Below are 55,821 nucleotides of genomic sequence, written 5' to 3' on the forward strand. Positions count from 1 at the left end.
TTGTCGGCGGGTTCGATGATGTTCATCTGTGTTTGTTCCCTTCTTCTTGATTGATCGTTGGGGCTGCATGCCGTGTTGTCACAGGCCGAGTACGTGCAGATGGTGGGGTCGGAGAACCAAAGCCCGCTCTGTCGTGAGCGTCGGAAGGTGCCGAGGTGCCCCACCGGCTTGACCACGACGTCGACGTACCAGGAGCTGTCGCCGATGTCGGGAGTGCAGCCCCGTGCTCGGCGAGGGCCTGGTACCAACCGCTCATGCAGTCGAGGAGCAGGGTGGCCCTTGGTTCGCCGAGCCGGTAGGAGATGGCGGCGGTGTCGGGTTCGGCTGTGGCCTCGAGGGCGCTGATGTGTCGGGTGAGGTGGAGCGGGTCTTTGCCGATGTCGGTGATCGAGCCTGTGGCGTTCGTGATCACGTGGTTGCAGAGGTCCCAGTCGTCCACGTCGGCCAGGTGACGTCTCGGAACGTGATCGAGCAGGCGGTAGGCGGAGGTGTCGAGAGGGCACCCGGTGGTGTGCCAGAGCCAGTGGAGGAACTCGTCGAGTTGGCAAGTCGGCGTCCCACAGATCGGCGATGAGGCGGAGTCGGTTGTCATGGGTTGGTTTGCCGGCCTCGATCCACCACTGGGTTCCCCAGATCGGGTCGACTCCACCCGAACGAGGTCACGAGGAGGTTGAACAGAGGCGTCCATAGACCGCCGCCTCCGCTCCGACGGGATTCGACGGTGGCGGGACCTCGGGGAACTGAAGGTGCGCACTAGGAGCGGCTAGCAATCGGTACATGAGCGGGATGGCAGCGCCCCATTGCGGGTTGTCTCCGGTGACCATGCGGGAGGTCGTCGAGGTCTTCGTCGTCTTGGTCGGTAGGCCCGTCGGGTATGGCACTCGTTCGATCAGGTATCCATCGGTGGCTGTGGGCCATTCGTGTTCGTTCATCGGTCCCCCCGGTGATTGGTTGGTTCGGTCGTCAGCGGACGGCTAGCCGGCTATTGGCCCGGTGATGACGGTCACTCGGGAGCCGGGTGGCGCGATCACCGTCGCGGTGCCGTCGTCCGCCACGGCCAAGGTGAAGCCGCGCACGACGGCCCGTGACCCGTCGGGGGTTGCTTCAACCTCGACGCTGCCTTCGGTCAGGATCCTGGTGTCCAGGTACTTCACCGGCCGGGCTGCGCCCTTCACCCACGCGGGCCCAGGGTTCGGGGTGCCAACCAGGTGAGCCCAGGTCTCCGAGGGAGCACCGGAGAATCGGACCCGACCGGACTCGGGGTCGCGGTCCCAGGCCTCGATGTCGAAGGCCGACACGACCTCGCCTCTATGTACGCCGAGGATCACGTCCGCGCATTGCTCGATTGACTCATCTGTGATGCCAGCCCAATCTCCGAGCGTCACATCGGCGGGCTCACGGGCGCCGGACACGACCTCTGCCCACGACTTCGACAGGTTGACGAGGATCACTTCGATCCGCCTTCAGATTCTGGGTTCACGCTTTCACTCCTCAACTTCGACTTAAGATGTTGGTAACTTAGAACCGTGGGGACATCTTGTCAAGAAGATGCTGCATCTTGCGCAGTCCTTGATCTCAAGGCTCAGGTTTGACGTGCTGCGGCCGATGGCCCCGAATGGCTGAACAGCTCCTCGTCATCAACCCGCGGACCACGGAGTCCCTAGAGGCACTCGATGCCTCGATCACAAGCTCGGACTCAATCGAGTGGGCTGTCGGCACCGCACTTCCCGACTCGTTCGATCCATCCAAATCGACCCTGGTGCTCGTGGTAGCTGGAGCCCCATCCGACGACGCCGCCGGTCGCCCTGAGCGGATGAGGGGACCCGTCGAATCCTGGATGCTCTGGCGTCTGGTGATCGCTCGCGCGGCTTCAATCCAGCCTGCCCTCGATTCGAATTGCCTAGTTCTTGAGGAGGTGGTGGAGGAGGACCGGCACTCACTCCGGGGCGACGTGATGTCCGCGGTATCGGGTCGGATCGGAGGCTACGAAGACGTCGAGGGGCTCGATGAGAGTTCGCTCCGAACTGCGCTTGAGACAGCCGCAGGCCACGGGGCGTCGATGTTTCCTGAGCGGGCAAGCGATGCTGCGGGCAAGCCCGCAGGCCAACCTTCGGCGCGCACTTCCTGGACGATGAACACGTCTCCGGCGCGGTATCTGGTCAATCGCCGAGACTTCGTCGAACTCCGGGACGTTCCCGCTCCAGTGCTCGCCCATCAGGTCTTCTTTCAGATGTGGCAGAACCGCCAAGCGCCCTTCAACCAGATAGCGGAGGGTGATGTCGTCTACTTGGGGGACACGGACACCCGACGCATCCTCTGGGAGGTTCGGGTCGGGTCGCTCCTTCGAGACGGCTACGAGTCGACAGCGGAGGCTCTGGACGCTCTGTGGCACGCCTACGGCATCGCCGAGGACGATCTGAACGACTACCACCGGACACGCCCTAGTGCCGGGGTAGTTCTGGCGTGGGCTCCCATCGTCATGCGGCCGCTTGATGTCGCCCTTCCCGCCGGTCAGCACTTCGGCAAGAACGGATACCGGAAGCTGGAGCAGAGCGACCTCGACGCCATCGGGATGCCGGACATCGCCACTGGCGATCCGATCGCAGAGCCTCCGGATACCTATGACCCGCGAGATTGGCGCCTCCGTCCTCTCGCGCAGATTTCGAGGTACATCCCGCTGCACGTCGAGCTTGCTGTCTGGGCTCGCGATGGTGGCACCTGCGTAGGAGGATGCGTCGCCACCACCGGGTTGCACTTCGACCACATCGTGCCGTTCTCCCGTGGTGGTGAAGCCACGATCGAGAACATCCGCCTGCTCTGCGCGCGGAGCAACCTTTCGAAGGGCTCAAAGGGGCCTGATGCTCCCTTGGCGTGTGCAAAGCCCTGACTCGAAGTAGGCCTAGACGTCGCGCATGATGGCTTCGTACTCGGCGGCTAGGCCGTCGTGGGTGCGGACGATGTGCTTCTCGTGAGGCGGACCTCGTATACACGGTGCTGCCGTGGCCCGCACGGGCAGAAACGAGCACGTCGTTCACGCCCTTCGATAGCAGGAGGGTGATGTGGGTGTCGCGCAGTACGTGGGGTGTGCAGCGCGTCTCGATGCCGAGCCGCCGGGCAGCGCCGGGCAACCAGCGGGTGAGCGAGTCGGGCTTCAGCACGTCGCCGTTGTCATCGGCGAACAGGAGGTCGCGACCGCTCAAGCTGTTGCGCTCGATGTGGATCCGAATCAGCTTCGCCAGTTCCGGGCCGATCGACAGGGTGCGCCAACTGGCGAGCGTCTTCGGGGCACCTAGCTCCCAGCCGCCGTTCCGGTGGTCCGCCTTGACCTGCTCCTCGATGATGAGGTGCGGCTTGGCTCCCAGCTTCACGTTGTTCAGGCGAAGGCCGAGCGACTCGCCGCGACGACACCCGGTGTCGCCCTCGATGATCACGGGGAGGGCCCAACGGGCGGTGCGGATGGTCCGCGTGGTGCCGTTCAGGAACACGTCCAGCATCGCGTCGCGGAGGATCTTCCACTCCGAATGCGTCAGGGCTTCGGTGTCGTCGTCGGTGACCCGACCTCGCTTCTTGGCAGTCTTGGCAGTCTTGGCTGCCAGGCGCTTGTCGACGACCGCGTCGGCGAAAGGGTTGTTGACCACCGGAAGACCGAGCGCTTGAGCGCCCTTCCAGCACGTCACCCCCTCGGACTTGATGCGCCTCACGGTGCCCTCAGCGACTCCGTCGACCAACAGGGCATCGAGAACCCGGCCGATGTCTTGCGCCGTCGTGGCGCTGACGCGGCCGAGCGGCCGAAGCAGCGGATCGAGTCGGCGGTAGTAGCGCTGGAGGATCGTGGCGTAGGACCACTGATCGTTTGCTTGCAGGAGGCCGATCCGGCGGGGGACGAACTCGTCGAGGTGCTCACCCCAGGTCTTGGCCATCCAGTCGGCCGACACCGGCTTGGCGTTCGCGGCGCGGGCCAGCTCAGCGTCGGCTCGGGTGGCGTACGGCGGGCTCGACCACTGCCGACGGTTCTCGCGCGAACCGGTCGAGTAGCGGATGTAGAAGAGGCCGCCGGCCTCGTAGATGGACCCGGTTCCCTTGGGCGAGCGGAACTGCATCGGTCGGCTCATGCTGCGTTCCGTCGGGCCAGCCACGCGTCGAGTTCGAGGAGCGAGACGTAGTAGCGCTGTCCGATCTGACGCGTTGGAAGTTGCCCGAGGGCTATGGCCTGGTCGATCGTGCTTCGGCTCATGTGGAGCACCGCAGCGGTCTGCGCCACCGACATGAGCCACGGCAGTTCGCCGAGCACGTCTTCGACGTCGTCGATGAACAGGCTGCGAGGAGCGCGGGGTGCGATGGCCGCGGTCGTCGGCTGATCGCTGTCGACGCTGGTGGAATCAGGTTCTACACCCTCTGCGTCGACGGCATCTGCCATCGCCGCGGCTGCCTCGGCCGCTCGCTTGGCAACCCGAGCGTCGACGGCACGGGCTGACACACGGCAGCGTCCACCGTCGGTCCAACCGGGCAGTGAGTTGTCTTGGACCATGTCGCGGATCATCCGTGCTGGAATGGACAGCAGTTCGGCGGCTTCGGCCGTCGAGTAGGACGGTTCTCGACCCTCTTTCGACTTCATGTGGATCTCTATGCGCGGTCGGTTCTGCCAGTGGTCACCTACTGCACACCGCTGCACATCGGGTGCAGCGGACGGCACGCGCCGAAGAACTGAAGAATGGCGAAATTGCACGCGGAACCCCGCAAAGCTCGGCTCTGGTTCTGGGTGGATCCACGTGGCGAATCACTAAACAGCGTCAAAAAGGCCAGCTCAGGGGCTTAAACCCCTCCGGAGGGCAACCTCCGTGCGGGTTCGATCCCCGCCCCGGGCACCACCCCTGACCTGCGGATAGTCAAGAGAACTCGACTGTCTTCACCCCTATATGGGAGTCCCGAGCCATGACTCCGGTCCTCCTGTCAGATCCGTCGCGTGAAGGGTTGGGGTGCGCTCAAGCATCCGCCAACCAGCGTTCGAGTTGTGGTTTCGTCCACGATGATGCGACGGGTCGGATTCGAAGCTTGATGGAGCTCCGCGGACTGTATGAGTCCCCTGGCGTGGTGGGAATCGGGTCCACCATGAGGTGAGCCACCGGCGTGATCCTTGATGTGTACCTACCAAAGTGCACACGAAGGAGAACACGCCGATGGCTCTGTCTGAGTCTGCCGTTTCTGACCTGCTTGACGCGCCCGCGTCGGGGAGGGCACCGACCTTGTCCGTGAGCTCGCCCAGTGGGCGCTCCAGCAGCTCATCGACGCCGAAGCGACTGAGAAGATCGGTGCCGATCCGTGGGAGCGCACCGATGCTCGGGTGACCTATCGCAATGGGACCCGTCCGAAGGTGCTCTCTACCAAGGCGGGGGACCTGGCGTTGACGATCCCGAAGCTGCGCAAGGGTTCGTTCTTCCCCGGGCTGCTCGAGCCCCGTCGCCGTATCGACCAGGCCCTGTACGCGGTGGTGATGGAGGCATACGTCAACGGGGTGTCGACGCGGTCCGTCGACGACCTTGTCGCGGCGATGGGCGTCGACACCGGGATCTCCAAGTCCGAGGTCAGCCGGATCTGCGCTGGCCTCGACGAACGGGTCGAAGCGTTCCGGGGCCGCACCCTCGGCCACATAGCGTTCCCCTACGTCTACCTGGACGCCACCTACATCAACGTCCGCGATGACGCCCTGGGCCAGGTCGTGTCCCGCGCGGTGGTGATCGCGACGGGGATCACCGCCAACGGCGACCGCGAGGTGCTCGGCGTCGACATCGGCGACTCGAAGACGAGACGTTCTGGACCCGGTTCCTGCGCTCGCTCAAAGACCGCGGCCTGGGCGGAGTCCGGCTCGTGATCTCCGACGCCCACGCCGGGCTGAAGGCCGCGATCCGCAAGTGCTTTGCCGGGTCGAGCTGGCAGCGGTGCCGGGTCCACTTCGCCCGCAACCTGCTCGCCACGATCCCCAAAGCCCACGCCGAGTTCGTCGCCGCCGCGTTCCGGTCGATCTTCTCCCTCGGCACCGCCGAAGAGGTCTCCGCGCGCTGGCACGACGTCGAGGCCACCCTCGCGGAGCGGTTCCCGAAGGCCGCAGCGCTCATGTCCGGCGCCAAGACCGACGTTCCCGCGTTCAGCGCGTTCCCGCGGGAGCACTGGCGCAAGATCTGGTCGACCAACCCCCTCGAGCGGTTGAACAAGGAAGTGAAGCGCCGCTCCAACGTCGTCGGGATCTTCCCCAACGACCGGGCGGCCATCCGCCTCATCGGCGCCGTTCTCGCCGACCAACACGACGAATGGGCCATCGCCCGCCGCTACCTCTCCGAGACCTCGATGGCCCTCCTCGACGACCCGCGCGACACTGACCCCGATCAGCCCGCAATCAGCGGCTGAACACATCGAGGATCACCCTCGATTCCCACCACCAGCGGGGGCTCTGTCCGCGGACTTCCGCCATGAATCGATGGCGAACGGCGGTGACATGCCCTGTTGCCTCATGTCAAAACCTCCGGGAGGGCTAGTTCGTTGCCTCACCTAAGACCTCCGGACGGTCGCGCTTGTTGAAGGCCCGGTTGATGGGTCTGGGTGGGGCAGCGGTTTTGGACAGGGCGAGGCGTTCGAGTTGGGCTGCGCGTTGGTCGATGCGGCGTTGAAGTTGTCCGGGTCGGATGGTGTTGCGGGCCCGGGTTAGAGCGGCCTTCTTCGCTGGGGTGAGCACGCCCGCGGCCAGGGCGCGCTGGTGGGGGGTCTGCGCGGTGTCGTGGCGTTTGATGATCTTGGCGCCGACACGTTCGCGGCTGATCAGCTTCTGTTGGGCGCACAGCAGGTTCGTGAAGTCGTGGTCGAGGTCCCAGATCTCGTTGAGGAGCTTGAGCTCGGCGGGGGTGTCGAAACGGAGGTAGCCGACGAGGCTTCGGACGTGGGTCCAGTTCTTCTGCTCGACGTGGCTGCCGTCGTTCTTGTTGCCGGGCCGGCCCCTGGTGAAGGTGATCTTGTTGGCGAGGCAGTAGTCGTAGAGATGGGAGTTGATGAACTCCGAACCGTTGTCGGAATCGATGCCCAGGATCGGGAACGGGAACCGTGCTGAGGCGTGCTTGATCGCTTCGACAACGTGGATCGCGGCCTTGTTGGGGATCGAGCGGTTCACGGTCCAACCCGTTGCCACGTCAGTGATCGTGAGGGTGAAGCAGAACTCGCCGTAGCTGTTGCCGCCTTCGTGGCCGACCAAGTCGATCTCCACGAACCCGGGTTTGTTCTCGTCCCATTCAGACCAGGTTCGGATCGGGATCTGTGATTTCAACAACGAGCCCGGCTTGGTGTGGGAGCGGCCCGTGAACCCCGCGACAGCTTTCGAGTTCGCCAGGCGTCGATCGATCGTCGCAGCCGACATCGCCACGAGCAGGTCGGCCTCTGCGTCGGTGAGCACGAGCTCGCCATCGCGGCGCAGTAGCGGCACCAGCGTCTCGAGCATCGGCGCTAGGCGTTTGCCGGCCGGGCAGCGGGCGACCTGCCAGCACTGTTCCAGACCTGACACCACCCGGGCCGAATACGTTGGTGTCCGGGGCTTGCGGGACCCGGCGACACGGACCGTTCCGGCTTGGCGCAGCTGTGCCCGGGCCCAGTCGCGATGCCAGCCGGTCAACTCGACGAGTTGGTCAAGGATCTGTGTCTTTTCCGGCCGTGTCGCCTGCCGGTACTTCGTTGCCATCTGGTTCGTGACCGCACGCCGTTGCGCCATCGAGAGTCCCATCGATCAGGCGTAGCGGGCCACACCCCAAACGGAGGAACTACATGAGGCAACGAATCCCCCTACGCGGAGGTTTCGAGTGAGTCAATGCGGCTGCTGATCGTGCGGGTCGTGCACTGGTAGCCTGAACGGCATGTCAGGTCGGGTGCTGCAGGTCGAAGGGTACGAGGGCAAGGTGGTTGCAGTCGACCTAGTGACAGATCGCGTCTTGGCCTCGGCAGAGGATCCCATCGAACTGCTCGCCATCATGCGTGCCCGGAACCTCGCCCACGCCGCGATCGTCAGGGTTCCCCGAGCAGACGAGCCTCTCTTGGTCGGACTTGGCTGACCTCCCGCTGAAGGGCTGGGACTTCGAGTACGTCCAGCTCGAGCCTGACCGTCGTGGCCGACCGATCTTCCGACCAGCGGTGCCGATCCGCCTGAGTGCTGACCAGCCGAACCCTGTGCTCGCCCTCGTCGATAGTGGCTGCGAACACTGCCTTTGTGCCGCATGGATTGCCGACTCACTAGGCATCGACCTCGCAAACGCATCTGACACCTTGGAATTGGGTATCGGTGGCCGTACCGTCACCGCGGCCTTTGTCGAGGTAGACCTTCAGTTGCACCGATATGGCCGAGACGACGAGTTCGTCACATGGAAGACCGACGTCGGATTCATCGAACCATGGGATGCCCAGTTCTTCATGATCCTGGGCCAAACAGGGTTCTTCGACGAGTTCGCCGTCACCATGAGCCGCCGACTCCTCACGGTTGTGATCGAAAACCCCGAGGACCTTCACTTGCGCCGAAGCTGAGATCCGCCGCTCCTGCACAGCGGAAAAGCCGCGGAGGGGAGTGCGGCGCGGCCGTGCCTCGCTATCACTGATAGCACTGGTCTGGCCTGGGAGGTCTAGATGGCGCAGCTGGTGGTGAGGAACCTCGATGACGAGCTCGTGCGTCAGCTCAAGCGACGGGGAGCCGAGCACGGACGCTCCGCCGAGGCTCGTTGGATCGACACCCATTGCCAGATGCCTGGTAGAGACCCGACCAGATGTCTGGTAGAGATCCGACCAGACGCCTAACAGAGACTCGCAAACACTGTTGCGGAATGAGGGCCATGAGCACGGATACCCCGACCAACCCCTACCTCTCGGGCAACCTGGCCCCGATCGCCACCGAACACACCGCGGTCGACCTCCCGGTCACCGGCGAGCTGCCCGAAGAGCTCGACGGCCGCTACGTCCGCAATGGCCCCAACCCGCTCGGCGCGATCGACACCGCCACGTACCACTGGTTCACGGGCGACGGCATGGTCCACGGACTGTCGCTGCGAGGGGGCCGAGCCGAGTGGTATCGGAACCGCTGGGTGCGCTCTACCAATGTGAGCGAGCTGCTGGGTGAGCCCCCGGCGCCAGGGGAGCGCCAGTTCTTCGACACGGCCAACACCAACGTGATCGGCCACGCCGGGCGCACCTTCGCTCTGGTGGAGGCCGGGGCCCGACCGGTCGAGCTGACCGACGAGTTGGAGACCGTCTGCCACAGCGACTTCGACGGCACCCTCCCTTACGGGTTCACCGCCCACCCCAAGCGTGACCCCGACACCGGCGAGCTGCACGCCGTCAACTACTACTGGGGACGGCCGGAGCTGATGGAGTACGTCGTGGTCGGTGTCGACGGGCGAGTCCGCCGCCGGGTGGACGTGCCCGTGCCCGGGAACCCGATGGTGCACGACTGCTCGCTCACGGAACGCTTCGTCGCCCTCTACGACCTGCCGGTGACGTTCTCCCTCGATGCGCTGACGAACGGTATGCCGTTCCCCTACGTGTGGGACGAGGGCTACGGCGCCCGGGTCGGTCTGCTGCCACGAGAGGGAGGCGCCTCCGACGTCAGGTGGTTCGAGGTGGATCCCTGCTACGTGTTCCATCCCCTCAACGCCCACGACGTGGTCGGCGCCGACGGAGCCGTCGAGCGGGTGGTGCTCGACGTGGTCCGCCACCCCCGCATGTTCGCCAGTGACCGCCGCGGACCCAACGAAGGCCCTCCCACCTTGTGGCGTTGGACCCTCGACCTCGGCACCGGCCGAGCAGACGAGGAACAGTTGGACGACCTACCCCTCGAGTTCCCTCGCGTCGACGAGCGCCTCGTCGGACGCGCCCACCGCTACGGGTGGGCCACCGCGCAGTCCGGCGGCGATGCCGGCCTCACCGAACCGGCTGGACTGGTTCGCTACGACACCACCACCGGAGCGAGGGAGGTGGTCGACATGGGAGACGGGCGAGAGGCGGGCGAGTTCGTGTTCGTGCCCCGCGCCGCAGACGCTGGCGAGGATGACGGCTGGTACCTCACGTTGGTCTACGACCGAACGACCGATCTCAGCGAGCTGGTGGTCCTTGACGCCTCAGCGCCAGGTGAAGGTCCCGTCGCCCACGTCCACCTACCCACCCGCGTACCAGCCGGGTTCCACGGCAACTGGATCCCATCTCCCTGATGAGGCGACAGGGGTGCTTCGCTGGGATCCGGTCGATGCCAAGCCCGGATTCTTGTCAGTCTTCAGTCGGGTCCGACTGTCCGAGGATCGCTGGGAGGTCGTGGGCATCGGCGAGGAGCCGGACGACGTCGACGTGGTCGGCGGCCACGAAGTAGTACCAGGCGCACGGAAATCTGCTCACTCGCTGGGCTCGAAGCCCGGGCACGTCGCACAGTTCACCAGCACGGGGAGATCCGGCATCGGGCATCTGGGCGATCGACTCAAGCGCCGCAAGTGCAGCGTCGAAGAAGCGCACACCGACGGCCTCGCCAGCGTTGTGGCGGTATTAGCGGGTGCGTTCGACCAGGTCAGCTTCGGCGAGTGGCCGAAGAAGGACGGGCCTGTTCACCCAGCATCGTTCAGAGCGCGCTCACGAAGCTCGGCAACCACATCGGCGGTGACCAGCCGCCCATCACCGGATGTGAGACCGTCCGCGATCAGGTCACGAAAGCGCTGAGCGGCCTGTGCCTCTTGGTCTTGGCGGATCAGGCTTCGTAGGTACTCGCTGGTGTTGCCGAACTGTCCACCTCGCACGCGGTCGTCGATGTAGTCCCGCATCTCTGGGGGGAGGGCGAAGCTCATCGTGCTCTGTGCCATGCGAACCACCGTGGCCTGATTGACAACAGTTGTCAACCCTGCGGTGAGCGGGTCGTAACGTTGGTCCTAGGCGGTCTGAGAGACAACGGCGGGAAGGATGACCTGTACCGAGACGAGGTTTCCTTCGCGGCGGAACACTCGGCCGCGAAGAGGTTCATCGTCGTCGTCGATGAGCGACACGATCTCGCCGGGCTGGGGATCGAAGGTTGGATCGTCAGCTCGTGGGCCGTGGGAAATCCAGCACTCGACAACGCAGTCCGGGCCAATCTCGTTTGGGTCGTAGGAAAGGTCCGGACTCTTGCTCACGGTGACCATGCTGCGGCGCTCCGGGGCCTATCCACATTGGGTTCTTGATCGGACCGCGGAACAATTGGCGCACCCTGTCGAAGTGGGCTGGGGTCGGCTCCGGAAGGATCTCCGACCAGTGCGGTTCCGCGTTGGTCGGCAGGAGCGCGAACCCGGCGGCGACGACCTAATCGGGGCCTTCTCGTCGCGGACGTTGATCGACTTCACGGGTCCAGTCTGCCCACGTCATGGCCTCGAGGTAGACCGCGATTCGCGACCACGATCCGACATGAAAGCTGCCGGTGAAGTCAGCCGGTGAGGACCTGTTGGACGAACCTGGCGTGGGTGGGTTCGACGCGCCAGTAGACCCAGCGGCCTCGTTTGTCTCCGGAGATCAGCCCGGCATCGGCGAGGATCTTCGTGTGGTGGCTGACCGTCGGTTGGCTCTTGGAGAGGGGTTCGGTCAGGTCGCACGAGCAGATCTCCCCGGCGGCGGCGATCATGGATAGCAGCCGCAGCCGGACCGGGTCTGCGAGCGAGGCGTAGATGTGGGCGAGCGCAACGGCGTCGGTCTCGGCGAGCGGGGCCTCGGACAGCAGCGCGCAGCACACCGCGGGGTCGGTGGTGTCTTTGCTCGGTGCCGTGGTCATCGAAGATCCTCCGCGGGTCACATTGACATCTGTCGATGTATCATTATAGTCAACGTATCGACAATCGTGAATCTATCAGGAGGATCCTCATGTCACGTGTGCAGCTCGCCCTCAACGTCTCGAACATCGACGAGGCCGTCGCCTTCTACTCGAAGCTGTTCAACACCGAGGTGAACAAGCGCAAGCCCGGCTACGCCAACTTCGCCATCGACGAGCCGCCACTCAAGCTCGTGCTGATCGAAGGTGAAGGCGGCGGCACCCTCAACCACCTCGGCGTCGAGGTCGCCACGGCCGAGGAGGTCGTTGCCGCCGAGGGCCGGCTGTCGGCTGACGGAATCAACACCACCGGTGTGGGTGACACCACGTGTTGCTACGCCCTCAAGACCGAGACCTGGGTCACCGACCCCGACGGCGCCCCATGGGAGTGGTACGTCAAGACCGGCGACGCCGAGCAGATGACCAACTCCATCCGCACCGGCGACGAGCCCACCCAGTGCTGCGCCCCAACAGCGGTCAGCGAGTCGATCACCGAGTCGGTCGCCATCGGTACCGGCCCCGGCGCCGTGTCGAGTTGCTGCTGAGGGGTAGGTGGCATGGCGGTCACCGGTCCGGTGTACAACAGGGCGTGACCACCTATGACGTGATCGGCGATGTCCACGGCTATGCCCAGCCGGGAGCGTGACAGAAGGTCCGTCAATGCCCGAGACCACTGCACGATGCCGCACCGACTACGACGCTCGCCGCCCTGGCTCGGCCGCACAGAAGTAGATGGAACCAGCCTGGAGACGGGTGGGGTTCCGCAGACCCGGTGATGGTGTCTCGTCGCTCGATACGAAGCACGCCACCAACGAAGACCGGTACGACATCACTAGGCCGTCGGCAGGTCGTAGAAGGTCGACGGATTGAGGACCTGGCGGCCGAGCAAGTAGTTGCGCTCGGCGATGGTGAGGCGGTTCGCGTCCGCCACGTCGTCCCAAGCCTCCCGAATCACCTCCACTTGGGCCCCGATCACATCTAGCCCCTCCCGGCGGTCGACGCCGTAGATGTGCGCCGCTTCGACGCACAATCGCAGCGAGCTGTCTCGGTTGCCAGTGCGGTCGATGGCCATGGCCTGGGCCGAGGTTTCACCTGTTCGTGCCTGCGGGCAGAGGTCATAAGCCGGCGTGAGGTCGAGGCTCTCGCCGTCCCAGAAGGCGGCGTGGTTACGGGCATGGTCGTCGTTGTTGCCGATGGCGACGTTGAACACGATCCGTTCGAACAGGCGCTTGCCCACGTTCGGGTCGGCTCCGTGGCGGCGGAGAACGTCGAGTAGGTCCGGGTAGGTGGCATAGCGACCGTTCATCTCGTCGAGCCCGAGCATCGTGAGTCCGCTGACCATCATCTGGCGACATCCAGCGCCGGGTCGGTCAAAGCGCTCAACCAGCAAGATCTCGTGGCCGAGCGAAGAGGTGATAATCGAAGAGGGGGCGTCGATGCCGACTCGACGGGCGAGTTCGAGCCCGACGGCCTCGGCCTTCACGACTGGATAGGGATCGGTCGACGTCGACAACTTGGCGATGTAGGCCCTGTCTCCGTCGGTGATCGTCACCTTGGGGCGGGCACCGCCCACCGATGTGCCGTGGACCAGTGCCGTGGCCATCTCGGGCGTCAGGTCCCGTCCGTCCGCCAGGTTCCGAGCCGCTCCATGGAGCTCGTCGAGGGTGGCTGATCCTTCACGCTCTACGTAGGTGACCGGCGATTCCTGGAAGTCGAGCGCACCGATCCGGTTCGACGCAGACGAGAGGAAGTATGTGACCTGGTCGACATCGCCGGGGTCCACGGCATCGGCGTTACCGAAGAGTCCTTGAATGATCACCCGCTGTCCCCAGGCGTCGGGTCCGGCGTCTCTTAGCGTTCCTGCGATGGTGAGGCCGCCTGAAGGCTCGATCCAACCCGGACCGAGTGGCAGTTCAGGCTGGTAGAGGCTGATGGCGTCATGGCGCGCCAGGTAGCTCGGTGCGTAGGCGAAGCGATACCGGTCCCGGGCCCGTTGCACAATGCCGGCGACCACCGGCTCTGAGGAACCTGGTTGCCACAGCCAGACGTACGCCTCAGAAGTCTGGGATGGCATCGTCGCCACTCTTCTCGAACACTCTGCCGGGTAACAGGGCGATGACCTCGTCGCCTCGACGGCGCATGGCCACGAGCTCGTCGCGATCGGCACCGAAGATCCTCACCCCGACCGTTACCGCGGCGTTGAGCACGGTGGCGATAGATGTGCCTGGGCTTCCGGCTTCGATCGAGGTCACCGTCCGCGGAGACACTCCGATGCGGGCCGCGAGGCTCTCTGCTGACCAACCCTTCCGGTGGCGGCCGATCCGGATTTGTTGCCCGAGGACGCGGATGGCCTCGGCAGCCTCCGGAGTTGGGGAGACCTGACGCTTCGCCATGACGCAATAATACAACAGTAATAGGCCTGTGGGCACCATTTATATCGACCACCCTGGCTGCTCAACCGGTCGGTCGCGCTCACTCCTTGGCCCAGCGCCGGCGAGAGGGCCTACAGAATGGTCAGGTCTTTGGGGCTTCACCTACAGGGGCTGAGAAGACCGGTTCGGTCACCCGCAGCCGCTATCTCACGCAGTCGGCCGAGTTCGCGTGGCGGTGCGTCGAAGCGGGGCACGCTCTCGGTCCGACGACACCTTGATGACTGCGAGTCCCGGGTTACCGCTGCGTTGAGCACGGGCGCGATTTGGGTACCGGCGTCTGGCTTCGATCGAGGTCACTGTCCTCGGAGGCACTGACCAATGGGGGTCACCAGTCCGACGGCGGGTTGGGGCGCGGGTTGGCCTGGATCTCGGAGTAGTCGACGACGGGGACCTGAGCACCGTTGTTGGCCGAGGCGTGGACCGTTTCCAAGTCGGACCACTCCGGGTCCTCGAACAGGAACATGGCGGTTGAGAACAGCTCGAGCTCTTCGACCTCGATGTGGGCGGCGAGGGCGTAGTAGGCGTGGTGGTCGAAAGCTCCGGCCACGATGGCGTCACTAATCACCCGGTGCTCCTCTTCCAACTTGGCGTTCTCTGCCTCGCCGAGGCCCGACAGTTCGGCCAGCTCGGGGTACAACCCGTACTCCTCTTTGGCCACGTGCACGTCGAGGCGCGCCAGCAGGTGGTCCACCACTTCCTGATCAGGTTGGCGCTCCTGGCGGGTGGCCTCCACCAGAGACCACGCCAGAGTCAGGATCTCCTCGTGTTCGGCGGTTAGCTCGGCGATCGGGGCATAAGCCCGACACCCGCAGTGGTCACACACGGCAGTTCGTTTCGTCGACCGGTGAGTATCGACCTCCGCGGTAACCGATGGCCGACAAGAGGACCACCGCCCGGCAACTTATTTCCAGCATCAAGTGGAATATTAGGACCTTCCGATCCGAAGCGGCTGTTCGGCGTCTCGGTAGGTCCACGCGTGGGGCATGCCGAGGTCCACGGAACTGCGGCTGAGCGTGGACGGGTCAAAGGAAAGATCGTCGCGTTCGACAGATCGTCGCGTTCGATGGGGAGGCTCTGGCAGGCTCACCAGATGAGCTCGATCAAAGTCGTTCCGTTCGGATCGTGGCCCTCGCCCATCACCGCCTCTCGACTGGTGGAGGGGGCAGCGGGGGTCTCGGAGGTCCGCGTCGACGGAACCGACGTCTGGTGGAACGAACAGCGCCCGAGCGAGGGCGGCCGCTACCAACTCGTGGTGCGTCGTGGAGACGGACCGGCGGTTGATCTGTTCCCACCGTTCGATCCGTCGGGGACAGCTCGCAACTGGAACGCTCGAACCGCGGTGATGGAGTACGGCGGGGGATCCTGGAACGTGCGCCACGGCACGGTGGTGTTCGCCGACTGGTCTGATCAGCGGCTGTACCGCTGGCAGGTCGGTGACGGGTCCGGTGACCGGTCTGACGATGAGGGCGCGGTGGCGCTCACCCCGAAGCCGGCCGTGGCTCGAGGACTGCGTTGGAGCGAACCGACCTGGCTCGACGACCGGTGGCTTGTCTGCGTTCGGGAGAACCACGACCCGTCGGTGGTCGACGTGAACGGGGAAGCCTCCATCGACCTGGTGGCGGTACCGCTCGACGGTTCCGCCGCCACCGATCCCACACGAGTGCAGGTGTTGGTGAGCGGGCCCGACTTCGTTCACACACCGGCAGTGACCGAAGGTCGTCTGGCGTGGCTCCAGTGGGACCACCCCAACATGCCTTGGGACTCCACCGAGCTCGTGGTGGGCAGGTTGCTGCGTGACGGGTCGGGTACGCCAACCGATGTCGAATGGACGGTGACGGTTGCCGGCGGACCCCGAGAATCGGTGGTCCAGCCCGGTTTCACGGCCGCGGGTGACCTCGTGTTCTGCACCGATCGCAACGGTTGGTGGAACCCGTGGCGCCTCCCCGCCGCGGCGCTCGACGGTGATGGCCGTGACGGCGGCACGTGGGACGTGCTGGGAGCGTCGGCACGGGCCGAACCGTTGGTGGCGGGCAGCCTCGAAGCAGAGATCGGGGGTCCGCTGTGGGTCGGCGGTCTTCGATGGTGGGCCGAGATCGACCCGGGCCGGTTCGTGGTGTCGGCAACACGCGATGGGGCCGACCACCTCGCCGTGATCGGCCCCGACGGGGTGCTGACCCCACTCGACCTCGACGTGACCGAGGTATCACAGGTAGTTGCCGGGCCATCCCCGTCGACGGCGGTGATCGTGGCGGCGTCACCTGGCCGCGAGCCGTTGCCCTACCACCTCGACCTGGCTGGCGTGAGCCCCATGACTGCGGCGAGCCCTATGACTGCGGCGAGCACCATGACCACGGCGAGCCCCGTGGCGCTGCGTGAGCCGCGCCAGCTCGGCCTTGACCCAGGCCTGATCTCGGTACCCCGCCACGTCTCGTTCCCGTCCGCCGATGGCCGTATCGCCCATGGGCTCTTCTATGCGCCAACCAATCCAGGCGTGGCCGCCCCTGCGGGGGAGCTGCCGCCGCTGATCGTGACCATTCACGGCGGTCCCACATCTGCCGCTCGTCACCGACTCGATCTGGCCAAGCAGTTCTGGACGACGCGGGGCATTGCGGTGGTCGACGTCAACTACGGGGGATCGACCGGCTACGGCCGTCCCTATCGGGAGCTCTTGAACGGTGCCTGGGGTCTCGTCGACGTGGCCGACGCGGTTGCGGCCGCGCAACACCTGGCCGCGGAGTGTCTGGTCGACGCCGACAGACTTGCCATCCGTGGAGGGTCCGCCGGGGGATACACCACGCTTGCCGCCCTGTGCTTCCACGACACGTTCAAGGCTGGTGCCAGCCACTACGGGGTGGCCGATCTGGTTGCGTTGGCCACCGACACCCACAAGTTCGAGAGTCGTTACCTCGACGGGCTCATCGGCCCATGGCCTGAGGCTCGCGCCGTCTACGAAGCCCGATCACCGATCAACCACACCGACGGCTTCGACCGGCCGCTCATCGTGTTCCAAGGCAGCGAGGACGAGGTGGTGCCTCCAAACCAGGCCGAGATGATCGTGGCCGCGTTGGCGGACAAGGGTATTCCCCACGCCTACCTACTGTTCGAGGGCGAACAGCACGGGTTCCGAAAAGCCGAGAACATCGTTCGGGCGTTGGAGGCTGAACTGTGGTTCTACGGTCGGGTCTTCGGCTTCGAGCCCGCCGATCGGATCGAACCGGTGCCGGGCGCGGTGGGGTTGTGATCGAACCGAGGTCGTCCGGTCGTCGAGGCAGGGTGGTCTATCTCACGCGGCAGGTTCCAGGAACGGATTCAATACCTGGATGCCATCGAAGCTCTGACCGTGGTTGAGGTCCTCGGACAGCACCGTGACGCAGCCCTTCACCCGTGCTGCTTCCACGATGGCTGCATCCCAGTAGGAGATCTGGTGGCGGTGGCTCGTCAACATGGCAGCAAGGACCACCTCGGTGGTGACGGCCTGGACGGGGAATCGGCAGAAGCTGCTGACCAGTGCGGCGGCCTGCTCATGGCTCAGGCGACCGGGGCGGCTGGGCCTGGTTGCTTGCACATAGAACTCCTGGAGGACCTGGGCGGACACCACGAGGTCTCTGGCGGACAGGAGTTCGTTGGCGATGCGGGCCTTGGCCGCCTCGGCCAGGTCGTCGGAGATGGCGTAGAGCAGGACGTTGGTGTCAACGAAGCGCACGGTGGTGCGCCTCGTCGCGCGAGACGTTGTCTCGGACCGAGAACCCCGCAACGGAGTTCTGGACCTGGCGTTGGAGTGTCAGCAGCCGGGCGAACTCGTCGTCGGTGTCGGTGGCCACGGTGCGCAGGAAGTTGGCGACCAGGTTGCTCACCGATGTGCCGGCCTCAGCGGCGTGCACTCGCGCCCGGGCGTAGACGTCGTCGGGTACCGACACCGTGATGTTCTTCACCGAGTCACGGTATCACAGGATCACAGGATCACAGGATCGGAAGCGCCGCTGACGGCTGCCGATGATGCCCAACCAACTGCGACCTGCAGCCGAAACCAAAGCCCCAAGACCGCGGTACCGTCGACGTGGCCAAGTTGTCGGAGCCTGGTGACCCACGCAGCACGCCGAGCCACGGGCCACCAGCCACCCGCACTCCCTGGTACACGCACCCCCAGCGCCGCCACGCGAAGCCGAACTGGCAAGGAGATCTGACATGAGCGAGACGCAAGATTGGAACGCCCAAATCATCGAGGAGTTCCGCAACAACGCCGGCAAGGTCGGCGGCAACTTCGAAGGCGCACCGCTCCTGTTGCTCCACACGACCGGCGCCAAGTCCGGCCTCGGGCGCGTCAACCCGATGATGTACCAAGACCTCGGAGATGGTCGCATCGCCGTGTTCGCGTCCAATGCCGGCGCCGACAGCCATCCCGCTTGGTACCGCAACGTCGTCGCCCACCCCGACGTCAGTGCTGAAGTCGGAACCGACACCCTGAGCTTCCGGGCCCGCACGGCCGATGTCGATGAGCGGGACCCGATCTGGACCAAGCAGAAGAACGACTACCCCGGCTTTGCCGAGTACGAGGCCAACACCAGCCGCGTGATCCCGGTCGTCATCCTCGACCCAGCCTGATTCGTCTGTCTTTCGAGGTCCACGGATCGGCCGGAACGCCAACGCTCCAAGCCCACCACCCCCCAGGCGTCCGAGTCACCTTCGCCACCACCGTTGCTGTTTGGTGGGCCCACCCGCCCCGGACGTTTCGGGCGCTCGAGAATGGGGATCGGTGGCCTCGGAAACAGCGCACCGACAACGGTCAGCGGCTGGAACGTCGCCGAGCACCTGCTCCACGTGAGCCCCACAACCCCGCCAGTCCGGCTTGCCGCACTTCTTGCACGTAACTCGTCTGCACATACCCCCGAGGGTATATGGAGATGGGTTGTAGCGACAACCCTCCGGGAACGGCCGCTGAGGGCATGGGGTTCACACCTTGATGACTGCGAGCCCCGGTATCTCGTGGTAGTCGGTGTCCTGGGTGACGATGCTCAGTCCGTGGGCCATGGCGGTGGCGGCGATCCATGAATCGTTCACTCCTAGGCGCAGCCCACGGTCGCGGAGTTCGAGTCTGAGACGCGCCCACGCCGCGGCGACCGAGTCGTCCACCGGGATCGGTTCGAGAGCCATTGCTGCCAGCAGGGTGCTCAGCCGCCGATCCGCGGTGGCGGTATCGGGAGCGGCGAGCACGCCGGCCCGCAACTCACCGATCGTGATGGCGGATACGGCGAGGTGGTCTGGAAGGTCCTCGACGGCGATCGCTCGCTCGACCTCCCGGGCGATGAACACGCTGGTGTCGGCCAGGCCCAGGGTCACCACTTGAGATCGTCGGTGGTGTCAGGGGCCAACTCGGTCAGATCATGGCGAAGGCCGGGGTCGGCCTGTTGGGAGAGGATCGACGACGCGAACGTTTGACGGTCGGTGAAGCGCGGACGGGTGCCCACGGGGCGTAGCTCGGCCGCCGGACGGCCATCCACGGTGATCGTGATGGTCTCGCCAGCGTTGACCCGTTCGATTACCTGTCGAGTGTTGTTCCTGAGGTCACGCACCGCGACGTCGGTCATGCGACGATCGTAGCAACCATGCGACGTCTGGCGCATCTGGGGTCGGTCGCGCTCATGTGCGGATCTCCGAACGATGCCCACTCTTTAGGTCTGGCCGACGGGGTGGCGTACGTCGGGCGAGAACCTCCGCCTCGGCAGGCGGCCTTCTCAGTTGCCGCCACCGGCACCGCCGCCCGGTCGGCCGCCACCGCCGGGGCCGCCCATCATCTGGTTGGTCAGCTCGGTCACGCTCTCACCGTTGACCGTGATCGTGCCGCCGGTGAGGGTTCCGGTGCCGTCGAAGTCGAAGGCGGACTGGGCGGTGATGTCGAGGACACCACCGGTGATGGTGAGGTCGCCGTTGCTGTCGATCGCATCGGTGTCGCCGGGGCCCATCACGATCGTGATGCGGCCTCCGTTGATCGTGATGCTCAGACCAGTCGTGATGATGTCCGACGCCGCGGCGTTGATCCCGTCGTCGGATGCGTTGATGGAGATGTCACCGTCGTCGATGACGATCACCGGGGCTTCGATGCCCTCCACCGACTCGACGACGTCGATCGTGCCACCGGTGATCGAGAGATGCTGCTCGGCCTTGATGGCGTCGTCGCCCGTGGTGATCGTGATGTCACCACCGCTGATGACGAGTTGGCCCTTGCCCAGGTCGGTGTCGTTGCTGGCCTTCATGGCGTCGCCGGTGGCGTCGATGGCGATCGTGCCTCCAACGACGATGAGCGAATCCTTGCCGCGGATCCCGTCGTCCACGCTGGTCACGTTGATCGTTCCGGACTCGATGGTCAGATCGTCCTTGCCCACGATTGCGTCAGCGAAGTTCGCGGTGACCTCGAGGGTGCCGCTGCCGCTGATGAGTAGGTCGTCGGCTGAGTAGATGGCGCCGTCGATCTCTTCGTCGGTGCGGGTGGCGGCGTCGGAGACGGTGTTGGTGGTGCCCTCGACGATCTCCAAGACGGTGGTGTCCGCACTGACCACCTCGATCGCCGGACCGACCGCGCTCTCGATGGTCGCGCCATCGAGCACGACCCGCACGGCGCCATCGGTGTCCACCGTGACCTGTCCGGTCGTTGATCCGGCCAGCACGTAGGTCCCAGCATCAGTTATAGCCAGGCCCTCACCGGTCAAGGTCACCTCGGTGGTGGGCAGGTCATCCCAGTTGGTGTCGTCGGTTAACGGCGTTGCCGTCGTGGCCGTGGTGGACGTCGTATCTGTCGCTGCCGATGTTGTGGAGGAGCCGGTCCCGGCGGACTCGTTGCTGGACGAATCGCTCGAGCACCCACCCAGTACCGACAACATGACGAGGCCCGACATGGCCGCAGCCCGCGCGTTGGTGATCTTCTTCGAACTCTTCGGCATCACTGCGATCCTTGCTCGGTTGGGGGATACAAGATGCGTCGGGTGAACACGTCTTGTGCCTTCGACGCTAGGAGTGCAACCGGTGCGCCACTTGTGAGGTTTCTGTGAGTTCGCTGATAGCGGACTCAGGATCTGGTAGTTCCACCTTCATGAGCCACCCAGCTTGATTGGGGGTCCGTCACCAAAGCCCCACCCCTTTGTCTCAACCCACGAGGGTGAAGCCTTCGGCTATCGCTGCGCTTCGCAAACCTTTGTCGAACACCGCCATTGCCCGGGCGGAGGGATCCGCGTTTCGCACTGCGATGGCACATGCCAGTTGGACTGCGTCGTAGGCGCGCAGGCGGTGGCGGGCCGATTGACGGGCCGCCTCGACCAGCGTCGCCTCGTCACATGAAACGACCGCAAAAGCCGGGTCGTCAGCGTGGTCTCCGTGGAAGTCGTGCTCGAATGCTCTCACCAGGACGTTGGCATCGTCGACGCTCAACTCGCCGGCTCGGACCTTTCCCCAGAACGCGGCCGGTACCTCGACCCGAGCCAGGCTGGAGATGACCACCGGGTCTGCGATGGCCCGAACCACCTCGTGGTCGACCTCAGGGACGTACAGCTTGACCAGCGCCGACGAATCGGCGAATACGGTCACCTCTGATCGGAAACGTGATCGCTGAGCGTCCGACCGGTAGCGGCCCGGGCCCCCGCCTCGGCGATGGCCTCCATTGGAGGTCTGTTCCCCGGTAGGCGAGCTGGCGTGGCCAAGAGGCCGGCGCGCCTCAATCGTTCCCGAACCCGCTCCGAGGGCGAATCGGCAAGATCGGGATCGGTGACGGCATCGAGGATCGAGGTGACGTAGTCGTTCATCGAGCGCCCAGCGTCGGCAGCCGAGGTCCTGACCCTCTCGATCAGGTCGTCAGATGCTCGAATCGTCAGCTGCGCCATCAATTCATGGTAGCAGGCATGCCTGCAGTTGGGCTGATCAGATGGAGGGTTTCACGTCCATCACGACCTCGAACTCGAGGAGGTCGGCGCCGGTGCTCACGGGCTTGGCTTGCTCGCCGGCGTGGGCGGCTCTGGCGTCACCGTCGCGCCACGCGGCGAAGGACTCCTCGTCCTCCCAATGGGTGACGACGAAGTAGCGGTCTTCGCCCTGAACCGGCCGAAGGAGCTGGAACCCGAGAAACCCTCTGGCCTTCTCGACTGCCCCGGCCCGGGCCCCGAACCTACGCTCCAACTCTTCGCCGGCCTGCGGCGGAACTCGAATGGCATTGATCTTCAAAACGGTCATGGGCCAGGACCCTAGGGTCCTAGAGCTCCCAAGGGCGGGTGTTCAAAGGGTGCGGCTCGGCTGGGTCGACCAGATGCCAGACGCCCACGGCATCTCCGATCGAGGCACGCCGACACGCCGGGCCGCCGCCGACTAGACCGTCGACCGACCCGGGAGGCCCCATTGAGACCGCTCTGCTGCTCCATCAACGTCACCATCGATGGCTGCGTCGACCATCGGGCCGGCATCCCGGATGCGGAGCTGCACCGCTACTGGGCGGAGCGAGTGGCACGGGCCGATGCCATGGTGCTCGGGCGAGTGACATATCAAATGATGGAGGAGGCGTGGCGCAGACCGCCGTCGGGGGAGTGGCCCGAATGGATGGACGACAGCGATATCGCCTTCGCAGAGAACATCGACACGGTGCCCAAGTACGTCGTGTCTTCCACCCTGGATCACCTCGACTGGAACTCCGAGCCGGTGGAAGGAGATCTGGGTGACGCGGTTCGCCGGCTCAAGGCCGAACCGGGAGACGGCCTGTTCGTAGGTGGGGTCACCCTTCCCTTGGCCCTGGCCGATCTCGGGCTCATCGACGAGTACGAGTTCGTGGTCCTCCCGGTAGTTGCGGGCCACGGTCCCAGGCTGCTCGACGGGCTGGGCGAACGGTTGGAGCTCGAGCTCGTCGGGCGCCAGGAGTTCCGCTCGGGCGCTGTAGCCATGCGCTATCACCCCCGGACCTGACGACTCCGCGCCGACTCGTGGCGGGTTCGAGCCGTGGTTCGAGTTGTGGTTCGAGCCGTGGTTCGGGCTGTGGTTCGAGCTGTGGTTCGAGTCGGGGAGGCAGCGATCTGGCCAGCGGTCGGGGCTCCACCGAAAAGATCATGTAAAGGGTTGCAAGGCACTTAGAGGCATGGCTATGATCGAACACATGTTCGTTCCGCCACCACAGGTGAAGGTGTCGAATGAGGCGCTGAAGTCGCTTGAGGGCGAGTTGGCCGAGCTGTGCGGCATGGCCAATGCAATCAACGGGCGCATGGTCGAGCTGATGGCCGATGCTTTGGACCGCAACCTCTGGGCCGGGTGGGGGATCCACTCGCCAGAGCACTGGTTTGGGTGGAAGACGTCGATGGCGCCGGCATCGGTGCGCGGAGTCGTCGCTCTGGCGCGCCGGTACCGAGAGCTGCCGCTCACAACCGCGGCGCTGAGCGATGGATCTCTGTCTCTAGCCCAGGCGGCGCTGATAGCCCGCCACGTCCCCGCTTCCTACGAGACGTCGGTGATGGAGTTCGCTCCGCAGGCAACCGTCTCACAGCTTCAGCGCACGTTGCCCAAGGTTGCGTTCGATCCAGATCCCGAGCCAGCCCCAGAGGCCACCGGTGCGCCCGAGGCGAGTACTGGGAATGCCATGGCAACCGATGACCCGCCCGGCAACGAACCAACCGACAGCGGCGCCAACGGTGCGGGCTCCGACTCCAACTCCGACTCTGGCTCCGACTCTGGTTCCGACACTGGCACGAACCCGACCGGGCCGAAACGAACACGCCTAATTGAGGAACGGCGCGATTGGGCCATGGGGCAGAACGAAGACGGGTCGTGGTGGTTCAACGGTCACCTTCCGGCCGACGAGGGTGCCCTGCTGCACCACGCGGTGAAGACCGCCCGAGACGATCTGTTCAACCAGGCCAGCGCTGGCCTTCCCGAAGGGGCAACTCCACCACGGGTGTCGTTGGTGGATGGCCTGCTGGCCATGGCCGAGACATCGTTGGCCGCGGGCCAGGTGAGGTTCCCGTCTTCAGATCGCTACCGGATCTATGCCCATCTCGAAGCCAGCCCCAATTCCGGGGGCTCCAACGTGCTGTCGTTCCACTTGGGCCCGGTACTGCCCGAGCACCTTCGACTGCTCCACACCTGTGACGCCAAGCTGTGCCCGGTGCTCGAACGAGATGGCACCCCGATCAACCTGGGTCGAGATCAGCGGATTGTGCCCCGCCGGATCCGCCGCCTGATCGAGCATCGAGACGGTGGCTGTGCCGTTCCGGGCTGTGGCCGCCGCTTCGGGCTGGACATCCACCACATCACCCACTGGGAACACGGTGGCCCCACCGACACAGCCAACCTTGTCACCCTGTGCCGAGGGCATCACCGGCTCCACCACCTCGGAGGCCTACAGATCTGGGGAAACGCAGATCTACGCCACCAGCCCGAAGGTCTCTGCTTCGCCGATCAGTGGGGGTACCCACTCCGTCCCACCGGCACTCCCAAACCACCCGATCTCACCAGCGGTCACGTCGCCGCGGCAGCCGGTACCAGCACCGGTATCAACACCGGGCCGTACCGGCACCCATTCGGCGAACGTATCGACGCCGCCAATATCCACTTCCGCCAAGATCCGAACTGGGTTGCACCCCAATACCAGTCCGGTGAACCGTCACCACCTGAGCCACTAGACCCTGAGTTGGACCCAGCATCAGAGCAAGTGCCGGACCCGAAGAACCCACCGGGGACGGCCCGGTCGTGGCCGTCGGCGAGCAGCGATGACCGAACTCGCAGCGGAGAAGACCCGGCCCAAACCACCGACCCAACCCGGGCCGGCCCCGAGGCGGCCTGAGAAATGCTGACGGCGGTGGGAGTGGCAGGGGCGCCTATCGTGGCGTCCGCCCGGAGCAACAGTCGCGCTGGGTCAGCCGTACCCATGACGCTTCCCGACCGCTCAGTCCTTGTTCGTATCGCCCTGGTTTGGGTTGCAGTTTGGGCGGCGGTCACCTTCAGCGGGCTGCTGTCAGACCGGGCCAGTCTGGTGTCGTCGAACTTGTTGCAGGCCCTGGTGCCAGCAGCGGCCGCGACCGGGTGTTGGTGGGCGGTGAAGCGTTCGCCCACCCGGGTGGATGGTCGGGCATGGACGTTTCTCGGGGCATCTGCGGCGGCGTGGTCTGCGGGCCAACTGGTCTGGACCGCCTATGACGTGGTCGGGGTCGGATCCCCGTTCCCGTCGGTGGCAGACATCGGCTACATCGCCGCGATCCCGCTGGCCTTGATCGGTGTGTGGTCGATCACTCCGAAGGTGGCGGCATCGACCCGGCTGGTGGCGGTGGTGGACGGCCTGATTATCGCTGGGTCACTGGTGGCCATCAGTTGGCCGCTGGTGCTGGCGCCGGGTTGGGACACGGGCGAGGGAGGCCGCCTGCTGGTCGCTCTGAGCTTGGTCTACCCGGCTGGCTCCCTGGTGATCGTGTCGTCGATCCTGATGGTCCTAGTGCGCTCCCAGCGTGGGGGCACCATGCCAATCGTCGCCCTCGCCGGAGCCATGTCTCTGCTGGGGCTGGCAGACAGCTATTTCGTGTGGCAGGCATCCCCAGGGCATCGAAGCCGATCTCTCGCTGGCAGACGGGGCTTGGGTTGGAGGTCACCTGCTGCTCCTCGTGGCCTCGCTGCGGTATCCGCGAGGCGTCGAAGGTGTTCGGCTGACCCCGGGAATGGAGCGGTCGTTCCGCAGGTCTGCGGTGCCCCTGACCTTGGCCTGCATCGCCATGGTGGTGCGGGTGGTCCTGGCCTCGACCGGGCATGTGGGCGACGCCTTTCTCGATGTGGTGATCGTGGTGGTGGCGGCGCTGATCGTGGTCCGTCACCTGATGGAGATGTGGGAGAACCGTTCGCTCACCCAGGCTTTGGAGGTCAAGGTCGGCGAGTTGACCGCTCGAGAAGCCGAGCTCAGCCACCAGGCACTGCACGATCCGCTGACCGGCCTGGCCAATCGTCGACTGTTCGGCGATCGTGTCGACCACGCGTTGGAGAGGAGCCGCCGGACTGGTGAACGGACAGCGGTGCTCTTCATCGACCTAGACGACTTCAAGACCGTCAACGACAGCCTCGGTCACCCCGCCGGAGACCAGTTGCTCGTCGGCGTAGCGACGCGGATTTCTGCTTGTGTCAGGCCGGGAGACACCGTGGCCCGGCTTGGCGGCGACGAGTTCGGAATCGTGATGGAGGGTCTGGCCTCACCCGATGAGGCGGCAGTGGTGGCAGCCCGGGTTCTCGATGCCCTCGAGATCGCATTTCCCCTCGACGGGCGCCAGGTGTTCACCAAGGCAAGCATCGGGGTCGCCCACGCCGATTCCGCGCCGGGGGCGCGAGGCGAACAGGTGCTCGCCGATGCCGATGCCGCCCTCTACGAAGCTAAGGCGAACGGCAAGGCAACCTTCCGTCAGTTCGAGGAGGAGATGCGAGAGTCCGTGGTGGCACGCCTCGAGATCATCCAGGATCTGCGGGGTGTCTCGGCGCCGGGCCAGTTCGTCTGCCACTACCAACCCATAGTCGAGCTCTCCACGGGACGCACCGTCGCCGTCGAGGCGCTGGTGCGGTGGGACCACCCGGCCCGGGGTCTGCTGGGGCCCAGCTCGTTCATTGCCTTGGCCGAGGAGACGGGCGTGATCGTCGAGCTGGGTCTCGAGGTCGTCAGGCAGGCCACTACCCAAGTGGCGCAATGGTGGGCTCGAGGTGACCTGCCCGAAGACCTCGAGCTGCACGTGAATCTCTCAGGACGCCAACTCGAACAGTCAGACCTCGCAGCCCAGATATGCGCCGTGGTCGATACCGCTGGCTTCCCGCGACCAGCTGGTCTTGGAGATCACCGAGAGCATCGCCGTAGACATAGATCCTCGACACCTGGAACGGCTGGTCGAACTGCGCGAGACCGGGATTCGTCTGGCCATCGACGACTTCGGGACCGGCTACTCGTCGCTGAGCTACCTGCGGACCCTGCCCGTCGACGTATTGAAGGTAGACCGGACCTTCGCCGGCACCACCGCCGGTGCCACCGACCTGGTCCTGATGGAGGCCATCGTCAGGTTGGGCGATTCCCTCGGCATCGACGTGATCGCCGAGGGAATCGAGCACGGTGAGCAGGTCGAGTCACTGGTCGGGTTGGGATGTGACCGGGCCCAGGGCTACCTGTTCGCACGGCCGGTACCAGCAGCCGACCTCCCCGAGGTCGCGAGAACGACCTCGCAGTCCCGGTCTGTTCACTGAGCGCGGGGGTTCACTTTGCTCGGCTTCCCCTTCAACCAGTTCATGGGCCAGGAGCCGGGCACCAACGAAGAGATCGCCACGTTCTGCTCGACCGCCACCCGCTCTACGAGAAGTTCCTGGTGGCCCCGGGGGAGAGAACTCACCGGCCGGTAAGCGAGGCCATGGCCTGGGTTGCCTGGTCGAGCCAGAAGGTGGCTCCGGCACCTTCGGCCGCCGTTAGCGCCGATGAGAGGTAGGGCTCGGGGTCATCACCTGACGCGAGGGCAAGCTTGGCCAGGTATAGGTCCACTGGTCCGAGGGACAGCGAGATCACGAATATCCATTCGCCTGAGCGCCCCCTGAGCGTCTCGACGATCTCGGGCGAGGATGCCAGTTCCGGCCGATAGTGAGCGACCAGCTCTGCGTACATCACCGCCGTCTCGAACAACCCGCTCAGCCCTTGTTCGGCGGCAATGATCTCATCGAGCACTGCCTCGGCCTGAGCGTGGTGGCCGCCTTTGAACCACGTCCACGCTGCGCCGATCCTGAAGGTCTCCCCCATGAACGGAATGATCAAGGGGTCGTCGGCCATCTCGAGGTAGAGATCGGCCATGTCGGGAAGACCGTTCTCCAACTGCATCAGCCCGACTCGGGCTCCGCGAATGGCTTCATCCAGGTAACCCCGGAGCATGGCGGTCGAGTGGAAGGAGTTGAGCCACTCCAGCGACTCTCGAAGGCCCACGACGTCGGCGGTGGCTGACTGGATGACCGCCAAGCGGGCTCTGGAGATCAGGTCGGCCGCGTTGTCGCCGGTGGGATTGCCGATCAACGGGGTCAGGGAGTCTCTGGCGCTCTGCAGTTGACCGTTCCTCAGCATCTCGGTAATCCGGTCGAGGGTGGCCCCTGTTTCGGCGTCCGGATGGGTCACGAGGTCGACAGTGGTGAGCCGGCTCCCGGGTGTTTCAGATTGGTCGAGCGGGCTATTGGCAATCGCGGTGAGAAGTCGGATGCCCGACCGCGACGTGCGCTGCTGTGCGGCGATCTCTGATCTTGCTCGCTCGGAGAGGCAGCGATTCGGGATTGCATCTAGAGATTTTCGGGCCCTTTCTCTGCCCTCCACATCGAACGCGCACATGCGTTCGATGTGGCTGAGGAGTATCGCCCGCTCGTCGGTCTGAGCGGAGTCGAGGGCATCCAGGGTCGCCCAGCACGACTCGATGTGGGCGTCGTAGTTTCGGAAGCGATGATCGAACACCGGCATCCGGTTGTCGAAGATGTGGGCTCGAAGGATCAGGTCAGGGTCGCCAGCCCTGACGGCCAGGGCCTGGGCCCGCTCGGCTGCAGCTACGAATTGCGGGTCATGCACATCCTGGGCGATCTCGAGAATCGCGATGGCGTTCAAGATCGACAACGTCGCATCCATGTGGAGATCGTCTCCGGGCGAAATCGCCTCGGATGCACATTCGATATAGGCGAGGGCAGTCCGCGGCTCGCGGTGAATGGCATGTTCGGACGCCCGAACGAGGTATTTGGCGGCGACGGTTGGGTCGGCGGCGAGGATGCCTTCGGTGGTGTGGTGCGCAACGTCATGAAGGTCGGTGCGGTCACTCTCGAAGAGAGCCTGGGCCAGGCGCCAGTGGGTCTGAACCCGTCTGGTGGTTGAGACCTTGTCCAAGACGATGTTGCGGGCAAGGTCATGTTCCCAACGCCAGCGGTCGAAGCTGTCCTCGACGACCAAACCATTGAGAGCCGCGGGTTCGATGGCATCGATGGCGTTGTCGGGTGGAATGCCCGCCACAATGCACCGGGCCTGAGCTCCCACCGCTGATTCCGGCGCACGGCCAGCTCGGAGTTGGTGATGTGGCGCAGCGTTGACACCACCAGGTATGGGTTTCCTCCCGTCACCCGTTCGATGTGGCCCGTGAGCTCCTCGGGCACATCGTGGCCGGCCGATTGTTCGACGAGGTCGTGCATCTCCTGGTAGCTGAGACGGCCCAGCTGGATCGACCGGCAACGAGGGTGTCTCAGCAGTGTGGGCAGCGCGGTGGTGAGTGCGGACCTGTCCGTCAGATCCCGTGGGCGGTAGGTGGCGATGACAGTTAGCGGTATGGGAATGGGGTTGTTGGCAAGGTGGGTGACCAGGGCCACCGTGGATGCCGGAGCCCAATGCAGGTCATCGAGCACCAAGAGCAAGCCTTGGCCGTCGGCAATGCTGGCCAACCAAGCACCGATCGAGACGATGATTCGATGGTCATCGTCTGCGTCTGAGAGCTCGTGCTTGCCGGCTGGGCCGACTTTGTCCTCTAGAGCTGGAGATATCGTCGCCAGTAGGGCGAGGGTCGATTGTGGGAGATGGTCAAAGGCTCCAGGATCGCGAGCCAAATGACGCTCGATCGCCATCGAGATCGGACGGTGCGCGCTGGAGATCGACGGGTCACAGGCTCCGTAGAGGACCCGGATCCCAGCGTCACTGGCGGCCGGGGCTGCCTCACCGGCCAAGCGGGTCTTTCCCATTCCGGCGTCACCGCCGAGCATGATCACCTGGGGCAGATTCTCAGTCCTGGAGGCAGCGATCGCCGCTTCGATCGCTTCGAGTTCGTTTCGGCGACCGGCCAGCCTCGTCGGGGTCTGGAACCACGAGAGGTCCGCGGCAATCGAATGAGACCCCTGTTCGGCTTCCGATCTTGCGGTGGAGTCAACCGTGGATGGTGCTTGTGGAACGGAAGCAGTACCAGGCTCCGTGTTCGAGGTGGCGGTAGCAGACCAGCGCAACAGGCTCCGGTCTTGCTCGATGATCCGTTGTTCGAGCTCGCGTAGACCTGGGCCAGGTTCGAGGCCAGCCCCCTCAATCAGCACGGCCCTCGCTCGTTGGAATGCGCCCAAGGCTGCGGCTTGGCGGCCGGAGCGATACAGAGCCGTCATGAGCATCTCCCACCCGCGTTCCGCGAATGGGTCGGCTGCCACGGTTGCTTCGAGGTCGGGGATCAGGTCTTCGTCCTCGCCGCAAGCGGAGCGTGCCTCGAGAAGCAGGTCCCAGGCCCGGGTCCGGGTCTCGCTGATGAGGCGCAACTGGACCAACCCGTCCGGTGTCGAGGCCAGTGCCTCGGCCGCCTCACCTCGGGAGCCCGAACCTCAGCATCGATCTCCCGGCGGGCCGACACCAGCTCGTGCAGGGTTCGGTTGGCGTGGACGTAGGAGGCGTAGGTGCCTTCAGCAGGCGTGTCGGCTGAAGCAACCGAGATGTCCCACGGCTTCAACGTGCGATGGTCGTCACCGTTCTGTGACGGAGATGCCGGCGTCGCATTCACGTCGATGACCGGGGCGGGCGCTGGGGCCGGCCGGGGGGCCGAGACCAACGCCGCGGGTACCACCACTCTCGCGGTGACGCCTTCGTCGTCGTTCGACGACAGTTCGACGGTGATTCCGTGGGTCTTGGCGAGATGGCCGATCACGTAGTGGCCGAGGTACTTCGAAGGAGTCGTGTTGAACGTTTCCTCGCCGCTCAGTCGGGAGTTGGCCTCCTTCAACGGCTCTGGGCGCAAGCCGATGCCAGAGTCGTCGATTCGGATCACGTAGCGGCCATCGCTCAACAGACGTCCACTCACGGCAACGTCGGTCGTCGGCGGTGAGAAGGCAAGGCCGTTCTCCAGCAGTTCGGCCAGCAGGTGAGCAAGGTCCTTGGCAACCTGTCCGGACACCTCAGATGTACCCAGGTCACCGAGCACGATTCGCTCGAACTGCTCCACCTCGGTAACCGCGGACCGGACGACACCTTCCACTGCAACGGGCGGGCCGAAGCTGGTGCGACGCTGAACCTTGGCAGACCCGGCCAAGACGATCAACGATTCGGCGTTGCGTCGCACCCGGGTGGCCAGATGGTCGACGCGGTAGAGCTCGTTCAGGCGCTCCAGTTCAGGCTCTGAGCCCTCCAGGCCGGCCAGCACTTCGAGTTGCCGGCCAACAAGGCCTTGGACCCGACGACCCAAGTTCACCAGGGAGTCTGCTGAATTGTGGCGGAGACCAGCCTGTTCTACGGCCAGGTTGAGGGCGCTGGCCTGTACCGAGTTCAGCGCCGTGGCCAATTCGGCCACCTCGGTCACGGTCGAGGCAGGCATCGACGTCATCTCAGGCATGGCGATGTCCGTTCCCGTCGGGGTATCGAGAACCGAGGCAACCGAGGCAGGAAGCGTTTCGCCGGCCATGACGAGGGCTTCCTCGGTCAGACGCTGAATGGGTCGGATCAGTCCACGAGCCACCATGAACGCGCCGCCTAGCGATCCTGCGATGGTCACTGCGAGCAGAATCAGGTTCCATGTCCGGTCGGCCTCTGCCGCTGCGATCAGCTCGTTGCTGCGGGCCTGCATGGCTTGGACGGTTGCATCGCCCGCGTCGAAGGAGTTGGGGTGGCTCTCGTCGGCGGCTGCATTCAACACAACGGTGAGTCCCGTGCCCGTGCCTGATTCCAGGAATTCCTTCAGATGCTGGGAGAACTCCTTCTGCATCGGGCGGTTGATCCAGCCTTCTACAACCTTCTGGGTCGACGGGGTTCCGGCCAGGAGATCAATGGAACGCTGTTGGAAGTAGTCGAAGTTGGCCCGCTTCTTGGCGATCTCGACCCGCTCACCGAAGCCGATTGGATCACCGGAGTCCTGAGTGATCTTGGGCACGGCGATGTCGCGGAAGATCTGGGCCTGGAGGTCTGCGGTCCTGGTCTGAAAGGCGAGCGATCGCCCCATGCTGCGCAGATCGGTATCGGCGATGAGCTCCAACGATCGATCGTTGGCGTTGTGGAATAGGTCGATGAGGTCCGAGTAGTCGCTGAAGACCCCGTCGGCCTTGGTGATCTGTCCCTTCCCGCGCCCGGTGGTGGAGTCGACACTGTCCCGAATCTGACCGATCATTTCCTCCGTTGAAGTGAGTGCCCCTCGGTACGTCTGTTGCACCTCGGGTTCGGTCGCCTCGAGTCGACGCCGGAATTCGCTCAGCAGTTCGTCGGTGGTGGCCCGTGCGCTGGGGTTGTCCTTCGCTCTGAGGTCGGCACCGGCCTCCAAGCCAATCATCCAAACTGCCGCGTAGTTGCGTTCATCCTGTAGGGCGCCAACCAGGCTGGCGGGACCGGCCGTGATCTCGGCCTGCTCATGCTGTCGGCGAGCCATGTCGAGTTGGTGGCCGGCCCGTCGCACGTTCATTCCAGCCACCACGGCCAAGGCCGCAACCGGCAGGGCCAACATGGCCAGCAGTCGAATTCTGATCGGAACGGTCTTCATGGCTTCTCCCTCAGACGAACAGGTGTTGAGGAGAATGTCGGCGCACCCGGTAGCGGCGGGGTCGGCGGCCGGTAGCGGCCGGTAGCGCTCCGGTAGCGCGAACGCCCTAGATGGTGAAAAGGTGCAGCACACCAGGCCGAGTCCAGGGCTGGGCCACGACAGGAAGAGCTGGAGTTTCTCCTTGCTGGGATCCCTCACGTGACCGGTGACATCGAGGTGATGCCATCGGTTTCGCTCACCGCGGGAGGAGCAACGGCCACCGTTCACCCGGCGATGGGGGGGCGGCTCGGTCAGCTCGACCTTGGGTTCGGCCCGCTGATCCGGTCACACGCACCCGACCTCGGATGGGACGAGTGGGGTTGTTATCCGCTGGTCCCGTGGTCCAACCGGCTCCCGGGCGGGAGGCTTCGCTTTGGTGGGGTGGCAGCCGACTTCCCGCCGAACTGCGCTGACGGCAGCGCCATCCACGGACTGGTTGCTTCGCGCCCGTGGAAGGTCGAGGCCAGCTCCGGCCACGCCATCAGCCTGATCGTCGACGTGGTCGACGGCCCGTACCGCCTCCGCGCCTCCCTGTCCTACGAACTCGAACCCCGAGGATTGGGGGTCTCGTTGTCTGTCATCAACACGGGAATCGAGCCGGTTCCGGTTGGGATCGGCATCCACCCGTGGTTTCGGTCCGCAACGGTTTCGTTACCGGCGGAACGGCGTTGGCCCGGTGAGCCGATGCCGACGGGACGGCCCGTGCCGGTCGAGGGCTGCTACGACCTGCGGGGCTGGGTCAACCCCGAACCGATGGACGGTTGCTTCACCGCGCTCACCGCAACGACGGCCACGATCGGGGAGCTGGCCCTGACCTGGGAGGGACCGGTCACCGACGTGGTGGTGTTCAGCGGTGTTCCTGGGTGGGTGTGCGTCGAACCGGTCACCATGGCCAACGGCGCCTTCGGCCTATCGCCGGACGACGCCGTCGCTCACGGTGGCCGGTTCCTGCCCCCAGGGAAATCCCTTGCTGTCGCCTATCGGTTCGACGCTCTCACCTAGGCGCCTTGGCGTCGCGTCCAGCCTGCTTGCGCTTGTTGGAGCTACGGGTGGAGGCGTTGGCCTTCTTGTCGACGGACTTTGGGTACCGGCCGTGATCATTCCACGGCGATCGGTTGTGCGCTCCACGGTCGGGCGGCCCGTCTCGTCAATCCATGGGGTCGAATCGGATGCCGGCGTGGGCCTCGAGTCGTTCCACCAGGCGGTCACCGAAGGCGGCAGCCGGGGTCCAGAACCCTCCGGCCAGGTCGTCGGGGCCGGTCTCCACCAACGTGCCCGCGGCCTCGGCCAGCATGCGCGCCGTTCCGGCATAGCCCGGGTCGCGGTCGCCGGTGACCGGGTGCGGATGGTCGAACCTGAGCGGGTGGTGCCGAAGAACCTCAGGTCGAACGAACCCTTCTCTTGGGTTTGCACGGTCGGTCCCTGGCCTGGCTTGGGCAGTACGTAGCGGGTGAGAGCGCGCCGGGTGGGACCGATCGCGGCCAGGCCCATCCCTGCCACCAGGCCTGCGGACAGGCCACCGGCCTTGGCTGCCCCGAGCGGGCCAGTGCCCATCGACATCGCTTCGTCGTAGGTGAAGTTCGGTCCCCACCGCTGGCCCAGCAGTGCGTTGGTGCGGTGGACGACCTTCACGTTCACGCCGGCCATCACGAACGGTGCCACCCACTGTCCAGAGACGTTGTCGTGCTTGGGGCCTCGCAACTCCGCTGAGATGGAGCCGGTTCGCAGGTCGACGGGGTTGAGCCCTCGGGCATCGGACAGGAAGCCGCGCAGGGTCGGATCCGACGATGCCTCATCCATCACGTTCATCATCGAGGCCATGGTTCCTCCGCTGGCCCCACCTCGGAGCGAGGCCACCCGCATGGCGACGGTCTCGCACGGCTCACCGAAACGTTCCATCGACAGCTGCTGGAGGTGCCATACACCCAGGTCCGACGGCACGGAGTCGAACCCGCACGCCGGCACCAGCCGGGCTCCGCTCATCTCCGCTGCCGTGGTGTGCTCGTCGATCATCCGGCGGATCCACTGCGGCTCACCGGTCGAATCGCAGTAGTCGGTGCCGGCCGCGACGGCCGCGGCCACCAGGGGTGAGCCGTGGACGGCGAAGGGGCCGACGGTGGACACGATCACCTTGGTCGACCGGGCCAGGTCGGCCAGAGCGGCACTGTCGGCGGCATCGGCCACCAGTCGTTCCTCGGCGCCCGTCTCGGCCGCCACCCGGGCCAGTTTGGCGGGGTCACGGCCGGCGATGGCCCAGCGAAGAGGACCGTCGGTGCCGTACCGCTCGACCAGACGGCGGGTCAGGATCTGGCCGACGAAGCTCGTGGCCCCGAAGAGGATCAGGTCGAAGGTGCGGCGTTCATTCCCCATGGGTCAGGCCTACCAGGTATCAGGCGGGTTCGGCCCTTCCTCCTGAACCAGGCTCTGGCACGGCCAAGCCCGCGGGCTGGTCAGGCTCCTGGGTCGCTTTGCCGAAGACCACCGACAGCGGGATTACGCCAGCCCACACCGGGAGGTCGAGATCCTCGGGATCGTCGACGGCGCCGTGGCCGCGCACCTTCACCGACCCTTCGATGATCGAAACGCACATCACCAGCGTCTTGCGCAGCTCGGTCGCGTTGGCGGGGCGGGCCTGGCCGGAACGACCGGGAACGGCGTGGTCCACAATGGCATCGAGGGCGGCAGCCTTCTCGGTGTCGTCGGTGACCTGACGACCCCGTCCCCGCAATACGACGCAGCGGAAGTTCATGGAGTGGTGGAAGGCGGAACGGGCCATCACCAGCCCGTCGAGGATGGTCACCGTCACGCACACCTCGGCCTCCACCCCGGACCTCAGCAGGCCGTTGGCCGCCGCTCCGTGCAGATAGAGACGGTCCTCGACCCGGCCGTAGGCCATTGGCAGAACGACCGGCCCCGATTCGGTGGCCACCCCGATGTGGGCGACGTAGGCCTCGTCGAGGACCGAGTAGGCGAGCTCACCGTCGAAGGTCACCCGTTCCTTGGCCCGACGCGCTCGGGTCCGATCGGTCTCCAACAGATCAGCGGTACCGGCCATGAGGCCCATCGTTGCTGTTGTGCACGCTCACCCTCCAACAGATTTCGAACCCCGTCTCGCTATCGCGGCCATCGGGCGACGGTGTAGGCCTACATTGGGGCCATGGCAGTTGAGCGCGGTTTCCGGTTCCTGGTGGCTACCTGCGGGTTGACCCTGGCGAGTGTGGCGATGGTGGGCTGTGGCGGCTCGTCGGACAAGGTCGCCGACAGCCCGACCACCGAGGCGAGATCGGTCGACACCGGATCGGCGGGTCCGGGTACCGAACAGGACCCGACCACCACGACTACCTCTACCACCGTTCCCTCCACCACGGTCCCGTCCACGACGACCACGACCATCCCGACGACGACCGCGCCTCGCTCGGGCGGTGGCGGCGGAACCAACGGCGGTGGCGGCGGAACCAACGGTGGTGGTGGTGGTGGTGGTGGCGGTGGCGGGGCTGGGTCGTCTGGTCCTTCGCCCGACGGTCTGCCCCCCGGCATGACCTATGGGATGCCCTGCGAGGTTGGTTCCCACGCCGACTGCATCGACCCCGAAGGTGACGGGCAGGGTGTCCTGCTTCAGGATGGGGCCTTCTGCATGTACGAAACTGCGGCGTCGATGGGACCGGAGATCTGCCTCGACCTCGACGGTGACGGCAAGGCCGGATACCCCGACGCCGGGTAGCGCGACCAGCGGAGCAGCACCGCGACCGGTCAATGATGACCGTGATGTCGTATAATGCGCATCATGCGCACCACCGTCGCGATCGATGATCACCTTCTCGCCCAAGCCAGAGACCAGGCCCGCAGGAGCGGGGTGTCGCTGGGTGCAGTCATCGAGGACGCCCTTCGGATGCAGTTCGCTCGTGTCGCTCCCGATTCGGCGCCCGAGATCCCGGTGTTCGCCGGTACCGGTGTTCACCCTGGGGTAGACCTCACCTCCAACAGGGCGCTGCGCGACCTGCTCGATGAGGGAACGGATCTGGACCAGCGGCGATGATCCTTCTCGACACCAACGTGGTGCTCGCCGCTCAGCGATCCGACCACCCCCATCACGGTGTTGCTCGGCCGTGGCTGGCTCACATCGTCGATCGGCGAAAGAGCTTCGGAGTTCCTGCCACCGTCTGGGCGTCCTTCGGCCGGCTCACCACCGATCGACGGGTGTTTCGGGAACCGACACCTATCGCTGATGCCTTCGGGTTCATTCGTGCAGTCGTGGGCCAGCCCGGGTATCAGCGGATCGAGGCCGGGGAGCGACACGTCGAGGTCTTTCAGGCGATGTGCATCGAAAACGAGGTTGCAGGGGGCCTCGTGGTCGATGCTCACCTAGCCGCGCTGGCCGTCGAGAACGGAGCGGCTTTGGCCTCCTTCGACCGCGACTTCGCTCGGTTCAGCAACCTCGAGTGGATCCTTCCCACCAGTCCAGGTCTGTGACGCCTAAGGAGGCGAGCCGATAGGTGAGCCGACCCATAAGCACGGCATGGTTAACCGAGGCGAAGCCTCGGTCTGATCACCCTCGCAGCGACGACGACCGGACCTATCCGCTCGGGTCCTACGCGGTGAAGCGGACCAGGGCCAGGGCCAACACGAAGGCGGTTTCGGTGGGGATGGCCAGGCGGGTGTAGGGGTCATCGGCAGCGCGGTCCACGACGGTGCCCACCACCCGGGTGGTCAGGACGGCGACGGCCAGGAAAAGCACACCGGTGAGCGCCTCCAACTCCAGGCCTCGGCTCCACAGGTAGGCGGCGAACCCGGCCAGGCCCCATGACACGGCGCCGTAGTAGCAGCGGATCTCGGTCTTGCCGGCCGGGCGCACCCAGGCCAGCCCGAACCGGTCGGCCAGTTCGGGTCGGAACAGGAATCCGAACCCGAACACCACGAAGTATCCGATGGCCCCGACAACTGCGAACTCGACGGCTGACATGGCCGACATATTGGCCGGTCTGACCCTCAGCCGGTGTAACGGGCTCCTCCGGTCACCGGGGTGGCGGGCGCGGCCGCCGGCGGTGGAGACTGCGGCGGTGGCGGCGAGCCCGGGGATCGGGCGTCGACCTCGGTGACGTGGGCCACCGAGATGGCGCCGTCGGGGATGGTGGCGTCGCTGACCACCTTGTAGGTGGCCACCAACTTTTCAGCGGTGAGGTCGACGACGGTGTAGCCCCGCTTGCGGGCGTTCACGTACTCGACCCACGGCAACGGCCGAACCAGGCCTTCGGCGGCGTCGACCAGGTCGGCGGGGAAGGTGGACGCGACCGAGGTACCGACCAGTTCGGTGCCGATCCGGGGCGTGGTGACGTCCTCGAGATCGTGGTGGAGGTGGGCGACGCCCGCCGCGTGGATGTCGCCGGTGCAGATCACCGGGTTGGGGCGGCGGCGCAACATCTCCCACACCGTCTGGCGGTCCTCGGGGTAACCGTCCCACTGGTCCAGGTTGAAGAACGGGCCGAACGGCATGGGGGCGAACACCGTCTGTTGGCCGACCACGTCCCACACCGAACCGGACGTCTCGAGCCCGTCGCCGAGCCAGGCTGTCTGGTTGGCGCCGAGCATGGTGCGACCCGAACCGACACGGTCGGGGCAGTCGGTGATGGCGCCATCACACGGGGCCGGGTCCCGATATTGACGTCCGTCGAGCATGTGGAAGGTGGCCAGGTTGCCCCACGAGAAGCGCCGGTAGATCTTGAGGTCGGGTCCGGTGGGGGCCTCCAGGCGGACCGGCAGGTGCTCGAACCAGGCTCGGTAGCCGGCGGTGCGGCGGGCCAGGATCTGCTCGGAGGTCTGGTCGTTCTGTCCGACGTCGCCGGCGTAGTTGTTGTCGACCTCGTGGTCGTCCCAGACCGCCACCATCGGGGCGGCGTGGTGGGCGGCCTGGAGGTCGGCGTCGCTCTTGTAGACGGCGTAGCGGTTCCGGTAGTCGTCGAGGGTGAAGATCTCGGTCTCCCCCTGGGAGCGCACGGGCCCGGTGGCGGCGTTCTCATAGATGTAGTCGCCGAGGTGCAACCACAGGTCGACGCCGTCGGCGGCGAGACCTCGCAAAGCGGTGTAGTAGCCCGACGAGTAGTGCTGGCACGACACGAACCCGAACCGCAGGGGAGCGGTGCCCGAGGCGGGGAGGGTGCGGCTGTGGGCCACGGGGCTGTCGAAGCCGTCGGCGCTGAAACGGACCCACCACTGCGAGTCGGGGTCGAGACCGTCGACGTCGACGTGGACGGTGTGGGCCAACTCCGCCACCGCGGTGGCCGAACCGGAACGGACGACCTTGGAGAACCCGGCGTCAGAAGCCACTTCCCAGGTGACGGCGACCGGGTCGGGGGCCATCCCCCCGCCGTTGGTGGGGTCGGGGGCCAGGCGGGTCCAGGCAACGAACCCGGTGCTGGTGGGGTCACCGGTGGCGACCCCGAGGGTGAACGGGTCGGCCCCGATCCGGGCGGTTCGGGTGGCGGCGGGCAGGGCGAGCCCGGCGGCTTGGATGCGAAGGGTGGCGACGGTGGCAGCCGCCCCCACGATCAACGAACGACGACCGATCTGCTCCATGGTCCGGATGGTTTCACATCGACATCCCTGATGCGCCGGATCGGGGGTGGTCGCGGAGGTCTTCTTTCCAGGAGCGGAAACGCTGGTGGACGGTGCCGCTCGGGCCGGTGCCGGTCGCCGTCCCGTCGGCGTGGAGGCGGAAGGTCACCACAGTTGGCCCACTCAAGGAGCCGGTATCGGTGCCGGCGCTCTCCAAGGTGTCGACGTGGGCAGCCCAGTAGCGGGCGTCGGCCTTGGTGGCCGGCCCGGCCCGCCACAGGAGCCACGGTCCGATCCTGCGCTTGTACTGGGCTTCGGGGGTTCCGGGCAGGTCGTCGCCCAGGTGCAACAGATCGTCGGGGGCCTCTATCCACGCCCGGGCGGGGATCGAGCGGTCCCGTTGCGGGGTGGCGGGAAGGTCAGTGGTGTGGACCGGCCGGTCGTCGATCGGACGCTCGTGGTAGGGCAGAGCGTCGCCGGAGTTGTCCATCGACCGAACGTAGCGGGCACACAGGTACGAATCGTCAGGTGGACCGAATCGTCAGGTGGCCTGAATCGTTAGGTGGGAGGCGTGTGCAACCGGGAGACTGGGGTCGTGAAACGCGCAAACGACTCCTGGGACGGCCAGCCGATGGACCGGGCAGCTACCGATCAGAAGTCAGATGCCGCGGTCGACCTGGTGGTGACCGATCTGGACGGGACCCTTTGGCACACCGACGATCACGTGGCTCCCGACGTGGTGGCTGCGTTCCTTCGACTGCAGGCGGCAGGGGTGCCGGTGCTGGTGGCTACCGGGCGGCGGATCGACAGCACCCGTCGGCCTCTGGCCGCGGTCGGTCTCGCCCCGCCCGCGGTGGTGCTCAACGGGGCGCTGGGGCTCGACCTGGCCAACGGTGTCCGCTTCCATCGGGCCCCGTACCGGCAGGGGGAAGCCGCGGCGGTGCTGGCGGCGTTCACCGAGGTCGGGCTCCAACCGGTGGTCCACGTGGACGGGGGAGAGGTCGACGGGATCCACGCCTTGTTGGGCCCGGCGCCGACCACCCACCCCGAACACGCTGCCAGCTTCGGCGATACCGCCCTCGTCGGTGACCTGGCCACCAACCTCGATCGCTACCCGGTGTTGGGATTCTCGGTCATCGGCGTCGACCACGCCGCCTGCGTGGCGGCCCGTGACGCGGTCGGCGACTCTTCCGAACCCCACCTCGACCGGTCGCTCGACTATCCCGGTTTGGCCACCCTCACGGTGGCACCCAGTGGCCAGTCCAAGTGGGACGGGGTGCTGGCCTACTGCGCCGCCCATGGTCTGGATTCGACCCGGGTCCTGGCCTTGGGCGATGGCAGCAACGACCTGGAACTGCTCGACAACGCCGCGGTGGCCCTCGTTCCCAAGGTGGCTCACCGTGAGGCGCTGGCCCGGGCCGACCACGTGATCCCCGCCGCCGCCGAGGGTGGCTGGGTCCAGGTCATCGATCACGTCTGGCCCTGACCAGCCGGGTCAGACATCCTGGCCGGCGGCTGGATCAGAATGCGAGCGCGACCCCGAAGGGGTCTGATGCGTGTGTGGTTCAGAGGACGGGAGCCCCATGGACGACTTCGCACAACTGGTGAGAGGTGAGAGCCGGGGACTCATCGCGGCCGTCCAGGCCATCGTGGGCGACCGTTCCCGGGCCGAGGAGATCGTCCAGGACGCCTTCGAGAAGGGCTACCGGAGCTGGTGGCGGGTTTCGCGCCTCGACCGGCCGGGGGCATGGGTCCGGCGGGTGGCCATCAACGAGGCCATCTCGGTGGGTCGACGACGAGCCAGCGAGGACCGGGCGGTGGCCCGACTCACCGCCCTGGCGGCCACCGGGCCGGGTTCGGACCCGCTGGCCGCGCTCGACGACGAGGGGGTGTGGGCCGCGGTACGGGCCCTGCCCGATGATCAGGCCTCGGCGGTGGCCCTTCGCTACGGCGCCGACCTCGGGGTCGAAGACATCGCCCAGACGCTCGGGGTGAGCGTCCCCGCGGTCAAGTCCCTCCTCCATCGGGGCCGCGCCTCGTTGCGTGGTTCCGAGCAGTTGCAGTCCTACGTCTCGTGAAGGCAGGTTCGCCATGAACGACAACCCAACCCCCGATCCCGCTCAGAACCCGACCGAGGACCACGATCCGGTGCTCGACGGGGCCGGGGCCCGGTTGCGCGAGGAGGTACAGCCCTTGACGCCCGCCGAGGTGGAGGCGGCCGTGCTCAAGCGGCGGTCCCGCCGCCTGGGGGCGGTGTCGTTGGTGTCGTTGGTGGTGGTGGCAGTGCTGGCGGCGACGGTGGTGGCCCAGCGGGGTGGAGACAAGGGCGGCGGCGATGGTGCGGGGGTCGACGGAAGGGCCAGCGCCGCCGAGGTGGATCAGCTGCTGGCCGGGCTGGGCGACGCCCCGGTCGACCCCACCAAGGTCCGACTGGTCAGCACCGTCACCACCTTCGCCGACTGCGACGCCCTGGTGGCCGACCTGCGCCGGGTCGGCGCCCAACATGTCGGAAGCCGCGGCTTCGGGGCTGGCGTGGGCGGGTGGCCGATGTTCAACACCGTGGGTATGGCAATCGGGCGCGCCGCCGACAGCGAGTCTCTGGCGCCCATGGCCCGCCAGGACTCGAAGCTGGCCTACACCGGGCCGGGCGATGAGTCCACGCTGGGAACCAACGTCCAGGTGGCGGGGGTGGACGAACTGGACTCGGTGAAGGCGGTGGGCGACCTGATCTATGACCTGGATGGCCGGGGGAACCTGCGCATCACCGACGGGGGCAGCCTCGAGGTCCGTTCCCTGCTCGACGTCACCCCCGGACCCGACCCCTCCGACGAGGAGACCCGGGAGGGAGAGATGCCGTCGGCGACCGTCAGCCAGATCCTGGTCGGCGACGGCCGGGTGGCGGTGTTCGGCGAAGAGTACGAGGTGTCCGAACCGATCCCCGGTGACCCGTCGGCCACCCAGGCCAGCACCCCCTACATGACGGTGACCATGGTCGACGTCTCGGATCCGGCCGCACCCAAGGTCACCGACCGGGTTCGCCTGGAGGGGACACTGGTTTCGGCCCGTCTGGTCGGCGGCGAGATCAGGCTGGTGACCACCTCCAACCTGGCCGACCTCGGATTCGTGGTCCCCACCACGCCCGCGGCGGTGCCGATCGCACTGGACCAGAACCGCCGGACGGTGGCGGGCTCCGCGGTCTCGGACTGGATCCCCGACTGGCAGCGCAGCGGAGACGCACCCCAACCGCTGGTCCCCTGCGAACGGGTCCACGTGCCCGACACCTTCGCCGGGGTGGCCATGACCTCGATGGTCACCTTCCCCTTGACCGGACGATTCGAACCGGCGGCCACCTCGATCCTGGCTCCCGGTAACACCCTCTACGCCGGCCTCGACCTGGTGGCCATCAGCTCGGAGGTATGGGTCGACCCCGCTGAGCGTGAGGCCCGTCGATTCGACGACTGGCAGACAGCCATCCACGAATTCCGCTTCGCCGAGGCCGGCGGTGCCCCCACCTACCGGGGGTCGGGGATCATAGACGGGTCGACGGTGGGCCAGTTTGCCTTCGGTGAGGTCGGAGACACCATGGGCGTGGTGTCCTCCAAGGGGACACCTTGGTCCTACAACCCCGAGTCGGTGGTGAACCTCACCCTGCTCGGCGCACCCGATCGGGAAGGAGGAACCCTGGCCCGGGCCGCCACGTTGGACGACCTGGCCGACGGAGGGGGGCGGTCAGTGCGGTCCGCTTCCTCGACGGGCGCATCGTCATATCGACGGGGATCTTCGGTCGGGAGACGCTGGTGATCGACACCACCGACCCGTCGTCACCCCGCCGGGCCGGGCGGGTCACCGTGCCGGGCGAGGTGGGCTACACCCACCCCCTGCCCGACGGCAAGGCCCTGATGATCGGCAACCGCTCCGACGAGGTGGGGACCGGCAACGACCGCCAGCAACGGACCTGGGTGCAGGCCCACCTGCTCGACGTGTCCAACGCCGACGCCCCGGCGGTGCTGGCCACCTGGGAGCGGCCCTGGTCGGCCGACATGGTCGCCGGTGACCACCACGCATTCACGTGGTGGCCGGAACGGGACCTGGCCATGTGGGGCGTGGTCGACACCAACTGGAACGGGGGCGACTACCGGATCAACCACGCGGTGGTGCTCAGCACCTCGGGCGGGTTGAACGAGGTGGCGGCCCCGGCAGCCAGCCAGCCCCCCGAGGCACCGGCGCCGTGCCCGACCGTGCCGGTCACCGACCCCGAGATCATCACGATGGTGGGCCCGGACAACGTGGTGCTCCGCTGCGAACAGGCCAAGCGGGAGGTGGAGTGGCCCCGCTACCAGTGCTACCGCCTCGACGACGACACGGTGGCCATGTACGCCCCCGACCAAGCCGGCACCGGGTCGTTCTTCATGTGCACCAAGGCGTCGATGCCCACCGTCTCGCGGGTACTGGTGGTGAAGGGCACACCGATCCTGCTCACCGACCAGACCCTGGAAGCCCTCGACCCCCAGACCTTCGCCTCCACCAAGGTGGTGTTCCACCCGTCGTCGTTGATCGGCTACTACGGCTGAGTCGAGGACGGGCGACGGGTCACGACGGGCGACGGGCAACGACGGGCCAGGTCGACCAACATGGTCCGATGACCGAGAACGACCTGGTTGGTACCTGGACCGTCACCGCCGCGGGCGGGGTCCCGACCCCGGCGGGCGTGGAGTCACACCTGACCTTTGGTGACGACGGGCGTATGCACGGCCGCGGCGGGGTCAACAACATCGGTGGTGACTTCCACGTGGAACCCGGTGATCCCGCCACCTTGGTGATCGGGCCGTGCATGTCGACCCTGATGGCCGGCCCCGACGACGCCATGGCCCATGAGTACCGGGTCACCTCCAACCTGGAAGGACGCCTGCGCCTGGTGATCGACGGCGACCGGGCCTCGCTCGGCGACGGCGTCATCGAACTGGAATGGGTCAAGCCCTGACGTCTGCTACTCGCTGATCCACATCCCGAGGAGGGGGTGGGCGGTGGCCAGGCCGGTCGAGGGCTGGCGGGTCGGGTCGTCGGTGGTGGCGTCCCCGGGCTCGGAGGCGTCGGCGTCGGGCAAGGGCGGGCCCAGCACGTTGTGGACATCGGCACCCAGGGCGATGGCCCACAGGGCGTAGGTGTTCCACAGGCCGTAGACCTTGGTGGCCATGATCCGGTTCACGTCCTCGTAGATCTTCTTGCGCGCCGCGGGGTCGGCGGTCTGGCGGCCCTCGTCGAGCAGGGCGTTCAGTTCGGCGTCGTCCCACTTTCCGAAGTTCACGAGGTTGCCGTCGCCGTACCACCAGACGTAGTTCTCGTCGGGGTCACCGCCGGGGAAGTTGCGGAACACCATGCCCTGGAAGTCCCCGGCGATGGCCCGATCGATCAGGGCCGACTGGTCGATGGTCTGGATGGTCACCTCGAGCCCGACCGCCTCGGCCTGGCGTTGGATCTGTTCGGCGTTGCGCTTGTCCGACGGTGACGGGCCCGCGGTCACCATGAACGAACCGTCGTGGCCGGTGTCGGCCCGGTACTGGTCGATCAGCTTGCGGGCGGCGGCTGGGTCGTAGGCGGGCATGCCGGCATCGGCGAGGTAGCCCATCGACCCGGGGCCCATCGGACCCGACGCCACCTGCAACAGGCCGGCGTTGAGGCGCTGGTTGTTGTTGTCCCGGTCCACGGCGTGGGCCAGGGCCTGGCGCATCCGCACATCATCGAAAGGCGGGATCGAGGTGTTGAGCTGAAGGAAGTTGACCTCGGCCTGGTCGTCGGACACGAACAGGTTGATTGCAGTCGGCGGCCGAGGCGTCGAGCTGGGCCTGTGCCATGATCCCGAGCCGGGCCGACGAGAACAGGTAGGCCGGGAAGCTGACCCACGGGCGTTTGGTGGTGACCTCGACGGTGAGGGGGTCGATCACCCGGGTGTCGGAGACGTCGGAGAGGATGAAGGTGAACAGCATCGATGCCCGACCCGGGTACTTGCCGCGGTAGGCGTCGAGGTTGTTCTTGACCACGGTGGCATCGAGAGGGCTGCCGTCGTGGAAGGTGATCTCGGGGCGTAGCTTGATGGTCCAGGCGGTGTAGTCATCGTTGGGGGTGACCGACTTCGCCAGGTAAGGGGTGTAGCCACCGGCGGCGTTGGGGACTGTGAGGGTGTCGTAGAAGGCTCGGGCCACCGTCATTCCGGAGATGGCGAGGTTGGCCTCGGAGAGGCAGAACCCGGCAGTCGACTCGGATTCGATGCCGTACACGAGGTCTCCACCCCGTTGCGGTTCTCCGGCCTCGGCCAGGCCCGACTCACCGGCGGCCGCGTTGAGGGCCAGGGTCTGGCGTGCCTCGCCGCCGTTCCCGTCGGACTTGGCGTCCTCTGACGAAGCGCCGCCACACGCCGTCGCCAGGGTCAGGGAGGTGGCGAGGAGAGTGGCGGTCAACCGGACCCGTCGGAGCGGTCGGGCAGGCGGGTTCATCGTTGTTCACCTCACGGCTCAGCGTCAGGTGCAGGTACGGTCACCCGACATGACCGACCGTAGCGGACATCGGAGCCGCCCTGAATGTCGGTCGGCGGCGGCGAAGACCGGGGTGGTCAGCCGGAGTTCTCAGATACCCACAGGCCTAACAACGGGTGGGACACGGCCAGGCCCCGGGCCGGTTGGCGGGTGGGGTCGTCGGTGGAGGCGTCGCCAGGTTGGGACGGATCATCCCCGGGAAGGGGCGGGCCCAGGATCCCATGGACGTTGGCGTCGGTGGCCACGGCCCACACCGCGTAGGTGGTCCACAGGCCGTAGACCTCTGTCGCCATGATGCGGTTGACGTCCTGATAGATCTCCTTGCGCTTGGCGGGGTCGTTGGTCTCCCGGCCGGCGTCGAGTAGCTCGTTGAGCTCGGGGTTGTCCCACTTGCCGAAGTTGACCGGGTTTCCGCCGCCGTACCACCAGACGTAGTTCTGGTCGGGGTCACCACCAGGGAAGTTGCGGAAGGCCATGGCCTCGAAGCTGCCAGCGATGGCCCGGTCGATGAGCCCGGCCTGGTCGATGGTCTGGACCTTGACGTCGAGACCCACCGCCTGGGCTTGGCGCTGGATCTGCTCGGCGCCCTTGATGGTGGCCGGGTTGGTGGAGCAGGTGATGGTGAACCCACCGTCATCGCCGGTGTCGGCCCGGTACTCGTCAATGAGCCTCTTGGCTTCGGCCGGGTCGTAGGCGGGGAAGCCGGCGTCTTCCAAGAATCCCATCGATCCCGGCCCGAACGGACCCGACGCCACCTCGGGCAGGCTGGCGTTGAGGCGGCGGTTGTTGTCGGCCCGGTTGGTGGCGTGGGCCAGCGCCCGGCGCATCCTGACGTCGTTGAACGGAGGGATCGAGGAGTTGAGCTGCATGAAGTTCACCTCGGCCTCGTCGCCCGACACGAACATGTTGATCTTCCCGGCGTCGCGCAGGTCTCGCAGGCTGTTCTTGATCCGTTCGGCCTCATCGATGTGGAGGACGTCGATGCTGCCCGATTCCAGGGAGTTGATGCGCACCGTCCCGTCGGGGATGGGCCGGAACTCGATGGTGTCGACGTAGGGGTACGGCTCGCCGTCAGGGGCGATCTGCCAGTAGTCGGGGTTGCGTTCGCCCACCAGCTTCTGGTTCTTGGTCCAGCTCACGAACCGGAACGGGCCGGTGCCGATGGGGTTGGTGGCACACCCGTCCTCGGGGGCGTCGAGTTGGGCCTGAGCCATGATCCCGAGGCGGGCCGACGCGTACAGCACGGCCGGCATGGATACCCAGGGTCGGCTGGTGGTGATCTCCACCGTGAGCGCATCGACCGCGTTCACCTCGGCGATGTCTTGGAGGATGAACGTGAACAGCAGCGACGGGCGTCCCGGGTACTTACCGCGGTAAGCGTCGATGTTGTTCTTGACCACGGTGGCGTCGAGCGCCGAACCATCGTGGAACTTGATGTCGGGCCGGAGCTTGACCGTCCAAACCGTCTGGTTGTCGTTGGAGGTCAGGGACTCGGCCAGGTAGGGCGAGTAGCCGCCGTCGGCGTTGGGGACCATCAAGGTGTCGTAGAAGGCGCGGGCCACGGTGATTCCACCGATGGCGAGCTGCGAAGAAGACAGGCAGTAGCCAGCGCTGGACTCGGCTTCGATGCCGTAGACCAGCGTTCCGCCCCGTCGGGGTTCACCGGCCTTGGCCAGGCCGGACTCGCCGGCATCGGCGGTCAGGCCCAGGCTCTGCTGAGCCTCGGCACCGCCGGTGGTCCCGCTGGCGTCCTTGTCCGATGACGCGCCGCCACAGGCGCTCACCACGAGAAGCGACACGGTGGCCAGCGCCGCACCTGCCCGGGCACGCCGAGGCGTTCGGATGGATCGGTTCATTGGAGTTGTCCCCTGTGATCGTCGACCGTGTCCTGTTCCCCTGGACCCGGTGAGCGGCGAACGGTAGCGGAGGACGGTGGGCCTTGCCGGTCAAAGGGTCGGCGTCGGTCAGTGGGCCTGGATGTCGCGTCGCAGGAAACCTCCGACGCCGATGACGGTGAGGGCGCACGCCAACACCGACAACCACAACAGCGGTGGCCACCTCAGGGATTCGGCCGGCACCATCGGCAGATGAGTGAACGGCGAGAGCTGCCGTATCCACGCGGGAATCCGGAGCACCTCGGCCAGGATCGCCAGGACCGCGACCGCGGCCAGAACCCCCCACGATGCTTGAACTGCCCTGGGCCACCAGCCATAGAGCAACACCGCCGACGCGGCGACGACGGCGACGGCGGGAAGGGGCACGAGTCCAGCGGCGGTGAGCCGGCCGACCTGATCCCAGTCGCCGGTGGTGGCGGCGACGGACAGACCGGTTCCCACACCAGAAGCGACGGTGGTCAGCGTGGCGCCGAGGGCGGCCACCGCCAGATAGGCCCCGAGCCATCGTCGCCTACCCAAAGTCGACGCCAGGATCACCTCGACCCGAGACACGGACTCCTCGTGATGGGGGATGAGGACCGCCGAGATCACGTAACCCGTCACCAGCAACGCCTGGATCACGATCACGGTCGACAGATAGGAATCGGTGGCGTCGGCGCCGCCGCCGGCCTGACCCAGCAGCTCGACGTAGAGCGGGTTGTCCTTCATCATCTGAGCGATGTCGTCGGCCACCGAGCCGTACACGGCGCCGAGCACGAACATTCCGGCCGTCCACGATGCGATCGTCCACCGGTGGAGGTGAAGGGCGAACCCGAACGGATGGCGCAGGGTCGATGCCCCACGATCGGGACCCCGCCCGGGAACCAGCCTTCCCGACCCCAGGTCGCGCCGGGTGGACAGCCACAGCCCGGCAGTGACCAGGGTGGCCCCGAACGCGGCCGTCAGGGCGAGCAACCACCATTGTTCGCCGGCGAAGGCGCGCACGCTCAGGGGCCATGCGAGCGGAGACAACCAGCGGACGGGACTTCCGGCGGTGTCTCCGGCCGCTCGAACGACGAAGACCAGGCCCAGCGTGGACGAGGCCAGACCCAGCGATCCCCGCCCGGTGCCGGCGAGTTGGGCTGCCACCAGCGCCACGCCCACGAACATCCAACCGGTGACCAGGTACGACAGGGCCAGGGCAACTGAGCCGGTAGCCGAATAGCCGAGGGCGACGAACCCGACCCCGCATGCTGCCGCGAGGACCACGTGGGCCACCGTGACCACGAAAACCGTGGCCGCCGAGATCGTGTGTCTGCCGACAACGGTCGAGCGCAGCAGATCGGCCCGTTCCGCGTCCTCCTCGGCCCGCGTGTGGCGGTTGACCAGGAACACCGACATGAGTGCCACCGTGACCAGACCCCATAGCTGGACCTCGTTGACCAGGATCACGCCGATGTTGGGGGCGTCCATGCCGTAGCCCGGCCCGGCAAAGGCCGCCAGTGCCGGGTTGTCGCCCATCATGAGCCCGTAGGCGTCGATGGCCGCCTGGTCGGGGTAGGCGGCCAGCAGCGAAGCCGCCGACCCCACGATCACTGCGGTGGTGACCCCGACCCAGACCGCCAGACGCGCCCGGTCCAGGCGGAGGATCAGGCGGACCACCCGTCCCAGCCCGGCGAGGGTCCCGTCGGCGTGTGTCCCGTCGGGGCGCGTCACGGCGACGGGGTCGACACCCCGGCGTCGTCGAGTTCGTCGCCGTAGTGCCGCAGGAAGAGCTCCTCGAGGGTCGGGGGCTTGCTCACCAGGGCCGTCACCCCCAACCCGGCCAGGTGGGCCACCACCCCTTCGATCGCGTCGCTGTCCACGCTCATGGTGGCCCGCATTCCGTCGACCACCAGATCGTGGACGCCGGCCAGCCCCGCCAAGGATCGGGCTGGTTCCCTCGTCTCGACTGTCATCGATGTTCGGGTGAGATGGCGTAGTTCGTCCAGGTTGCCGCTCTGGATGGTGCGTCCGGCCCGGATGATCGTGACCCGGTCGCACAGGCTCTCGACCTCGGCCAGGATGTGGCTCGACAGGAGTACGGTGCGCCCGGCCTGGTTCAGCTCGACGATCAGCTCCTGGAACAACGCCTCCATGAGCGGGTCGAGGCCAGCGGTTGGTTCGTCCAGCACCAGCAGATCGGCATCGGAGGCCAGCGCCGCGATGAGTGCCACCTTCTGACGGTTGCCCTTGGAGTAGGTCCGGGCCCGCTTGGTGGGATCGAGGGAGAACCGCTCGATCAGCTCGTCTCGGCGTCGCTGGTCGACACCACCGCGCAGGTCGGCCAGAACGTCGATGATCTCTCCGCCGGTGAGGTTGGGCCACAGGTTCGTCTCCCCGGGGACGTAGGCCAGGCGTCGATGGAGGTTCACCGCGTTGCGCCAGGGATCGGAACCGAACAAGCGGACTGTGCCCGAGTCGGCCCGCAAGAGGCCCAACAGGATTCGCAGGGTCACCGACTTGCCAGCGCCGTTGGGTCCCAAGAAGCCGTGCACCTCGCCGGGGCCGACCTGTAGGTCCAGGTCGCTCAAGGCCTGGGTGGAGCCGAACGCCTTTCGCAGGCCCGAACACGACACCACGGCGCCATCGGTTTCCACGGGCGCACCATATCGGGCGGCGCGCGTGGGAAGCTGGGGACCATGGGTGTGCGCCAGGACTGCCGTCACTACTCCACCCGCACCGTGTCGGGCGGGGCTGGAGGCGAACAGGTGCAGCGCTGCCGCGTCGACGCCAACGAGAAGGCTCCCTTCGCCTGCCCCGACCACTGCATCTTCTTCGAGCCCCGCTCCATCACCGACGCCGGCTGGCGTCGGTTCGACGAAGGCTGACCGGGTGCGAACCACGGCCAAGGTCGACTACGCGGTGCGAGCCGCCATCGAGCTGGCCCGTGCCTTCCCCGACGACGGTTCCCAGCCGCATCCTCTCACCCGCCAGGCCATCGCCGATGCCCAAGACATTCCGGCCAAGTTCCTCGAACACATCCTGGCCGACCTCAAACGCAGCCGTCTCGTGTCGAGCGTCCGTGGGGCCGAAGGGGGATATCGGCTGAGCCGTGAACCCCAGCAGATCACCATGGCCGACGTGATCCGAGCGGTCGAGGGGCCGCTGGCCGATGTCCGTGGCGTGCGGCCCGATGCCCTCGATTACCCCGATGACCTGGCTGTTCTGCAACGGGCGTGGATCGCGGTACGGGCCAATCTCCGGGCCGTGCTGGAACGGGTGACGATTGCGGACCTACGCGACGGTCAGCTGGCGGCCGAGGTGGATCTGCTCGCCGATACCAGCGACGCCTGGGCCCATCGCTGAGGGACGCCCCTGACCTGGGCTTTTGGGAGAGGGTCGGGGCTGTTCACAGTGCCGAAACATCGGTTCACCAGACCGAAACAGTTCGGGAACGGTCGGGAAATGGCAAGTGAGCAGAGTGCTCAGCGTCAGTCCCGACCCCTCCGTCCCGAAAGGTACATCCAATGGAAGGCAACATCGCCTGGGTCCTGATCTCCACCGCATTGGTGTTGTTCATGACCCCCGGCCTCGCGTTCTTCTACGGCGGCATGGTCCGCTCGAAGAACTTCCTGGCCATGCTCATGCAGAACTTCTTCGCCATCGGCCTGCTCGCCGTGCTGTGGGTGGTGCTCGGCGCCTCCCTCGCCTTCGGCAACCTGGGCGACGGCGGCTGGATCGGCAACTTCGATCTGGTCGGCTTCAAGGGAGTGGGTGCGACCGACTCGATCTTCGGTCTCGGTATCCCCGACACGCTCTTCTTGAGCTTCCAGATGACCTTCGCCATCATCACCCCCGCCCTGATCACCGGTGCCACCGCCGATCGGCTCAAGTTCGCCGGCTACGCCGCGTTCATCGGGCTGTGGCTGATCCTCATCTACGCCCCGGTCGCCCACTGGGCCTTCGCCGGCGGCTGGATCGCCGAGATGGGTGCATGGGACTTCGCCGGAGGCCTGGTGGTGCACATCAACGCCGGTGCCGCCGCCCTCGGTGTGCTGCTGGTGATCGGTAGCCGCAAGGGCCACGGCAAGGAACCGATGCCGCCCCACGCTCTGCCCTGGACCCTCATGGGTACCGGCATTCTGTGGTTCGGCTGGTTCGGCTTCAACGCCGGTTCCGCATTGGGTGCCAATGGCGTCGCCGCCCAGGCCCTGCTCAACACCATCGTCGCTCCCGCCGCTGCCATGTTGGGCTGGCTGATCGTGGAGAAGATCAAGGGCAAGCACGTCACCACCCTCGGTGCCGCTTCGGGAGCCGTGGCCGGCATGGTCGCCATTACCCCGTGCGCCGGTTTCGTGGGCACCATGCCCGCCCTCATCGTCGGCTTCCTCGCCGGCGTGGTCTGCTACCTGGCCCTGGCCATCAAGGAAGCGGCCAAGCTCGACGACGCCCTCGACGTGCTGGCCGTCCACCTGGTCGGCGGCCTGTTCGGCTCCATCGCCCTCGGCTTCTTCGCCGACCCGGCCATCAACGAGGTCATCCCCGCCGGTCTGCTGATCGACGGTGGCAACGCCGACCTGCTCATCGACCAGGTCGTGGCCTCGGCTGCGGTGTTCGTCTTCGCCCTGGTCGGCGGCTTCGTGATCGCCAAGGTGATCGACCTGACCATCGGCCTGCGGGTCGACGAGAGACCGAGGACATCGGCCTCGACCAGGTCCTCCACGCCGAGACCGCCTACAACGCCCTGTGAGCGCCCCCAGCGCCCCGTCACTGCGAGAGGATTTCCAACCATGAAGCTGATCACCGCAATCGTGAAGCCGTTCAAGCTCGACGAGGTGAAGGAGGCCCTCAAGGCCGCCGGAGCCAACGGCATCACCGTCACCGAGGTCCAGGGCTTCGGCCGTCAGGCCGGCCACACCGAGGTCTACCGAGGCACCGAGTACAAGGTGGACTTCGTTCCCAAGATCCGCCTCGACCTAGTGGTGGACGACAACGAGGTCGACGCCTTGTTGAGCGCCATCACCGAGTCGGCCCGCACCGGCAAGATCGGTGACGGGAAGATCTGGGTGACCGAGGTGGACACCGTGCAACGGATCCGTACCGGAGAGCAGGGAGCCGAGGCCGTCTAGGCCCCAGTACCCAAGAAAGGAATTAAACCGTGAGCCTCGCCGCCATCCGTGACCGTCTCCTCGATGACCAGACCCTGAGGGGTCGAAGGTTCGCCGAGGCTTGGCGAACGGAGGTCGACGACTGGCTCACGGCCCAGTTCGAAACCGCCGCCGGCAGCGCTGACCCATCGGGATTGGCTCTGGTGGCGGTCGGAGGTTACGGGCGAGGAGACCTGGCCCCAGGTTCGGATCTGGATCTGCTTCTGCTCCACCGAGGCAAGCAACCCCCAGCCGAGGTTGCCCAGCAGATCTGGTATCCGATCTGGGATCAGGGTCTGAAGCTCGGTCATTCGGTGCGGACCGTGTCCGACGCGCTGGCGCTGGCCAGCGAGGATCTCGACACCGCCACGTCGTTGCTGACCATCCGCCACTTGGCCGGCGATGCCGAGCTCACGTTCTCGCTGGCCGAGATGGCGCTGGAACGGTGGCGCAAGCGGGCCAAGCGCAACCTGGCCACGCTTCGGCAATCGGTTATGGCCCGCCAGGCCCGGTTCGGAGAGGTCGCCTATCTGCTCGAGCCCGACCTCAAGGAAGGCCGTGGCGGTCTGCGAGACATCCACGCCCTGCGCTGGGCCGAGATCGCCCGATCGGTGCTCGATCATGCCGACCCCCAAGAGTTGAGCCAGGCTGAAGAGGTCCTGTTCTCGGCCCGAGTCGAGCTCCACCGCGCCACCGGCAAGGCCGGCGACAGGCTGACGTTGGACCAGCAGGACGCGGTGGGCAAGGCCCTGGGCACCGACGCCGATGGTCTCATGTCCTCGATCGCCGATGCCGCCAGCACGGTGGCCTGGATCGCCGATGAGACCTGGGACCGAGTCGGATTGGCCGGTTCCACCGGGACCAGCCTGTTGGGCTGGCGCAGCCGCGACCGCGCGCCGGGTCTCGTGGTTCGAGGTGGGCAGGTCCACCTCGAAGCCAGCAACGACCCAGCGGTACACCCCAACCAGGTTCTGGACACCGCCATCCTGGCCGCTCGCAAGCGGGCTCGGATCGCCCGTGATTCCCTCGAACGCCTGGCTGACCGGGGGATCACACCGGCGGCGGGGGAGACCTGGAACGAAGACACCCGCACTCGATTCGTCGACCTGCTGTCTTGCGGTCACGACGCCGTGGCCGTCATAGAAGCCCTCGACCACGTCGGTCTATGGGGGCGCTTCATCCCCGAATGGGACGGCGTTCGCAACCGCCCTCAACGCAACGCCTACCACCGCTTCACCGTGGACCGGCACCTCCTCGAAACCTGTGCCAACGCCTCGGCCCTGGCCGGTCGGGTGACCCGTCCCGACCTGTTGTTGTTCGGCGCCTTGTTCCACGACATCGGCAAGGGCCGTCCCGGTGACCACACCGAGGTGGGAATCGAGCTCATGGATGAGATCGGCCCTCGTCTCGGGTACTCCGAGGAAGAGATCGACGTCCTCCGAGCCCTGATCCGCCATCACCTCCTGTTGCCCGACGTGGCCGTACGTCGGGACCTCTCCGACGACGCCACCATCCACGCCGTGGCCGACGCCGTCGGGGATCGGGTCACCCTCGAACTGCTGGCCGCCCTGACCGAGGCCGATTCGCTGGCCACCGGGCCCGCGGCCTGGGGTCGGTGGAAGGCGGATCTGGTCCGGGAACTGGTCCGCCGGGTCGATCACCAGCTCGCGGGCGGGGACCTCTCGGTGCTGGTCACCGAGGAGTTCCCCGACGAACGCCAACGAAGCCTCCTGGCTGGCGGTGAGATCTCCATTCTGGGTGAGGGCGACACGCTGGAGCTGGTGGCCCCCGACCAACCCGGTCTGTTCGTTCGGGCTGCCGGGGTCTTGGCCCTGCACGGTCTGGACGTGTTGACCGCCGACGCCACCGCCCGAGACGGGATGGCCCTGGAACGGTTCCGGGTCGAGTCCCGGTTCGGGTCGATGATCGCCTGGGAACGGGTGGAAGCCGACCTGCGATCCGCGCTCGATCACCGGCTGGCCATCGAGGCCAGGCTGGCCGATCGGATCGCCACCTACTCTCGGGGCGAGTCCAGGGTCGGCATGCCGCCCCCCTCGATCCGCTTCGACGATGCCGCCTCGATGTCGGCGACGGTGGTCGAGGTGACCGCCCCCGATCGCATCGGACAGCTGTACCGGGTCCTACGGGCTTTCGCTGAGCTCGATCTGGACGTACGGGTGGCCAAGATCCACACGCTCGGGGATCTCATGATCGACGCCTTCTACGTCACCCACCGCGATGGATCGCTGGTGGAGGAACGGGGTGTGCGGGCCGAGTTGGAGCGGGCCCTGGCCCACGCCGTTTCCTGACCTGATCAGTCACCGCGCAGGAAACGTTCGACCTCTTCGACCAGCGCCCCCGGGTCGGTGTCGTCCACCTCGGCGGTAGGTTCGTCGTCGGCCGCGGCTTCCAGGTCCGAGACGTAGGCGGCGGTGTCGTCGTCGGACGCGACCAGCTCGTCGATCTGGCGGATGTAGGCCGCGCTGGCGATCTCGAGGTCGGTGGTCGGTAGCTGCACCCCGATCACCCGGGCGGCCCGCTCCACCAAGGCCAGCGTGGCCTTGGGTGATGGGGCACCGGACACATAGGTGGGGACCGACGCCCACAACGACACCGTGGGGACGCCGGCCTCGCGCAAGGCGGCGCCCAGGACCCCGACGATCCCGGTCGGTCCCTCAGGTGGAGCGGACCAGGCCGAGGCGGGCCGCCAACTCGGGGTCGTCGGCGGTGCCGGTGACCATGGTGGGGCGGGTGTGGGGGATGTCCGACAACAGCGCACCCAGGGTTATCACCAAGGAAACGTCCAGCGCCGATACCAGGTCGAGCACGGCGCGTGTCCAGGTACGCCACCGCAGGTGCGGCTCCTGGCCGACCAGGACCGCCAGGTCGCGGTCGGTGTCGGTGACCGCCGACCACAGCTCGGTGTCGGGCCACAGGATCTGGCGCTCGCCGGTCTCGGCCTGGCGCACAACCG

The 55,821-nt window shown here is 66.4% G+C and carries 60 protein-coding genes and 3 pseudogenes (1 of these 63 only partly in view); 27 read left to right on the forward strand and 36 right to left on the reverse strand.

Annotated features, from left to right (window positions below):
• Positions 1 to 223: 223 nt before the first annotated feature.
• Positions 224 to 574 (forward strand): hypothetical protein, encoded by a 351-nt coding sequence (locus IPG97_11000; GenBank protein ID MBK6857045.1) that lies wholly within the window; start codon positions 224 to 226, stop codon positions 572 to 574.
• 85 nt (positions 575 to 659) lie between these two features.
• Here IPG97_11000 and IPG97_11005 read toward each other — a convergent pair whose 3' ends face one another.
• The 4 genes from IPG97_11005 to IPG97_11020 form a co-directional block, all read right to left on the reverse strand.
• Positions 660 to 932, reverse strand: coding sequence for a hypothetical protein (locus tag IPG97_11005; GenBank protein ID MBK6857046.1), 273 nt, complete (start codon positions 930 to 932; stop codon positions 660 to 662).
• A 42-nt stretch (positions 933 to 974) separates the two neighbouring features.
• Entirely contained in the window at positions 975 to 1,451 is a 477-nt protein-coding gene (locus IPG97_11010) for a hypothetical protein (protein ID MBK6857047.1), read from the reverse strand.
• 1,026 nt (positions 1,452 to 2,477) lie between these two features.
• Positions 2,478 to 4,112: a tyrosine-type recombinase/integrase gene (locus IPG97_11015; protein ID MBK6857048.1), complete on the reverse strand. Its 1,635-nt coding sequence runs from the start codon at positions 4,110 to 4,112 to the stop codon at positions 2,478 to 2,480.
• A complete protein-coding gene (locus IPG97_11020) occupies positions 4,109 to 4,615 on the reverse strand; it encodes a helix-turn-helix domain-containing protein (protein MBK6857049.1) in 507 nt (168 codons plus the stop codon). Before IPG97_11020 ends, IPG97_11015 begins: the two co-directional genes overlap by 4 nt.
• Positions 4,616 to 5,177: 562 nt before the next feature.
• Between IPG97_11020 and IPG97_11025 the strand changes: the two are divergent.
• Positions 5,178 to 6,402, forward strand: a pseudogene (locus IPG97_11025) (IS256 family transposase).
• A 124-nt stretch (positions 6,403 to 6,526) separates the two neighbouring features.
• On the opposite strand, the gene IPG97_11030 reads toward IPG97_11025, so the two are convergent.
• Positions 6,527 to 7,759: a transposase family protein gene (locus IPG97_11030; protein ID MBK6857050.1), complete on the reverse strand. Its 1,233-nt coding sequence runs from the start codon at positions 7,757 to 7,759 to the stop codon at positions 6,527 to 6,529.
• A gap of 130 nt (positions 7,760 to 7,889) precedes the next feature.
• Between IPG97_11030 and IPG97_11035 the strand changes: the two genes are divergently transcribed.
• The 4 genes from IPG97_11035 to IPG97_11050 all read left to right on the forward strand — a co-directional run bounded on the left by IPG97_11035 (position 7,890) and on the right by IPG97_11050 (position 10,223).
• Positions 7,890 to 8,084, forward strand: a complete 195-nt coding sequence (locus IPG97_11035; protein ID MBK6857051.1) for a hypothetical protein — start codon at positions 7,890 to 7,892, stop codon at positions 8,082 to 8,084.
• A complete protein-coding gene (locus IPG97_11040; protein ID MBK6857052.1) occupies positions 8,077 to 8,550 on the forward strand; it encodes a hypothetical protein in 474 nt (157 codons plus the stop codon). The genes IPG97_11035 and IPG97_11040 overlap by 8 nt, the downstream gene beginning before the upstream one ends.
• A 99-nt stretch (positions 8,551 to 8,649) precedes the next feature.
• Entirely contained in the window at positions 8,650 to 8,817 is a 168-nt protein-coding gene (locus tag IPG97_11045; protein MBK6857053.1) for a DNA-binding protein, read from the forward strand.
• Between the two features lie 26 nt (positions 8,818 to 8,843).
• Positions 8,844 to 10,223, forward strand: coding sequence for a carotenoid oxygenase family protein (locus IPG97_11050; protein ID MBK6857054.1), 1,380 nt, complete (start codon positions 8,844 to 8,846; stop codon positions 10,221 to 10,223).
• Between the two features lie 55 nt (positions 10,224 to 10,278).
• Here IPG97_11050 and IPG97_11055 read toward each other — a convergent pair whose 3' ends face one another.
• From IPG97_11055 to IPG97_11070, 4 genes are all read right to left on the reverse strand, one after another.
• Positions 10,279 to 10,518, reverse strand: a complete 240-nt coding sequence (locus IPG97_11055; GenBank protein MBK6857055.1) for a type II toxin-antitoxin system RelE/ParE family toxin — start codon at positions 10,516 to 10,518, stop codon at positions 10,279 to 10,281.
• An 89-nt stretch (positions 10,519 to 10,607) separates the two neighbouring features.
• Positions 10,608 to 10,859, reverse strand: coding sequence for a type II toxin-antitoxin system ParD family antitoxin (locus tag IPG97_11060; GenBank protein MBK6857056.1), 252 nt, complete (start codon positions 10,857 to 10,859; stop codon positions 10,608 to 10,610).
• Positions 10,860 to 10,925: 66 nt separating this feature from the next.
• On the reverse strand, positions 10,926 to 11,165 hold the full coding sequence (locus IPG97_11065; protein MBK6857057.1) for a hypothetical protein: 240 nt from the start codon (positions 11,163 to 11,165) through the stop codon (positions 10,926 to 10,928).
• Between the two features lie 287 nt (positions 11,166 to 11,452).
• Positions 11,453 to 11,794 (reverse strand): helix-turn-helix transcriptional regulator, encoded by a 342-nt coding sequence (locus tag IPG97_11070; GenBank protein ID MBK6857058.1) that lies wholly within the window; start codon positions 11,792 to 11,794, stop codon positions 11,453 to 11,455.
• 89 nt (positions 11,795 to 11,883) lie between these two features.
• Between IPG97_11070 and IPG97_11075 the strand changes: the two genes are divergently transcribed.
• Complete coding sequence (locus IPG97_11075; protein ID MBK6857059.1) at positions 11,884 to 12,375, forward strand: VOC family protein; 492 nt, start codon at positions 11,884 to 11,886, stop codon at positions 12,373 to 12,375.
• Between the two features lie 287 nt (positions 12,376 to 12,662).
• Here the strand turns inward: IPG97_11075 and IPG97_11080 are convergent, their stop codons facing one another.
• From IPG97_11080 to IPG97_11090, 3 genes are all read right to left on the reverse strand, one after another.
• Positions 12,663 to 13,904, reverse strand: a complete 1,242-nt coding sequence (locus tag IPG97_11080) for a HipA domain-containing protein (GenBank protein MBK6857060.1) — start codon at positions 13,902 to 13,904, stop codon at positions 12,663 to 12,665.
• Positions 13,885 to 14,223, reverse strand: a complete 339-nt coding sequence (locus IPG97_11085) for a helix-turn-helix transcriptional regulator (protein MBK6857061.1) — start codon at positions 14,221 to 14,223, stop codon at positions 13,885 to 13,887. Before IPG97_11085 ends, IPG97_11080 begins: the two co-directional genes overlap by 20 nt.
• 364 nt (positions 14,224 to 14,587) lie before the next feature.
• The gene (locus IPG97_11090) at positions 14,588 to 15,085 is read right to left on the reverse strand and encodes a hemerythrin domain-containing protein (GenBank protein ID MBK6857062.1); all 498 of its coding nucleotides are present in this window, start codon (positions 15,083 to 15,085) and stop codon (positions 14,588 to 14,590) included.
• Positions 15,086 to 15,352: 267 nt separating this feature from the next.
• On the opposite strand from IPG97_11090, the gene IPG97_11095 reads away from it, so the two are divergent.
• Positions 15,353 to 17,503 carry a S9 family peptidase gene (locus tag IPG97_11095; protein MBK6857063.1) on the forward strand — a complete coding sequence of 717 codons (2,151 nt, stop codon included), beginning with the start codon at positions 15,353 to 15,355 and terminating at the stop codon, positions 17,501 to 17,503.
• Between the two features lie 42 nt (positions 17,504 to 17,545).
• On the opposite strand, the gene IPG97_11100 is transcribed toward IPG97_11095, so the two are convergent.
• Both IPG97_11100 and IPG97_11105 read right to left on the reverse strand, forming a co-directional pair.
• Positions 17,546 to 17,965, reverse strand: coding sequence for a PIN domain-containing protein (locus IPG97_11100; protein MBK6857064.1), 420 nt, complete (start codon positions 17,963 to 17,965; stop codon positions 17,546 to 17,548).
• Positions 17,952 to 18,194 (reverse strand): hypothetical protein, encoded by a 243-nt coding sequence (locus tag IPG97_11105; GenBank protein ID MBK6857065.1) that lies wholly within the window; start codon positions 18,192 to 18,194, stop codon positions 17,952 to 17,954. The genes IPG97_11100 and IPG97_11105 overlap by 14 nt, the downstream gene beginning before the upstream one ends.
• Positions 18,195 to 18,447: 253 nt before the next feature.
• On the opposite strand from IPG97_11105, the gene IPG97_11110 reads away from it, so the two are divergent.
• The gene (locus IPG97_11110) at positions 18,448 to 18,864 is read left to right on the forward strand and encodes a nitroreductase family deazaflavin-dependent oxidoreductase (protein MBK6857066.1); all 417 of its coding nucleotides are present in this window, start codon (positions 18,448 to 18,450) and stop codon (positions 18,862 to 18,864) included.
• A 348-nt stretch (positions 18,865 to 19,212) separates the two neighbouring features.
• Here IPG97_11110 and IPG97_11115 read toward each other — a convergent pair whose 3' ends face one another.
• The 6 genes from IPG97_11115 to IPG97_11140 all read right to left on the reverse strand — a co-directional run bounded on the left by IPG97_11115 (position 19,213) and on the right by IPG97_11140 (position 22,476).
• Entirely contained in the window at positions 19,213 to 19,602 is a 390-nt protein-coding gene (locus IPG97_11115) for a type II toxin-antitoxin system VapC family toxin (protein ID MBK6857067.1), read from the reverse strand.
• Positions 19,596 to 19,847, reverse strand: coding sequence for a type II toxin-antitoxin system prevent-host-death family antitoxin (locus IPG97_11120; GenBank protein MBK6857068.1), 252 nt, complete (start codon positions 19,845 to 19,847; stop codon positions 19,596 to 19,598). Before IPG97_11120 ends, IPG97_11115 begins: the two co-directional genes overlap by 7 nt.
• 147 nt (positions 19,848 to 19,994) lie before the next feature.
• Positions 19,995 to 21,152 carry a carbohydrate-binding domain-containing protein gene (locus tag IPG97_11125; protein ID MBK6857069.1) on the reverse strand — a complete coding sequence of 386 codons (1,158 nt, stop codon included), beginning with the start codon at positions 21,150 to 21,152 and terminating at the stop codon, positions 19,995 to 19,997.
• A 247-nt stretch (positions 21,153 to 21,399) separates the two neighbouring features.
• Positions 21,400 to 21,837 (reverse strand): type II toxin-antitoxin system VapC family toxin, encoded by a 438-nt coding sequence (locus IPG97_11130; GenBank protein MBK6857070.1) that lies wholly within the window; start codon positions 21,835 to 21,837, stop codon positions 21,400 to 21,402.
• The gene (locus IPG97_11135) at positions 21,834 to 22,130 is read right to left on the reverse strand and encodes a transcriptional regulator (protein MBK6857071.1); all 297 of its coding nucleotides are present in this window, start codon (positions 22,128 to 22,130) and stop codon (positions 21,834 to 21,836) included. Before IPG97_11135 ends, IPG97_11130 begins: the two co-directional genes overlap by 4 nt.
• 37 nt (positions 22,131 to 22,167) lie before the next feature.
• Positions 22,168 to 22,476 (reverse strand): antibiotic biosynthesis monooxygenase, encoded by a 309-nt coding sequence (locus IPG97_11140; GenBank protein ID MBK6857072.1) that lies wholly within the window; start codon positions 22,474 to 22,476, stop codon positions 22,168 to 22,170.
• A gap of 162 nt (positions 22,477 to 22,638) precedes the next feature.
• Here IPG97_11140 and IPG97_11145 point away from each other — a divergent pair, with 162 nt between their 5' ends.
• Positions 22,639 to 23,196 (forward strand): dihydrofolate reductase family protein, encoded by a 558-nt coding sequence (locus IPG97_11145; GenBank protein MBK6857073.1) that lies wholly within the window; start codon positions 22,639 to 22,641, stop codon positions 23,194 to 23,196.
• Positions 23,197 to 23,383: 187 nt separating this feature from the next.
• Positions 23,384 to 25,063 carry a DUF222 domain-containing protein gene (locus tag IPG97_11150; protein ID MBK6857074.1) on the forward strand — a complete coding sequence of 560 codons (1,680 nt, stop codon included), beginning with the start codon at positions 23,384 to 23,386 and terminating at the stop codon, positions 25,061 to 25,063.
• A gap of 398 nt (positions 25,064 to 25,461) precedes the next feature.
• Here the strand turns inward: IPG97_11150 and IPG97_11155 are convergent, their stop codons facing one another.
• Positions 25,462 to 25,620, reverse strand: coding sequence for a hypothetical protein (locus IPG97_11155; GenBank protein ID MBK6857075.1), 159 nt, complete (start codon positions 25,618 to 25,620; stop codon positions 25,462 to 25,464).
• Positions 25,621 to 25,955: 335 nt separating this feature from the next.
• Here IPG97_11155 and IPG97_11160 point away from each other — a divergent pair, with 335 nt between their 5' ends.
• Both IPG97_11160 and IPG97_11165 read left to right on the forward strand, forming a co-directional pair.
• Positions 25,956 to 27,353 carry a diguanylate cyclase gene (locus IPG97_11160; protein ID MBK6857076.1) on the forward strand — a complete coding sequence of 466 codons (1,398 nt, stop codon included), beginning with the start codon at positions 25,956 to 25,958 and terminating at the stop codon, positions 27,351 to 27,353.
• 142 nt (positions 27,354 to 27,495) lie between these two features.
• The gene (locus IPG97_11165; GenBank protein ID MBK6857077.1) at positions 27,496 to 27,633 is read left to right on the forward strand and encodes a hypothetical protein; all 138 of its coding nucleotides are present in this window, start codon (positions 27,496 to 27,498) and stop codon (positions 27,631 to 27,633) included.
• Here the strand turns inward: IPG97_11165 and IPG97_11170 are convergent.
• Genes IPG97_11170 through IPG97_11180 form a run of 3 tightly spaced genes read right to left on the reverse strand, consistent with a single transcriptional unit; the run spans position 27,620 to position 32,924 of the window.
• A complete protein-coding gene (locus IPG97_11170) occupies positions 27,620 to 28,882 on the reverse strand; it encodes a hypothetical protein (GenBank protein MBK6857078.1) in 1,263 nt (420 codons plus the stop codon). The genes IPG97_11165 and IPG97_11170 overlap by 14 nt on opposite strands.
• Positions 28,858 to 30,528, reverse strand: coding sequence for an AAA family ATPase (locus IPG97_11175; GenBank protein ID MBK6857079.1), 1,671 nt, complete (start codon positions 30,526 to 30,528; stop codon positions 28,858 to 28,860). The genes IPG97_11170 and IPG97_11175 overlap by 25 nt, the downstream gene beginning before the upstream one ends.
• Complete coding sequence (locus tag IPG97_11180) at positions 30,444 to 32,924, reverse strand: hypothetical protein (protein ID MBK6857080.1); 2,481 nt, start codon at positions 32,922 to 32,924, stop codon at positions 30,444 to 30,446. The genes IPG97_11175 and IPG97_11180 overlap by 85 nt, the downstream gene beginning before the upstream one ends.
• Here IPG97_11180 and IPG97_11185 point away from each other — a divergent pair, their 5' ends adjacent.
• On the forward strand, positions 32,925 to 33,767 hold the full coding sequence (locus IPG97_11185; protein MBK6857081.1) for a hypothetical protein: 843 nt from the start codon (positions 32,925 to 32,927) through the stop codon (positions 33,765 to 33,767). It abuts the gene before it with no gap.
• 145 nt (positions 33,768 to 33,912) lie between these two features.
• Here the strand turns inward: IPG97_11185 and IPG97_11190 are convergent.
• A pseudogene (locus IPG97_11190) lies at positions 33,913 to 35,135 on the reverse strand (saccharopine dehydrogenase NADP-binding domain-containing protein).
• A gap of 19 nt (positions 35,136 to 35,154) precedes the next feature.
• Positions 35,155 to 35,829: a pyridoxamine 5'-phosphate oxidase family protein gene (locus tag IPG97_11195; protein ID MBK6857082.1), complete on the reverse strand. Its 675-nt coding sequence runs from the start codon at positions 35,827 to 35,829 to the stop codon at positions 35,155 to 35,157.
• Positions 35,830 to 35,922: 93 nt separating this feature from the next.
• Here IPG97_11195 and IPG97_11200 point away from each other — a divergent pair, with 93 nt between their 5' ends.
• From IPG97_11200 to IPG97_11210, 3 genes are all read left to right on the forward strand, one after another.
• Positions 35,923 to 36,486 (forward strand): hypothetical protein, encoded by a 564-nt coding sequence (locus IPG97_11200; protein ID MBK6857083.1) that lies wholly within the window; start codon positions 35,923 to 35,925, stop codon positions 36,484 to 36,486.
• A 63-nt stretch (positions 36,487 to 36,549) separates the two neighbouring features.
• Positions 36,550 to 36,801 carry an antitoxin gene (locus tag IPG97_11205; protein ID MBK6857084.1) on the forward strand — a complete coding sequence of 84 codons (252 nt, stop codon included), beginning with the start codon at positions 36,550 to 36,552 and terminating at the stop codon, positions 36,799 to 36,801.
• The gene (locus IPG97_11210; protein MBK6857085.1) at positions 36,798 to 37,235 is read left to right on the forward strand and encodes a type II toxin-antitoxin system VapC family toxin; all 438 of its coding nucleotides are present in this window, start codon (positions 36,798 to 36,800) and stop codon (positions 37,233 to 37,235) included. The genes IPG97_11205 and IPG97_11210 overlap by 4 nt, the downstream gene beginning before the upstream one ends.
• Positions 37,236 to 37,353: 118 nt before the next feature.
• Here the strand turns inward: IPG97_11210 and IPG97_11215 are convergent, their stop codons facing one another.
• The 3 genes from IPG97_11215 to IPG97_11225 are packed head-to-tail and all read right to left on the reverse strand — an operon-like array spanning position 37,354 to position 39,804.
• Entirely contained in the window at positions 37,354 to 37,725 is a 372-nt protein-coding gene (locus IPG97_11215) for a hypothetical protein (protein MBK6857086.1), read from the reverse strand.
• Positions 37,726 to 37,751: 26 nt separating this feature from the next.
• On the reverse strand, positions 37,752 to 39,335 hold the full coding sequence (locus IPG97_11220; GenBank protein ID MBK6857087.1) for an alkaline phosphatase D family protein: 1,584 nt from the start codon (positions 39,333 to 39,335) through the stop codon (positions 37,752 to 37,754).
• A gap of 13 nt (positions 39,336 to 39,348) precedes the next feature.
• On the reverse strand, positions 39,349 to 39,804 hold the full coding sequence (locus tag IPG97_11225) for a hypothetical protein (GenBank protein MBK6857088.1): 456 nt from the start codon (positions 39,802 to 39,804) through the stop codon (positions 39,349 to 39,351).
• A gap of 105 nt (positions 39,805 to 39,909) precedes the next feature.
• Between IPG97_11225 and IPG97_11230 the strand changes: the two genes are divergently transcribed.
• The 5 genes from IPG97_11230 (at position 39,910) to IPG97_11250 (ending at position 44,295) form a co-directional block, all read left to right on the forward strand.
• Positions 39,910 to 40,800: an HAD family phosphatase gene (locus IPG97_11230; protein ID MBK6857089.1), complete on the forward strand. Its 891-nt coding sequence runs from the start codon at positions 39,910 to 39,912 to the stop codon at positions 40,798 to 40,800.
• Between the two features lie 97 nt (positions 40,801 to 40,897).
• Positions 40,898 to 41,392, forward strand: coding sequence for a sigma-70 family RNA polymerase sigma factor (locus tag IPG97_11235; protein MBK6857090.1), 495 nt, complete (start codon positions 40,898 to 40,900; stop codon positions 41,390 to 41,392).
• Positions 41,393 to 41,405: 13 nt separating this feature from the next.
• The gene (locus tag IPG97_11240; GenBank protein MBK6857091.1) at positions 41,406 to 43,115 is read left to right on the forward strand and encodes a beta-propeller domain-containing protein; all 1,710 of its coding nucleotides are present in this window, start codon (positions 41,406 to 41,408) and stop codon (positions 43,113 to 43,115) included.
• Positions 43,112 to 43,885 carry a beta-propeller domain-containing protein gene (locus tag IPG97_11245; GenBank protein MBK6857092.1) on the forward strand — a complete coding sequence of 258 codons (774 nt, stop codon included), beginning with the start codon at positions 43,112 to 43,114 and terminating at the stop codon, positions 43,883 to 43,885. Before IPG97_11240 ends, IPG97_11245 begins: the two co-directional genes overlap by 4 nt.
• A gap of 68 nt (positions 43,886 to 43,953) precedes the next feature.
• The gene (locus tag IPG97_11250) at positions 43,954 to 44,295 is read left to right on the forward strand and encodes an META domain-containing protein (GenBank protein MBK6857093.1); all 342 of its coding nucleotides are present in this window, start codon (positions 43,954 to 43,956) and stop codon (positions 44,293 to 44,295) included.
• 6 nt (positions 44,296 to 44,301) lie between these two features.
• Here the strand turns inward: IPG97_11250 and IPG97_11255 are convergent, their stop codons facing one another.
• The 5 genes from IPG97_11255 to IPG97_11275 form a co-directional block, all read right to left on the reverse strand.
• On the reverse strand, positions 44,302 to 45,114 hold the full coding sequence (locus tag IPG97_11255; protein MBK6857094.1) for a hypothetical protein: 813 nt from the start codon (positions 45,112 to 45,114) through the stop codon (positions 44,302 to 44,304).
• A complete protein-coding gene (locus tag IPG97_11260; protein ID MBK6857095.1) occupies positions 45,050 to 45,805 on the reverse strand; it encodes a hypothetical protein in 756 nt (251 codons plus the stop codon). Before IPG97_11260 ends, IPG97_11255 begins: the two co-directional genes overlap by 65 nt.
• A 116-nt stretch (positions 45,806 to 45,921) precedes the next feature.
• A complete protein-coding gene (locus tag IPG97_11265) occupies positions 45,922 to 47,700 on the reverse strand; it encodes an ABC transporter substrate-binding protein (GenBank protein ID MBK6857096.1) in 1,779 nt (592 codons plus the stop codon).
• A gap of 108 nt (positions 47,701 to 47,808) precedes the next feature.
• Positions 47,809 to 49,434 (reverse strand): ABC transporter permease, encoded by a 1,626-nt coding sequence (locus IPG97_11270; protein MBK6857097.1) that lies wholly within the window; start codon positions 49,432 to 49,434, stop codon positions 47,809 to 47,811.
• Positions 49,431 to 50,357, reverse strand: coding sequence for an ABC transporter ATP-binding protein (locus IPG97_11275; GenBank protein ID MBK6857098.1), 927 nt, complete (start codon positions 50,355 to 50,357; stop codon positions 49,431 to 49,433). Before IPG97_11275 ends, IPG97_11270 begins: the two co-directional genes overlap by 4 nt.
• Positions 50,358 to 50,399: 42 nt before the next feature.
• On the opposite strand from IPG97_11275, the gene IPG97_11280 reads away from it, so the two are divergent.
• The 5 genes and pseudogenes from IPG97_11280 (at position 50,400) to IPG97_11300 (ending at position 55,156) form a co-directional block, all read left to right on the forward strand.
• Positions 50,400 to 50,588, forward strand: coding sequence for a hypothetical protein (locus IPG97_11280; protein ID MBK6857099.1), 189 nt, complete (start codon positions 50,400 to 50,402; stop codon positions 50,586 to 50,588).
• 4 nt (positions 50,589 to 50,592) lie between these two features.
• A complete protein-coding gene (locus IPG97_11285; GenBank protein ID MBK6857100.1) occupies positions 50,593 to 51,066 on the forward strand; it encodes an Rrf2 family transcriptional regulator in 474 nt (157 codons plus the stop codon).
• Positions 51,067 to 51,227: 161 nt separating this feature from the next.
• Positions 51,228 to 52,450, forward strand: a pseudogene (locus tag IPG97_11290) (ammonium transporter).
• A 40-nt stretch (positions 52,451 to 52,490) separates the two neighbouring features.
• Complete coding sequence (locus IPG97_11295; GenBank protein ID MBK6857101.1) at positions 52,491 to 52,829, forward strand: P-II family nitrogen regulator; 339 nt, start codon at positions 52,491 to 52,493, stop codon at positions 52,827 to 52,829.
• A gap of 29 nt (positions 52,830 to 52,858) precedes the next feature.
• Positions 52,859 to 55,156 (forward strand): [protein-PII] uridylyltransferase, encoded by a 2,298-nt coding sequence (locus IPG97_11300; protein ID MBK6857102.1) that lies wholly within the window; start codon positions 52,859 to 52,861, stop codon positions 55,154 to 55,156.
• A 5-nt stretch (positions 55,157 to 55,161) separates the two neighbouring features.
• Here the strand turns inward: IPG97_11300 and IPG97_11305 are convergent, their stop codons facing one another.
• Positions 55,162 to 55,626, reverse strand: a complete 465-nt coding sequence (locus tag IPG97_11305; protein ID MBK6857103.1) for a PAC2 family protein — start codon at positions 55,624 to 55,626, stop codon at positions 55,162 to 55,164.
• Positions 55,523 to 55,821 carry the 3' portion of a PAC2 family protein gene (locus tag IPG97_11310; GenBank protein MBK6857104.1) on the reverse strand. 136 nt of this gene lie beyond the right edge of the window, so the window shows 299 of its 435 coding nt (coding positions 137–435); the start codon falls outside the window, past its right edge; it ends in the stop codon at positions 55,523 to 55,525. The genes IPG97_11305 and IPG97_11310 overlap by 104 nt, the downstream gene beginning before the upstream one ends.

This window comes from Microthrixaceae bacterium (assembly GCA_016702505.1).
GTDB lineage: Bacteria > Actinomycetota > Acidimicrobiia > Acidimicrobiales > Iamiaceae > Aquihabitans.

Coding starts and splice junctions, on each gene's coding strand:
- IPG97_11005 (MBK6857046.1), bottom strand. CDS start 932: ATGAACGAACACGAATGGCCCACAGCCACCGATGGATACCTGATCGAA.
- IPG97_11015 (MBK6857048.1), bottom strand. CDS start 4,112: ATGAGCCGACCGATGCAGTTCCGCTCGCCCAAGGGAACCGGGTCCATC.
- IPG97_11020 (MBK6857049.1), bottom strand. CDS start 4,615: ATGAAGTCGAAAGAGGGTCGAGAACCGTCCTACTCGACGGCCGAAGCC.
- IPG97_11030 (MBK6857050.1), bottom strand. CDS start 7,759: ATGGGACTCTCGATGGCGCAACGGCGTGCGGTCACGAACCAGATGGCA.
- IPG97_11035 (MBK6857051.1), top strand. CDS start 7,890: ATGTCAGGTCGGGTGCTGCAGGTCGAAGGGTACGAGGGCAAGGTGGTT.
- IPG97_11045 (MBK6857053.1), top strand. CDS start 8,650: ATGGCGCAGCTGGTGGTGAGGAACCTCGATGACGAGCTCGTGCGTCAG.
- IPG97_11050 (MBK6857054.1), top strand. CDS start 8,844: ATGAGGGCCATGAGCACGGATACCCCGACCAACCCCTACCTCTCGGGC.
- IPG97_11060 (MBK6857056.1), bottom strand. CDS start 10,859: ATGGCACAGAGCACGATGAGCTTCGCCCTCCCCCCAGAGATGCGGGAC.
- IPG97_11070 (MBK6857058.1), bottom strand. CDS start 11,794: ATGACCACGGCACCGAGCAAAGACACCACCGACCCCGCGGTGTGCTGC.
- IPG97_11075 (MBK6857059.1), top strand. CDS start 11,884: ATGTCACGTGTGCAGCTCGCCCTCAACGTCTCGAACATCGACGAGGCC.
- IPG97_11080 (MBK6857060.1), bottom strand. CDS start 13,904: ATGCCATCCCAGACTTCTGAGGCGTACGTCTGGCTGTGGCAACCAGGT.
- IPG97_11085 (MBK6857061.1), bottom strand. CDS start 14,223: ATGGCGAAGCGTCAGGTCTCCCCAACTCCGGAGGCTGCCGAGGCCATC.
- IPG97_11095 (MBK6857063.1), top strand. CDS start 15,353: ATGAGCTCGATCAAAGTCGTTCCGTTCGGATCGTGGCCCTCGCCCATC.
- IPG97_11110 (MBK6857066.1), top strand. CDS start 18,448: ATGAGCGAGACGCAAGATTGGAACGCCCAAATCATCGAGGAGTTCCGC.
- IPG97_11120 (MBK6857068.1), bottom strand. CDS start 19,847: ATGACCGACGTCGCGGTGCGTGACCTCAGGAACAACACTCGACAGGTA.
- IPG97_11125 (MBK6857069.1), bottom strand. CDS start 21,152: ATGTCGGGCCTCGTCATGTTGTCGGTACTGGGTGGGTGCTCGAGCGAT.
- IPG97_11135 (MBK6857071.1), bottom strand. CDS start 22,130: ATGGCGCAGCTGACGATTCGAGCATCTGACGACCTGATCGAGAGGGTC.
- IPG97_11140 (MBK6857072.1), bottom strand. CDS start 22,476: ATGACCGTTTTGAAGATCAATGCCATTCGAGTTCCGCCGCAGGCCGGC.
- IPG97_11150 (MBK6857074.1), top strand. CDS start 23,384: ATGTTCGTTCCGCCACCACAGGTGAAGGTGTCGAATGAGGCGCTGAAG.
- IPG97_11170 (MBK6857078.1), bottom strand. CDS start 28,882: ATGGATGCGACGTTGTCGATCTTGAACGCCATCGCGATTCTCGAGATC.
- IPG97_11195 (MBK6857082.1), bottom strand. CDS start 35,829: ATGGGCCTCATGGCCGGTACCGCTGATCTGTTGGAGACCGATCGGACC.
- IPG97_11200 (MBK6857083.1), top strand. CDS start 35,923: ATGGCAGTTGAGCGCGGTTTCCGGTTCCTGGTGGCTACCTGCGGGTTG.
- IPG97_11205 (MBK6857084.1), top strand. CDS start 36,550: ATGCGCACCACCGTCGCGATCGATGATCACCTTCTCGCCCAAGCCAGA.
- IPG97_11210 (MBK6857085.1), top strand. CDS start 36,798: ATGATCCTTCTCGACACCAACGTGGTGCTCGCCGCTCAGCGATCCGAC.
- IPG97_11215 (MBK6857086.1), bottom strand. CDS start 37,725: ATGTCAGCCGTCGAGTTCGCAGTTGTCGGGGCCATCGGATACTTCGTG.
- IPG97_11220 (MBK6857087.1), bottom strand. CDS start 39,335: ATGGAGCAGATCGGTCGTCGTTCGTTGATCGTGGGGGCGGCTGCCACC.
- IPG97_11225 (MBK6857088.1), bottom strand. CDS start 39,804: ATGGACAACTCCGGCGACGCTCTGCCCTACCACGAGCGTCCGATCGAC.
- IPG97_11235 (MBK6857090.1), top strand. CDS start 40,898: ATGGACGACTTCGCACAACTGGTGAGAGGTGAGAGCCGGGGACTCATC.
- IPG97_11240 (MBK6857091.1), top strand. CDS start 41,406: ATGAACGACAACCCAACCCCCGATCCCGCTCAGAACCCGACCGAGGAC.
- IPG97_11250 (MBK6857093.1), top strand. CDS start 43,954: ATGACCGAGAACGACCTGGTTGGTACCTGGACCGTCACCGCCGCGGGC.
- IPG97_11260 (MBK6857095.1), bottom strand. CDS start 45,805: ATGAACCCGCCTGCCCGACCGCTCCGACGGGTCCGGTTGACCGCCACT.
- IPG97_11265 (MBK6857096.1), bottom strand. CDS start 47,700: ATGAACCGATCCATCCGAACGCCTCGGCGTGCCCGGGCAGGTGCGGCG.
- IPG97_11280 (MBK6857099.1), top strand. CDS start 50,400: ATGGGTGTGCGCCAGGACTGCCGTCACTACTCCACCCGCACCGTGTCG.
- IPG97_11295 (MBK6857101.1), top strand. CDS start 52,491: ATGAAGCTGATCACCGCAATCGTGAAGCCGTTCAAGCTCGACGAGGTG.